The organism is Pseudomonas sp. FW305-96 (genome assembly GCF_058783825.1).
Genome location: NZ_JBYSYW010000007.1, coordinates 1 through 57671, shown reverse-complemented (window position 1 = coordinate 57671; position 57671 = coordinate 1). Strand labels below are relative to the sequence as shown.

Annotated in this window: 44 protein-coding genes and 1 pseudogene (1 of these 45 running past the window's edge); 27 read left to right on the top strand and 18 right to left on the bottom strand. The window is 63.2% G+C overall.

What is annotated here, in order from left to right; translation table 11 throughout:
* The 3 genes from betA to betI form a co-directional block, all read right to left on the bottom strand.
* Positions 1-972, bottom strand: the 5' portion of a protein-coding gene (gene betA, locus AC3WL2_RS07355) for a choline dehydrogenase (RefSeq protein WP_102681761.1). The gene continues 726 nt to the left of window position 1, outside the view; the window shows 972 of its 1698 coding nt (coding positions 1-972); its start codon is at positions 970-972; its stop codon lies off the left edge, out of view.
* A gap of 75 nt (positions 973-1047) precedes the next feature.
* The gene (gene betB / locus AC3WL2_RS07350) at positions 1048-2520 is read right to left on the bottom strand and encodes a betaine-aldehyde dehydrogenase (protein ID WP_102681760.1); all 1473 of its coding nucleotides are present in this window, start codon (positions 2518-2520) and stop codon (positions 1048-1050) included.
* Between the two features lie 38 nt (positions 2521-2558).
* Positions 2559-3215, bottom strand: a complete 657-nt coding sequence (gene betI / locus AC3WL2_RS07345) for a transcriptional regulator BetI (RefSeq protein ID WP_102681759.1) — start codon at positions 3213-3215, stop codon at positions 2559-2561.
* Positions 3216-3751: 536 nt separating this feature from the next.
* Here betI and AC3WL2_RS07340 point away from each other — a divergent pair.
* Positions 3752-5698, top strand: coding sequence for a BCCT family transporter (locus tag AC3WL2_RS07340; RefSeq protein ID WP_256582519.1), 1947 nt, complete (start codon positions 3752-3754; stop codon positions 5696-5698).
* A 54-nt stretch (positions 5699-5752) separates the two neighbouring features.
* Here AC3WL2_RS07340 and AC3WL2_RS07335 read toward each other — a convergent pair whose 3' ends face one another.
* The 5 genes from AC3WL2_RS07335 to gpmI form a co-directional block, all read right to left on the bottom strand.
* Positions 5753-7237 carry a trypsin-like serine peptidase gene (locus AC3WL2_RS07335; protein WP_102681757.1) on the bottom strand — a complete coding sequence of 495 codons (1485 nt, stop codon included), beginning with the start codon at positions 7235-7237 and terminating at the stop codon, positions 5753-5755.
* Between the two features lie 157 nt (positions 7238-7394).
* Positions 7395-8162 (bottom strand): divergent polysaccharide deacetylase family protein, encoded by a 768-nt coding sequence (locus AC3WL2_RS07330; RefSeq protein ID WP_102681756.1) that lies wholly within the window; start codon positions 8160-8162, stop codon positions 7395-7397.
* Positions 8163-8170: 8 nt separating this feature from the next.
* Positions 8171-9499 carry a S41 family peptidase gene (locus tag AC3WL2_RS07325; RefSeq protein WP_102681755.1) on the bottom strand — a complete coding sequence of 443 codons (1329 nt, stop codon included), beginning with the start codon at positions 9497-9499 and terminating at the stop codon, positions 8171-8173.
* An 87-nt stretch (positions 9500-9586) separates the two neighbouring features.
* Positions 9587-10888: a murein hydrolase activator EnvC family protein gene (locus tag AC3WL2_RS07320; RefSeq protein WP_102681754.1), complete on the bottom strand. Its 1302-nt coding sequence runs from the start codon at positions 10886-10888 to the stop codon at positions 9587-9589.
* A 141-nt stretch (positions 10889-11029) separates the two neighbouring features.
* Complete coding sequence (gene gpmI / locus AC3WL2_RS07315) at positions 11030-12565, bottom strand: 2,3-bisphosphoglycerate-independent phosphoglycerate mutase (protein ID WP_102681753.1); 1536 nt, start codon at positions 12563-12565, stop codon at positions 11030-11032.
* A gap of 206 nt (positions 12566-12771) precedes the next feature.
* On the opposite strand from gpmI, the gene AC3WL2_RS07310 reads away from it, so the two are divergent.
* Genes AC3WL2_RS07310 through secB form a run of 3 tightly spaced genes read left to right on the top strand, consistent with a single transcriptional unit; the run spans position 12772 to position 13966 of the window.
* A complete protein-coding gene (locus AC3WL2_RS07310) occupies positions 12772-13185 on the top strand; it encodes a rhodanese-like domain-containing protein (protein WP_023628822.1) in 414 nt (137 codons plus the stop codon).
* Position 13186: 1 nt separating this feature from the next.
* On the top strand, positions 13187-13441 hold the full coding sequence (gene grxC / locus AC3WL2_RS07305; protein WP_003249204.1) for a glutaredoxin 3: 255 nt from the start codon (positions 13187-13189) through the stop codon (positions 13439-13441).
* Positions 13442-13480: 39 nt separating this feature from the next.
* A complete protein-coding gene (gene secB / locus AC3WL2_RS07300) occupies positions 13481-13966 on the top strand; it encodes a protein-export chaperone SecB (protein ID WP_102681752.1) in 486 nt (161 codons plus the stop codon).
* 84 nt (positions 13967-14050) lie between these two features.
* Here the strand turns inward: secB and trmL are convergent, their stop codons facing one another.
* Entirely contained in the window at positions 14051-14512 is a 462-nt protein-coding gene (gene trmL, locus AC3WL2_RS07295) for a tRNA (uridine(34)/cytosine(34)/5-carboxymethylaminomethyluridine(34)-2'-O)-methyltransferase TrmL (RefSeq protein ID WP_031314454.1), read from the bottom strand.
* Between trmL and AC3WL2_RS07290 the strand changes: the two genes are divergently transcribed.
* Both AC3WL2_RS07290 and AC3WL2_RS07285 read left to right on the top strand, forming a co-directional pair.
* On the top strand, positions 14511-14948 hold the full coding sequence (locus AC3WL2_RS07290; protein WP_102681751.1) for a hypothetical protein: 438 nt from the start codon (positions 14511-14513) through the stop codon (positions 14946-14948). The two genes, trmL and AC3WL2_RS07290, sit on opposite strands and share 2 nt — an antisense overlap.
* Before the next feature lie 265 nt (positions 14949-15213).
* Positions 15214-16032, top strand: coding sequence for an RHS repeat-associated core domain-containing protein (locus tag AC3WL2_RS07285; RefSeq protein WP_256582517.1), 819 nt, complete (start codon positions 15214-15216; stop codon positions 16030-16032).
* Between the two features lie 125 nt (positions 16033-16157).
* On the opposite strand, the gene ntrC is transcribed toward AC3WL2_RS07285, so the two are convergent.
* The 4 genes from ntrC to glnA all read right to left on the bottom strand — a co-directional run bounded on the left by ntrC (position 16158) and on the right by glnA (position 21026).
* Positions 16158-17594, bottom strand: coding sequence for a nitrogen regulation protein NR(I) (gene ntrC, locus AC3WL2_RS07280; protein ID WP_102681749.1), 1437 nt, complete (start codon positions 17592-17594; stop codon positions 16158-16160).
* Positions 17591-18676, bottom strand: coding sequence for a nitrogen regulation protein NR(II) (gene glnL / locus AC3WL2_RS07275; RefSeq protein ID WP_102681748.1), 1086 nt, complete (start codon positions 18674-18676; stop codon positions 17591-17593). The genes ntrC and glnL overlap by 4 nt, the downstream gene beginning before the upstream one ends.
* A 255-nt stretch (positions 18677-18931) precedes the next feature.
* The gene (gene aroQ, locus AC3WL2_RS07270; RefSeq protein WP_102681747.1) at positions 18932-19474 is read right to left on the bottom strand and encodes a gamma subclass chorismate mutase AroQ; all 543 of its coding nucleotides are present in this window, start codon (positions 19472-19474) and stop codon (positions 18932-18934) included.
* A 145-nt stretch (positions 19475-19619) separates the two neighbouring features.
* Positions 19620-21026 (bottom strand): type I glutamate--ammonia ligase, encoded by a 1407-nt coding sequence (gene glnA, locus AC3WL2_RS07265; RefSeq protein ID WP_023628815.1) that lies wholly within the window; start codon positions 21024-21026, stop codon positions 19620-19622.
* Positions 21027-21402: 376 nt separating this feature from the next.
* Here glnA and thiI point away from each other — a divergent pair, with 376 nt between their 5' ends.
* Both thiI and typA read left to right on the top strand, forming a co-directional pair.
* Entirely contained in the window at positions 21403-22857 is a 1455-nt protein-coding gene (thiI, locus tag AC3WL2_RS07260) for a tRNA uracil 4-sulfurtransferase ThiI (protein WP_102681746.1), read from the top strand.
* Between the two features lie 127 nt (positions 22858-22984).
* Positions 22985-24805 (top strand): translational GTPase TypA, encoded by a 1821-nt coding sequence (gene typA / locus AC3WL2_RS07255; protein WP_046853888.1) that lies wholly within the window; start codon positions 22985-22987, stop codon positions 24803-24805.
* Positions 24806-24917: 112 nt separating this feature from the next.
* On the opposite strand, the gene AC3WL2_RS07250 is transcribed toward typA, so the two are convergent.
* On the bottom strand, positions 24918-25322 hold the full coding sequence (locus AC3WL2_RS07250) for a YkgJ family cysteine cluster protein (RefSeq protein ID WP_016712459.1): 405 nt from the start codon (positions 25320-25322) through the stop codon (positions 24918-24920).
* A 185-nt stretch (positions 25323-25507) separates the two neighbouring features.
* On the opposite strand from AC3WL2_RS07250, the gene AC3WL2_RS07245 reads away from it, so the two are divergent.
* The 3 genes from AC3WL2_RS07245 to AC3WL2_RS07235 all read left to right on the top strand — a co-directional run bounded on the left by AC3WL2_RS07245 (position 25508) and on the right by AC3WL2_RS07235 (position 29831).
* Positions 25508-27973, top strand: coding sequence for a glycogen/starch/alpha-glucan phosphorylase (locus AC3WL2_RS07245; RefSeq protein ID WP_102681745.1), 2466 nt, complete (start codon positions 25508-25510; stop codon positions 27971-27973).
* Positions 27974-28220: 247 nt separating this feature from the next.
* The gene (locus AC3WL2_RS07240) at positions 28221-29231 is read left to right on the top strand and encodes a class 1 fructose-bisphosphatase (RefSeq protein WP_038706942.1); all 1011 of its coding nucleotides are present in this window, start codon (positions 28221-28223) and stop codon (positions 29229-29231) included.
* A gap of 3 nt (positions 29232-29234) precedes the next feature.
* Complete coding sequence (locus tag AC3WL2_RS07235) at positions 29235-29831, top strand: DUF924 family protein (RefSeq protein WP_102681744.1); 597 nt, start codon at positions 29235-29237, stop codon at positions 29829-29831.
* Between the two features lie 132 nt (positions 29832-29963).
* On the opposite strand, the gene AC3WL2_RS07230 is transcribed toward AC3WL2_RS07235, so the two are convergent.
* Both AC3WL2_RS07230 and AC3WL2_RS07225 read right to left on the bottom strand, forming a co-directional pair.
* Positions 29964-30752, bottom strand: a complete 789-nt coding sequence (locus AC3WL2_RS07230) for a methyl-accepting chemotaxis protein (protein ID WP_371918092.1) — start codon at positions 30750-30752, stop codon at positions 29964-29966.
* 66 nt (positions 30753-30818) lie between these two features.
* Positions 30819-31856, bottom strand: a pseudogene (locus AC3WL2_RS07225) (cache domain-containing protein); the annotation flags it as partial.
* Between the two features lie 223 nt (positions 31857-32079).
* On the opposite strand from AC3WL2_RS07225, the gene bamE reads away from it, so the two are divergent.
* Both bamE and AC3WL2_RS07215 read left to right on the top strand, forming a co-directional pair.
* Positions 32080-32334: an outer membrane protein assembly factor BamE domain-containing protein gene (gene bamE, locus AC3WL2_RS07220; protein ID WP_011536093.1), complete on the top strand. Its 255-nt coding sequence runs from the start codon at positions 32080-32082 to the stop codon at positions 32332-32334.
* The gene (locus AC3WL2_RS07215) at positions 32331-32903 is read left to right on the top strand and encodes a lipocalin family protein (RefSeq protein WP_023631132.1); all 573 of its coding nucleotides are present in this window, start codon (positions 32331-32333) and stop codon (positions 32901-32903) included. Before bamE ends, AC3WL2_RS07215 begins: the two co-directional genes overlap by 4 nt.
* A 70-nt stretch (positions 32904-32973) precedes the next feature.
* On the opposite strand, the gene AC3WL2_RS07210 is transcribed toward AC3WL2_RS07215, so the two are convergent.
* Entirely contained in the window at positions 32974-34338 is a 1365-nt protein-coding gene (locus tag AC3WL2_RS07210) for a formimidoylglutamate deiminase (protein ID WP_102681742.1), read from the bottom strand.
* A 144-nt stretch (positions 34339-34482) separates the two neighbouring features.
* Here AC3WL2_RS07210 and hutC point away from each other — a divergent pair, with 144 nt between their 5' ends.
* The 7 genes from hutC to hutG all read left to right on the top strand — a co-directional run bounded on the left by hutC (position 34483) and on the right by hutG (position 42881).
* Positions 34483-35193, top strand: coding sequence for a histidine utilization transcriptional repressor HutC (hutC, locus tag AC3WL2_RS07205; protein ID WP_173862408.1), 711 nt, complete (start codon positions 34483-34485; stop codon positions 35191-35193).
* Positions 35190-35762, top strand: a complete 573-nt coding sequence (locus AC3WL2_RS07200) for a HutD/Ves family protein (protein ID WP_102681740.1) — start codon at positions 35190-35192, stop codon at positions 35760-35762. Before hutC ends, AC3WL2_RS07200 begins: the two co-directional genes overlap by 4 nt.
* Before the next feature lie 246 nt (positions 35763-36008).
* Positions 36009-37682, top strand: coding sequence for a urocanate hydratase (hutU, locus tag AC3WL2_RS07195; RefSeq protein ID WP_011536088.1), 1674 nt, complete (start codon positions 36009-36011; stop codon positions 37680-37682).
* Positions 37683-37765: 83 nt separating this feature from the next.
* The gene (gene hutH, locus AC3WL2_RS07190) at positions 37766-39298 is read left to right on the top strand and encodes a histidine ammonia-lyase (protein ID WP_102681739.1); all 1533 of its coding nucleotides are present in this window, start codon (positions 37766-37768) and stop codon (positions 39296-39298) included.
* A 140-nt stretch (positions 39299-39438) separates the two neighbouring features.
* Positions 39439-40842 carry an amino acid permease gene (locus AC3WL2_RS07185; protein ID WP_102681738.1) on the top strand — a complete coding sequence of 468 codons (1404 nt, stop codon included), beginning with the start codon at positions 39439-39441 and terminating at the stop codon, positions 40840-40842.
* Between the two features lie 19 nt (positions 40843-40861).
* Entirely contained in the window at positions 40862-42067 is a 1206-nt protein-coding gene (hutI, locus tag AC3WL2_RS07180; RefSeq protein WP_102681737.1) for an imidazolonepropionase, read from the top strand.
* 10 nt (positions 42068-42077) lie between these two features.
* Complete coding sequence (hutG, locus tag AC3WL2_RS07175) at positions 42078-42881, top strand: N-formylglutamate deformylase (RefSeq protein WP_102681736.1); 804 nt, start codon at positions 42078-42080, stop codon at positions 42879-42881.
* 45 nt (positions 42882-42926) lie between these two features.
* On the opposite strand, the gene AC3WL2_RS07170 is transcribed toward hutG, so the two are convergent.
* Positions 42927-48521: an NEL-type E3 ubiquitin ligase domain-containing protein gene (locus AC3WL2_RS07170; protein WP_102681735.1), complete on the bottom strand. Its 5595-nt coding sequence runs from the start codon at positions 48519-48521 to the stop codon at positions 42927-42929.
* 149 nt (positions 48522-48670) lie between these two features.
* Here AC3WL2_RS07170 and pip point away from each other — a divergent pair, with 149 nt between their 5' ends.
* The 7 genes from pip to AC3WL2_RS07135 all read left to right on the top strand — a co-directional run bounded on the left by pip (position 48671) and on the right by AC3WL2_RS07135 (position 57462).
* On the top strand, positions 48671-49642 hold the full coding sequence (pip, locus tag AC3WL2_RS07165) for a prolyl aminopeptidase (protein ID WP_046853900.1): 972 nt from the start codon (positions 48671-48673) through the stop codon (positions 49640-49642).
* Complete coding sequence (gene dtd, locus AC3WL2_RS07160) at positions 49639-50076, top strand: D-aminoacyl-tRNA deacylase (protein ID WP_046853901.1); 438 nt, start codon at positions 49639-49641, stop codon at positions 50074-50076. Before pip ends, dtd begins: the two co-directional genes overlap by 4 nt.
* A gap of 262 nt (positions 50077-50338) precedes the next feature.
* Positions 50339-52069 (top strand): glucan biosynthesis protein G, encoded by a 1731-nt coding sequence (locus AC3WL2_RS07155; protein ID WP_102681734.1) that lies wholly within the window; start codon positions 50339-50341, stop codon positions 52067-52069.
* Entirely contained in the window at positions 52062-54629 is a 2568-nt protein-coding gene (gene mdoH, locus AC3WL2_RS07150; protein WP_102690661.1) for a glucans biosynthesis glucosyltransferase MdoH, read from the top strand. The genes AC3WL2_RS07155 and mdoH overlap by 8 nt, the downstream gene beginning before the upstream one ends.
* A 267-nt stretch (positions 54630-54896) precedes the next feature.
* Entirely contained in the window at positions 54897-55694 is a 798-nt protein-coding gene (locus AC3WL2_RS07145; RefSeq protein ID WP_173862488.1) for a transporter substrate-binding domain-containing protein, read from the top strand.
* A gap of 78 nt (positions 55695-55772) precedes the next feature.
* The gene (locus AC3WL2_RS07140; protein ID WP_102685492.1) at positions 55773-56735 is read left to right on the top strand and encodes an amino acid ABC transporter permease; all 963 of its coding nucleotides are present in this window, start codon (positions 55773-55775) and stop codon (positions 56733-56735) included.
* A complete protein-coding gene (locus AC3WL2_RS07135; protein WP_102685493.1) occupies positions 56728-57462 on the top strand; it encodes an amino acid ABC transporter ATP-binding protein in 735 nt (244 codons plus the stop codon). The genes AC3WL2_RS07140 and AC3WL2_RS07135 overlap by 8 nt, the downstream gene beginning before the upstream one ends.
* Positions 57463-57671: the final 209 nt, after the last annotated feature.

Sequence of the window (57671 nt, the reverse complement as noted above, 5' to 3'; positions counted from 1 at the left end):
GTTCCACCACAGCAGCGACGGGTACAGCGACACCGGCTGGGTGCAGGCGTACTGCAGGTACAGCTCGAGGTGGTCCTGCAGGTTCTCGCCGACGCCCGGCAGGTCGTGGACCACTGGAATGTCGAGGCTTTCCAGCAGGGCGCGCGGGCCGACGCCGGAGCGCTGCAGCAGTTGCGGCGAGGCGATGGCGCCGGAAGAAACGATGACTTCCTTGCGGGCGCGCGCTTCGACGCGCTCTTCGCTGTCACCGACCAGGTAAGTCACGCCAACAGCGCGCTTGTTGTCGAACAGCACGCGGTCGCTCAAGGCGTGGGTGACGATGGTCAGGTTCGGACGCTTCTTGGCCTGGTCCAGGTAGCCACGGGCGGTGCTGGAACGACGACCATTCTTGGTGACCGAACGGTCCATCGGGCCGAAGCCTTCCTGCTGGTAGCCGTTGAGGTCTTCGGTGCGCGGGTAGCCGGCTTGCACGCCGGCCTCGACCATGGCGTGGAACAGCGGGTTGTTGCCGGCTTTCGGCGTGGCCACGCTGACCGGGCCTTCGCCGCCGTGGTAGTCGTTCGGGCCGATGTCGCGGGTTTCGGCCTTACGGAAGTACGGCAGGCAGTCCAGGTAGGTCCAGTCCTCGAGGCCTGGCAGTTCAGCCCAGCCGTCGAAGTCCATGGCGTTGCCGCGGATGTAGCACATGCCGTTGATCAGCGACGAACCGCCCAGGCCCTTGCCGCGGCCACATTCCATGCGGCGACCGTCCATATGCGGCTCCGGGTCGGTCTCGTAGGCCCAGTTGTAGCGGCGACCTTGCAGCGGGAAGGCCAGGGCGGCCGGCATCTGGGTGCGGAAGTCGAAGCGGTAGTCGGGGCCACCGGCTTCCAGCAGCAGCACGGTGACGCTGGCGTCTTCGGTCAGGCGGGTGGCCAGGGTGTTACCGGCGGAGCCGGCACCGACGATGATGTAATCGAATTCTTGGGACATTGAAGTACCCTCGTTGGCAGTTGTCAGGGAGCGGAAACGCCCGCGCTCAAGGGCGCGGGCGTGGCGGAACCAGGTTTAGAAAACCGAGTTGTAGCCGCCCAGCTCGACCTGAACCGACTTGATGCGAGTGTATTGAGCCAGCGAGCTGACACCGTTTTCACGGCCGACGCCCGACTGCTTGTAACCGCCAACCGGCATTTCGGCCGGCGACTCGCCCCAGGCGTTGATCCAGCAGATACCGGCTTCGAGCTTGTGGATGATGCGGTGGGCGCGGCTGATGTCGTTGGTGCAGACACCGGCGGCCAGGCCGTATTCGGTGTCGTTGGCGCGACGGATGACTTCTTCCTCGGTCTCGTAGCTGAGGATGCTCATCACCGGGCCGAAGATCTCTTCCTTGACGATGGTCATGTCGTCGGTGCAGTCGGTGAACACGGTCGGGGCGACGAACGCGCCCTTGGCGAAGTCGCCGTCCAGCAGACGCTCACCGCCGCACAGGACGCGGGCGCCTTCTTCTTTACCCTTGGCGATGTAGGACAGCACGCTTTCCATGTGCTGGAAGCTGACCAGCGGGCCGAAGTTGGTGTTCTCGTCTTCCGGGTTGCCGGCACGGATGCGGGCGACGCGCTCGGCGATCTTGGCTTCGAAGGCGGCCTTCATCGAGGCAGGCACGAACACGCGGGTGCCGTTGGTGCAGACCTGACCGGAGCTGTAGAAGTTGGCCATCATGGCGATGTCGGCGGCCTTGTCCAGGTCGGCGTCGTCGCAGATGATCAGCGGCGACTTGCCGCCCAGTTCCATGGTGACTTCCTTGAGCGACGAGCTCGAGGCGCTGGCCATGACCTTCTTGCCGGTGGTGGTGCCACCGGTGAAGGAGACCTTCTCGATGCGTGGGTGCTCGGTCAGCCAGGTGCCGACTTCGCGGCCGCTGCCGGTCAGCACGTTGAACACGCCGTTCGGCAGGCCGGCTTCGGTGAAGATCTCGGCCAGTTTCAGGGTGGTCAGCGAGGTGACTTCCGACGGCTTGAAGATCATCGCGTTGCCGGCGGCCAGGGCCGGGGCGGATTTCCACAGGGCGATCTGGATCGGGTAGTTCCAGGCGCCGATACCAACGGTCACGCCCAGCGGCTCGCGGCGGGTGTAGACGAAGGACGATTCGCGCAGCGGAATCTGCTCGCCTTCGATGGCCGGCACCAGGCCTGCATAGTATTCCAGCACGTCGGCGCCGGTGACGATGTCGACGTAGCGAGTCTCGGAGTACGACTTGCCGGTGTCCAGGGTTTCCAGCATGGCCAGCTCGTCGTTGCGCTCGCGCAGGATGTCGACGGCGCGGCGCAGGATGCGCGAACGCTGCATGGCGGTCATGGCGGCCCAGACTTTCTGGCCACGCTCGGCGCTTTCGACGGCCTTCTCGACGTCAGCTTGAGTTGCGCGCTGCACGTGGGCGAGGACTTCGCCGGTAGCCGGGTTGATGGCTTCGAAGGTGGCATCGCTGCCAGCGTCTACGTAAGCGCCATCGATGTAGAGTTTTTGCGTTCCGAAACGGGCCATAGTGTCCTCGCAAGTGCAGTGTGTGGTTGGCTGCCGCGTCACGCTCCTGCCGGTTGGCTGGTCGCTGCGCGCGGCTGTTCAGAGGCCTGGTTGTTTGTATCCAGGGACTGCTGTTTAGCCAGTTGTAGATCCATGTATTCGTAAGCGATGCGTATTGCCTGCTCGGTGTCGAATGCGTCACCCGAGAGGGCGCCACGCAACCACAGGCCGTCGATCAGGGCCGCCAGCCCGCGGGCGGCCTTGCGCGCATGGTAGAGCGGCAGGACACGGCGGAACTGGCAGCACAGGTTGGAGTACAGGCGGTGGTCGTTGATCCGCTGCAACCTGTGCAAAGACGGCTGGTGCATGCTGGAGGCCCAGAAGGCCAGCCAGGTTTTCATTGCCGGGCCATTCACCTGGCTCGCATCGAAGTTGCCTTCGATGATCACCTTCAGGTGGGCACGCGGGCTGTCGTCCGTGAGGGCCTGACGACGCGCGATCACACCCTCGTTGAGCATGTTCATGATGTAGCGCATCGTCGCTGCGATCAGGCCGTTCTTGTCCTGAAAGTAGTGACTGATGATGCCGTTCGACACGCCGGCCAAACGGGCAATCAGCGCAATGCTGGCATCTCCCAGTCCGACCTGATCGACCGCCTGCAAGGTGGCTTCGATCAACTGCTGGCGGCGGATGGGTTGCATACCGACCTTGGGCATCTTGCTATCTCCTCAGGCCTGCGGGCAGACGACAAGCGGCTACCTCGGCGAAGGCCAGTCTATTTTGTTTTGATTGAACGTTCAATCAATAAAGAATAAGCTCTGCGACAATTTGTGCCATTGACAGTTTTTGGGACGGTCACAGGGGCACGAATCGACACCCCAGGAAATCGCGTAACCCCCGGAATACAAGGCGTTGACGGGCATGAGCGATGCGAAAGACAGATTCTGCCGAGTGGCCACAGGCCGCGCGGCCGGCCCTTTGGAGCGGGCCAGGTGTCTGTGGCTAATGCGCGCACCCAGCGATGGCGTGCGCAAGAAGCGACAGGCGACCGGTCTGGTTTTTTGCAACGTTTCGATTCGGGATCACGGTTTCCAGGGTGCCTTTTATAACACCTTGCGCAGTAGGGCTATTGCACCAATTGCGTGGGACATAACTGTTTAGCCTCCACTGCCGCACTGCCCGGAGCATTCGTGCAATGAGTTCTGCTTCCCTGACAAAGCCCCCCGCCGAGCGGGTACGGGTCAACCACGTGGTGTTTTTCACCTCGGCGCTGATGATCCTTGTTCTGACTGCCTTGCTGATCGCTGTACCCGATATCGCCGGCCAGGTGCTTGGCGTCGCCCAGAAGTGGCTGACGCGCACCTTTGGCTGGTACTACATGCTGGTGATCTGCGGTTACCTGCTGTTTGTCGTCTACCTGGCATTTTCCGACTTCGGCAAGCTCAAGCTGGGCGGCAAGGACGACACCCCGGACTTCAGCTACGGCGCCTGGGCCGGCATGCTGTTCTCCTCCGGTATCGGTATCTCGCTGCTGTACTTCGGCGCTTCCGAGCCACTGGACCACTACTTCAACCCACCGGAAGGTACGCCTGCCAGCCTCGAGGCCGCGCGCCAGGGCCTGCAACTGACCTTCCTGCACTGGGGCCTGCACGGCTGGGCGATCTACGCCCTGGTCGGCCTGGCCGTGGGTTACTTCGCCTACCGTCACAACCAGCCGCTGGCACTGCGCTCGGCGCTCTACCCGCTGGTCGGTGAGCGTTGGGTCAAGGGTGGCGCGGGCCATGCCGTGGACATCTTCGGCATGTTCGTCACCCTGCTGGGCCTGGTGACCAATCTGGGCATCGGCTCGATGCAGGTGGCCTCGGGCCTGGAATACCTGTTTGGCATGGACCACAGCAAGACCAACCTGCTGGTGGTGATCCTGGTCATGGCCGGCGTGGCCACCGTTGCCGCGGTGTCGGGCGTGGAGAACGGCATCCGCCGCCTGTCCAACCTGAACATCCTGCTGTTCAGCGGCCTGTTGATCTTCGTGCTGCTGGCCGGCAATACCCTGCACCTGCTAAACGGCTTCGTGCAGAACGTCGGCGACTACCTCAACGGTGTCGTGCTGAAGACCTTCGACCTCTATGTCTATGAAGGCGACAACGACAAGTCCGAGCGCTGGCTGGGCCTGTGGACCGTGTTCTACTGGGCCTGGTGGATCTCCTGGGGCCCGTTCGTCGGCATGTTCATCGCCCGTATCTCCAAGGGCCGGACCGTGCGCCAGCTGGTCAGCGGCGTGCTGCTGATCCCGTTGGGCTTCACCCTGGCGTGGCTGTCGATCTTCGGCAACACTGCGCTGGACCTGGTGATCAACCAGGGCGCCGTGGAGCTGGGCAAGACCGCGCTGGAACAGCCGTCGATGTCGATCTACCAGCTGCTCGAGTACTTCCCGGCGGCGAAGATCGTCATCGGTGTGGCGGTGTTCGTCGGCTTCGTGCTGTTCCTCACTCCGGCCGACTCCGGCGCGGTGATGATGGCGAACCTGTCGTGCAAAGGCGGCAAGGTCGACGAAGACGCCCCGCACTGGATGGTGGTGTTCTGGTCGGTGGTGATCACCCTGGTGACCATCGGCCTGCTGTTCGCCGGTAACTTCGAAGCCATGCAGACCATGGTGGTACTGGCCGGCCTGCCGTTCTCGGTGGTTCTGGTACTGTTCATGTTCGGCCTGATGAAGGCCATGAAGCAGGACGTCGCGGTCGAGAGCGAGCGCGCCGAACTGGCCGCCCGTGGTCGTCGCGGTTTCAGCGAGCGTCTCAGCCAGCTGGATCTGCAGCCGACCCAGGCCGTGGTGCAGCGGTTCATGGACAAACAGGTCAGCCCGGCGCTGAAAGAAGCCGCCGAGCAACTGCGTACCCTGGGCTTCGAGGTCGAGACCCGGGTAGGTCAATCGCGCAACATGATGGGCCTGCGTGTGATGATGGAAGAGGGCAACCCCTTCGTCTACGAGGCCAGCCTGGATGGCTACCTGGCCGCGCCGAGCGAGGCGCCGGTCGAGGGCGAGCCGGAAGTGCAGCAGCGCTTCTACCGCGCCGAGGTGTACCTGCACGACGGCAGCCAGGAGTACGACCTGATGGGCTTCACCCGCGAGCAGATCGTGCGTGATGTGCTTGATCAGTTCGAAAGCCACCGCCAGCTGCTGGGGCGTGTGTACAGCTAATCCGGACCGCGCATGAACGAGGGCCCCGATCGAAAGACCGGGGCCCTCGTCGTTTCAGTCGTCGAGTGCGTTCAGGATGTCGCTGCGTGGTGTCGATTTCTTGCCGTCCACATCAACGGCAATGCCGCACAACTTGAGGGGCAGTTGTGATTTCAGAATGATGTGGCTGTCAAACATCAGTGGTCGATAACGCATTGGCAGATTGCAGTCCAATTTCTCGATCGGGCCGAACTTGATCAGGTAGCGTTTGAGATTGGGCTGGTCGTGCTGCCATTGGATCCTGACATGCCCGTCAGTCGTACGTTCGCTTGAGTAACTCACCTGCGACACCTGCGCTGGAAGCACTTCGATCGGCAGGCTCCAGGCGTTGTTCATCAATGCGTGTGAAGGCCTTTGCTGTTGCGACCCGACGCCAATTACGCATAGGAAGTACCTGCCTGGTGCGGTGCCGATCGGATCATCGATCCGATTGCTTCCTGATAGGACTGCACCACTATAATTCACAGGATCTTCACAGGCCCGCGCATCCTGCGTCGGCTTGTAGCGGTAGTAGCGAGTGTCGATGGTGAAGCCCACGCCCCATGTGGGGGAAAGCGTAGTCCCGTCATCGTTCGTCGCTAGCCTGCGCCAGCGGCTCCCGGGCTTGTCCTGCTTGAGTTCGAACCCGGGCAGCAGGTCGCAGTTTTGCTGTTCCAGATCGACCTGTCCTGCGCGAAAGCATGCCTTTACTCGCTCCACCGGCATGGCGAAATTGACGGGCCCATTACCCAGCTGATCGTCCTGATGGTCAGCGCAGGGGTTGTGCAGGCTGCACGGTAGGCTGTCTGATCTATTCTGGCGGCCACTGTTCACTACGCTGACAACCTGGCCATTGCTGCTGTCGATCACTGGGCTGCCCGAGGCACCCTCGTGCATGCCTGGGCAGTCATTGCTCCGGGCATTGCGCCATACCCAGGGATACTCGATGACAACCTCGACAGCCTGTTCCGTGCAGCTACTCAGGCGTAGCCCTTGGTCGGGACGACTGGGTTCGCCGATCACCTGCACGTGGCTGCCTGTTGCCGGGCTTGGGCCGAGACGTAGAGGCTGGATGCCCTCGGCCATGACCTGCTGCAGGCGGGCGTCGAGTTCGATCAGGGCCAGGTCGCTACCTTGCATGCTGCTCCAGACAATGCGCTTGAATGGAAAGGTCTTGCGCTTTGCAGCGGTGTCCACGAAGTAGTTGAAGCTGATCGAGCCTTCCAGTGCCTTGTCCTGGACGATAGTGCCGTTACGTTGGTCGACACAGTGTCCGCTGGTGATGACATAGGCCGGACCGCTCGACGGCGTCGAAGGATCACGGCTGTCGACAAGCGTACCGATGCACTGCGTGCTATCGGGCAAGGACAGCCGCCCGATTCCGCTCCAGCGCGCATTCTCGCCTTGGGCGTTATTGAGCGTCTCGGGTGTGGACGATGGGATAACGGGCTGGCTGGCGAGCGCCTGGAGGGAAAGACCGGCCATGAGCACGGCAGGCCAATGGAGGGGGAGTATGGGCATTGAATTCTCCTTGTCGAATTGCCGGCTCTAATTTGGCCGGTCGCGAACAGGAGAAAGCGGTACTTAAGTTAGCCTGGCGCGAACTGCCTTTCGCTCCAGTTACCCAGGAAGTTGAGCGCATGCTTGCCAGCACAAGCACGCCCAGGACCTGACGGTTTCAGCGATTACTGTAGCGGCCCTGCCGGCCATGGGCGGGCATGGCCTGGTTGCCACGTTCGCCGATCATCTGGTGCAAACCGATCAGCTCTATGCCCTGTCGCGTCAGTTGAGGTATTTCCCTTTGCAGTACCTCCAGGGTCTGCGGGTAGGGATGGCCGATGAGTACCGCCGAGCCCTGTCGGCGGGCCAGGGCGATACCTTGCTGCAGCTGCGCGTTGATTGCCTCGACGGTGCGCACGTCATCAAGGAACACATCCCGGGAGACATGGGCCAGGCCGGTAGCCTGCGCCTCTGCCGCCGCCACCGTCGCCGCACTGGTGCGGCTGTCGACGAAGAACAGATGGCGGCGTTGCAGTTCACCCATCAACCAGGTCATGGGCTCGCGCTGGGCGGTCATGCGGCTACCCATGTGGTTGTTGATGCCGGCGGCGTAGGGCACCTTGGCCAGGGCGGCATCCAGGCGCCGGGCCAGTTCGTCGAGGGCGACGCCCGGGTGCCAGGCGTAAGGCCCGGCAGCCGGGTCCATGGGCATGTGCAGGATCACCGTGCGTCCGGCCTTGTGGGCCTGGCGGGCGAAGTCGGTGGCATGCGGGGTGTCGGGCATGATCGCCATGGTCACAGGGCCGGGCAGGGCGAGCGTGCGGCTGTCGCGCTCGCTGCTTTGGCCGAGGTCGTCGATGATGATGCTCATGTAGGCCTTGCCGGCGGGCGCCGCGTGCGCGACGACGGCCAGCAGGCAGAACAGCAGGGACAGCAGATAACGCATGGTGGGTATCAGTCACCCTTGGTGATGTTCAGGCCCTTGAGCAGGCTGAGGGCCTGGCTGAGCTGGAAGTCGTTGTCCTGCGGGCGATCCTTGCGCTTGGCACTGCCGGTCGGTCGGTCGGCACCGCCATTGCCGTTGCCCAGGTGACCCTGCAGATCGGCTTCCTTGAAGTTGTCGTTGTCGGCTTCGGCGGTCAGCTTGGCCGGGCGCACTTCGATGTCCGGGACGATGCCCTGGGCCTGGATCGACCGGCCATTGGGGGTGAAGTACAGCGCGGTGGTGAGCTTCAGCGCACGGTCGTTGGCCAATGGCAGCACGGTCTGTACCGAGCCCTTGCCGAAGCTGTCGGTGCCCATCAGCACGGCACGCTTCTGGTCCTGCAGGGCGCCGGCGACGATCTCCGAGGCCGAGGCGCTGCCGCCGTTGATCAACACCACCAGTGGCACGCCTTCGCTGGCATCGGCCGGGTCGGCGGAGTAGCGTAGCTCGGAGTTGGCGATGCGGCCCTTGGTGTAGACGATCAGGCCTTTGGTGAGGAAGTGGTCGGCCACTTCCACCGCCGACTGCAGCACGCCGCCGGGGTTGTTGCGCAGGTCGAGAACCACGCCGCGCAGCTTCTTGCCGTTGTCCTTGCGTAGCTTGGCCAGGGCCTTGCCCACCTCGTCGCCAGTCTTGACCTGGAACTGGGTGATGCGGATGTAGCCGTAGTCGTTCTCCAGCAGCTGGCTCTTGACGCTCTTGACCTGGATCACCGCACGGGCCAGCGTCACGTCGAACGGCGTGCCGCCGTCGCGCACCAGTGTGAGGGTGATTTTCTCGCCAATCTTGCCGCGCATCTTGTCCACGGCCTCGGTCATGGTCTGACCGCGGGTTGGCGCGCCATTGATCTTGACGATCAGGTCACCGGCCTCGATGCCGGCGCGGGAGGCCGGAGTGTCGTCGATGGGGGAGACCACCTTGACGAAGCCGTCCTCCATGCCGACCTCTATCCCCAGGCCGCCGAACTCGCCGCTGGTGCTTTCCTGCAGCTCCTGGAAGTCTTCGGGGCCAAGGTAGGCCGAGTGCGGGTCGAGGTTGCTGAGCATGCCTTTGATGGCGTTTTCCAGCAGGGTCTTGTCGTCGACCGGTTCGACATAGGCCGCCTTGATGCGGTCCATGACCTCTGCGAAGGTGCGCAGCTCCTCCAGCGGCAGCGGCGCCTTGGCGGTCACCTCGGTGGCCGGCACCGCGGCCTGCCTGGCCACTGGCTTGGCCGGTTCGGCGGCAATGGCCAAGGGCGCGCCGATGACCAGGGCGATGGTCAGGGCCAGCTGGGTGAGGCGAGGCGAGTGCAGCATGTCGAACGAACTCCTGATCCTGTTGGTGCTCCTGCTGGGAGCATCGGCGCCGCCGTTTCGTGGGCGGCGCCGTAAAAGTAGCATTATCTAGCCTCGGCACCATTGCGCGGGGTCGGTGGGCTGGCCCTGCTGGCGAATCGCGAAGTACAGGCCGGCGCTGTCCTGGCCGCCACTGTCGCCGACAGTGGAGATGGCTTCGCCGGCCTTGACGATGTCGCCGGCGTTCTTGAGCAGGCTCTGGTTGTGGCCGTACAAGCTCAGGTAGCCATTGCCATGGTCGAGAATGACCAGAAGTCCAGCACCGCGCAACCAGTCGGCGAACACCACCCGCCCGCCGTGCACGGCGCGCACCTGGGTCCCGGCACTGGCGCTTATCATTACCCCGTCCCACTTGGCCCGCGCGTCACCGCCGCGGGTATCACCGAAGCGTGCCAGCAATCGACCGTTGACCGGCCATGGAAGTTTTCCCCGAGCGGAAGAAAATGCGCCGCCGTAGCTGGCTGTGTCGCTGGACACCACCGGGCCAAGGGTCGTCCGGGCCTTCTTCGGGATTTCCTCGGGTTCCCGGCTGCGGGCCTCGGCGGCCAAGGCCTGCGCCTTCCGGCGCTGCTCTTCTTCCTGCTTGGCCAGCAGGGCGCGTTGGCGGGCCTCCTCGGCCTCGCGCGCCTGGCGGGCGAGGGTTTCCTCGATGGTCTTGAGCACCTTGCCCAGGTCGGCCTGGTCCTGCTCGCGGCTCTGCAGTTTCTGGTCGCGCTCCTTCATGTCGCTGCTGAGCTTGGCCAGCACCTGCTGGCGCTTGTCGCGTTCGGCGACGAGGGCCTGGCGCTGAGTGTCGAGCTCGGCACGTTGTGCCAGCAACTGTTGCTGGTGGCCGGCGATGTCCTGCTCGACGTTGGCCAACTGGCGCAAGGTCTCGTTGAAGGTGCGCAACTGGTCCATGCGCGCTTTGCTGAGATAGTCGTAATAGGTGAGGGTACGGGCGAATTTCTCGGGATTCTGCTGGTTCAGCAGCAGCTTGAGGTATTCCTCGCGACCATTGTTCTGGTACGCGGAACGGGCCTGGATGGCAATCAGGCGTTGCTGTTCAACGCGGGCGCTCTGGAGTTTTTTTTTCTCGTGGTCAAGGCGCTCCAGCTCGCCCTCGGTCTTTTTTAGTTCTTGCTGCAGTGCCTCCACCTGTTTTTCGAGGTTGCCGATATCGGTCTCGGTGGCCTTGAGGTCTTTCTGCACGCCGGACTTTTCCTCCTGGAGCTTGCCCAGCATCTTTTTCAGCTCGGCGATGTCCTGGCGGGTGGCGTCCAGCTGTTGTTGGGTCTGCGCGCGCTCATCGGCAGCGAAGGCCGGGGCAAGCAGACATGACAGGGCGAGTAGGAACAGGGCGCGGAGCATGGGGTTGGGCGTACCAGGGATGGAGACTGGCCTAGTATGCCCGCGCAGGCGTGCAAAAAAAACGCCCAGCGGCGTGTGCGGCGGGGCGTTGGTCTGGAATTCAACTGTTTTGGGGGCCGCAAGGCAGCCCCACTACATCGATCAGGCGTCGATCAGGATCGAGGTGCCGGTCATCTCCACTGGTTTTTCCAGCCCCAGCAGCTCGAGCATGGTCGGCGCCACGTCCGCCAGCACGCCGCCGTTACGGACTTTCACGTGGCGCTTGCCGACGTAGATGAACGGCACCGGCTCGGTGGTGTGGGCGGTGTGCGCCTGGCCTGTGCATTCGTCTTCCATCTGCTCGACGTTGCCGTGGTCGGCGGTGATCAGGGCTTCGCCGCCGACCTTGTCCAGCGCCTCGACGATGCGGCCGACGCAGCCGTCCAGCGCCTCCACGGCCTTGACCGCAGCATCGAACACGCCGGTGTGGCCGACCATGTCGCCGTTGGCGTAGTTGACCACGATCACGTCATAACGTTGCTGCTCGATGGCCTCGACGATACGGTCGGTGACCTCAGGGGCGCTCATTTCCGGCTGCAGGTCGTAGGTGGCGACTTTCGGCGACGGGATCAGGATGCGTTCTTCGCCTTCGAACGGCTCTTCGCGCCCGCCCGAGAAGAAGAACGTGACGTGGGCGTACTTCTCGGTTTCGGCGATGCGCAGCTGGGTCTTGCCATTCTTCGCCAGGTACTCGCCGAGCACGTTGTGCAGGCTGGCCGGGGCGAAAGCCGCGGGGGCCGGGATCTTCGCCGAGTACTGGGTCAGGCCGATGTAGGCCGCCAGCTTGGGCAGGCGCGCGCGCGGGAATTCGTTGAAATCGGGCTCGACGAACACGCGGGACAGCTCGCGGGCGCGGTCGGCACGGAAGTTCATGAAGATCACCGCGTCGCCGTCTTCGACCTTGACCGCCTCGCCAATGCGCGTGGCCTTGACGAACTCGTCGCTCTCGTCGCGGGCATAGGCGGCTTCAAGGCCGGCCACGGCGGTCGCTGCGGTGTATTCGGCGGCGCTGTCGACGATCAGGTTGTAGGCGGCGCTGACGCGGTCCCAGCGGTTGTCGCGATCCATCGCGTAGTAGCGGCCGATCAGGCTGGCGATGCGGCCCTTGCCGAGTTTGGCGAAGGTGGCGTCGAGCAGCTCGATGGACGACTGCGCGCTGCGCGGCGGTGTGTCGCGGCCATCGAGGAAGGCATGCAGGTAGATCTTCTCGGCACCACGCTGCGCGGCCAGTTCGGCCATGGCGATCAGGTGGTCCTGGTGGCTGTGCACGCCGCCGTCGGAGAGCAGGCCGAGGATATGCACGGCCTTGCCGGCGCTGGCGGCTTTTTCCACGGCACCGACGAGCACCGGGTTTTCGAAGAACTCGCCGTCACGGATGGCCTTGGTCACCCGGGTGAAGTCCTGGTACACCACGCGGCCGGCGCCGAGGTTCATGTGACCGACTTCCGAGTTGCCCATCTGCCCGTCGGGCAGCCCCACGTCCATGCCGGAGCCGGAGATCAGACCATGCGGCTGGGTGGCGCGCAGGCGGTCGTAGACCGGCGTGTTGGCAGCAAAGATGGCGTTGTATTCGGGGCTTTCGCTGTGACCGAAGCCATCCAGGATGATCAGGACCAGAGGTTTAGGCGTACTCGTCATCAATCAAACTCACGGTTGTTCAAAGATGATAAAGACACGCATTTTAGGGCAAATCCGCCAGCGACGGCGAATATTCCTCCCATTGCCCGACCAGCGCGGTCAGGCATGCAACATGAAGGCGCGTTTGCCGCCAGCCCGGTGGGCTTTGGCGGTCATGGGGGGCTGTGTATACTGGCCGCCATTTTCAATCGCCTGGAACACCCCTGATGGTTGCTCACCTGATTCAATTCGCGACAGATCACTTCATCCTGGTGGCCATTTTCGTCGTCCTGCTGGTCCTGCTGCTGGTCAATGAAGTCCGCCGTGGCGGCCAGAGCCTGAGCAACGGCCAGCTGACTGCCCTGGTCAACGCCGACAAGGCCGTGGTGATCGATATCCGCACTGCCAAGGAATACTCGGCCGGGCATATCGTCGGCGCGCTGAGCATGCCGCAGGACAAAGTGGCCGGCCGCATGACCGAGCTGGAAAAGCACAAAGACAAGACCCTGATCGTCGTCGACGCGATGGGCCAGCAGTCCGGTACCCTGTGCCGCGAACTGCTCAAGGCTGGTTACACCGCCGCCAAGCTCAGCGGTGGCGTTTCCAGCTGGAAAGCCGATAACCTGCCCCTGGTGAAGTGATATGAAGCCCGTCATCGTCTATTCCAGCGACTACTGCCCCTACTGCATGCGCGCCAAGTACCTGCTCGAGAGCAAGGGCGTGGCGTTCGAGGAGATCAAGGTCGACGGCAAACCCCAGGTTCGCGCCGAAATGAGCCAGAAGGCCGGCCGTACCTCGGTGCCGCAGATCTGGATCGGCAGCACGCATGTCGGTGGATGCGATGACCTCTATGCCCTGGAGCGCGCGGGCAAGCTCGACGCGCTGCTGGCGGCCTGATTCGCACTGCATTCAAGAACATTAGGAAAAGGATCTGCCATGACTGACCAACAGAACAACGGCGCTGGTGCTGAAGAAACCGCACCACAATTCTCCCTGCAGCGCATCTACGTGCGCGATCTGTCGTTCGAGGCTCCGAAAAGCCCGCAGATCTTCCGCCAGCAGTGGGAGCCGAGCGTATCGCTGGACCTGAACACCCGTCAGAAAGCCCTGGAAGGCGACTTCCACGAAGTGGTGCTGACCCTGTCGGTGACCGTCAAGAACGGTGACGAAGTGGCGTTCATCGCCGAAGTGCAACAGGCTGGTATCTTCCTGATCGCCAACCTGGACGCGTCCTCGATGAGCCACACCCTCGGCGCGTTCTGCCCGAACATCCTGTTCCCGTACGCCCGCGAGACCCTGGACAGCCTGGTGACCCGTGGCTCGTTCCCGGCGCTGATGCTGTCGCCGGTCAACTTCGACGCCCTGTACGCGCAAGAAATGCAGCGCATGCAGGAAGCCGGTGAAGTGCCGACCGTTCAGTAATTTCTGCCGGTAAAGAAAAAGGCGACCTTCGAGGTCGCCTTTTTCATGTCTCTTGCTGGGGATAGAACCCGAGCGGCGAGCACATCAGCTTCCGGCAAACCCCTGCTGGCGCCACGCCTCGTACACCGTTACGGCCACGGTATTGGACAGGTTCAAGCTCCGGCACCCCGGCCGCATCGGCAGGCGCAGGCGTTGCTCGGCAGGCAGGCTGTCCAGCACCTCGGCCGGCAGGCCACGGCTTTCGGGCCCGAACAGGAAGGCGTCACCGGGCTGGTACTCGACCTCATGGAACGGGTGCGAGCCTTTGGTGGTGAACGCGAACAGTCGAGGCTGATTCAGGCTTTCCAGGCATTCGGCCAGGCTTTGGTGGCGCTGTAGCGTGGCATACTCGTGGTAATCCAGCCCCGCGCGGCGCAGGCGTTTGTCGTCCAGTTCGAAGCTGATGGGCTCGATCAGGTGCAGGGCGCAGCCGCTGTTGGCGCACAGGCGGATGATGTTGCCGGTATTCGGCGGAATTTCTGGTTGAAAAAGGATGACGTGAAACATGCACGGCTCCAAGCGTGAAGATGACGAGCATTCTACCCCCGAACCCGACCCGCGTTCGAAGGCCTGGCCGCGGGTGCTGCTGTCGCTGGCGATCTTCGGCATGCTCGTGGGCCTGATGATCGGCCGGCTGACCGCGCCCGAGGAGCGGGTGCTGGAGCAGGTCGAGGTGGTGCAGGGCGGGCTGGACCTGTGGTTCAACGAAGAGCCGCAACTGCATGGCGAGACTGTCGAGGGTACCGTGGCCGTGGTGTTCCAGGCCGAGGGCAAGGCCGCGCGGGGCCAGTTGATGTTGCAGGGCAAGCCGGTGGGCTGGCGTTTGCAGAAGAGCGAGGAAGGCTTGCTGTTGACGCTGGTCGCTGCGCGCCCCCTGCGCGGCGAATGGGCCGGAGCGCAGGAGGCGGGACGTTGGCGGGTGCAGGTGAGGCTGCATGAATAAAAGAGGGGATATCCCGGCCTGCCTGTACCGAGGTCCCCAAAACTGGAGGTACTGGATACAAAGCAGGGAGCGTGCCAGGTCTTGCAGGCCCTGGAATGCGGTGTTCCGGCCATTTTTCGAGGGTTTTGAAGGCTAATCTGCCTTGTGCTGGTGCATGCGGCACAGCAACGGTGCAGCTGGGACCTGATAAATTTGCCAGTTTCGGCCACTGCCAGCATTGGTTAACGTTCTGCTCATGAATCATGCTCCTGTGGAGGGATTGTTCATGAGCCTGCACTTGCCGATGCTCGATCACCAGCGATCATCTTTCGGGGGGAGTTCCTACTCCAGGGCGTATACGCCATACGGTGCCGCTGCATTTGCAGAAGGCCCGACTCTCGGCTTCTGCGGGCAGCTCTGCGAAAGACCTATAGGCACCTATCAGCTGGGCAACGGCTACCGCTGCTATTCGCCAACCGCATTGCGCTTCCTGTCACCGGATCGCCACAGCCCATTCGGCAGAGGGGGGCTCAACGCATATGGCTATTGTGCTGGTGATCCAGTCAATCGGAGTGATCCTGGTGGGCGGTGGTGGGGGTTGGTGAGGGATGCCGTCTTCTCGGCCCTCGTCTTCCAGGATGGAGCAAGGGATCTGCACAAAAGTCTCCTGAATAGGGGGGAGGTGCAGGCGAAAAAGGCGCATTCTACCGATCATCGTGTACTGAATGAGGTGGCCCCTAGCCTGACACGGCTCACCGTCGATAGTGGTCAGGTCGCTTTGGGAGGGCTTTCGTTTGCCACTAATGCGCTTCAGTTGGCGGGTGTGGCGGTGAACCCTGTTGTGGGCAGTGTGGCGGCATGGGCGGGTTTTGCGCTCTGGGGAGCGAAGAAAGCTGCCCAGTATCGTGAGGCAAGGCAGGCGCAGGATCCCTTGCACTATCTGACGCTGAGTAGCGTGAAACAGGAACAGAAAATTCCTGCGTTGTTCGGGCAAGTGAGGGAGTCAATCAACGCCGGCACGGCCTCGGATCTGTCCGAGGTAGTGATACAGCAGACACACAATGACGTTTTTACGGCCGCTGGTGAATTAAGGGACATGAAGTAAGTCGATCTATTCCTGCTTCATGTCTGTTGCGCTCTATTGGCAGTTGAGCCGCCAATTGGTCTGAATCATGTGTTGCCTACGAGAGGGCCATGTTTGGCCCTCCCAGGTTTGCAGCAGGTCGATGCTCAGTGGTCTTCGCCCTCGTCCTCATCGGAGCCATCCACCTTCATCCCCAGCTCCTTGATCTTGCGCGTCAAGGTGTTGCGCCCCCACCCCAGCAACAACGCCGCATCACGACGACGCCCGGCCGTATGCTTGAGCGCCGTCTCGATCATGATCCGCTCGAAACTGGGCACGGCGCTGTCGAGCAGGCTCGACTGGCCACGGGCAAGGGCCTGGTCGGCCCACTGGCGCAGGGCCTGTTCCCAGTTGGTCACCGGCGCGGCGTCCTGGGGCAGGTTGAGCAGTTCCGGCGGCAGGTCGCCGATCAGCACTTCGCGGCTGGAGGCCATCACGGTGATCCAGCGGCAGGTGTTCTCCAGCTGGCGCACGTTGCCCGGCCAGGGCAGGTTGCGGATGAATTCCTCGGTCTCGGGCTTGAGCAGCTTGGGTTCCACCGCCAGCTCATGGGCGGCGCGGCCGAGGAAGTGGCGGGCCAGGGCCGGGATGTCCTCACGTCGGTCCGCCAGGCGCGGGATATGGATGCGGATCACGTTGAGGCGGTGGAACAGGTCTTCACGGAACTTGCCGGCCTGCACCAGCGACTCGAGGTTCTGGTGGGTGGCGGCGATGATGCGCACATCCACCTTAACCGGCACATGGCCGCCGACCCGGTAGAACTCGCCGTCGGCCAGCACTCGCAGCAGGCGGGTCTGGGTATCGGCGGGCATGTCGCCGATCTCGTCGAGGAACAGCGTGCCGCCGTCGGCCTGCTCGAAACGCCCACGACGCAGGTTGGCAGCGCCGGTAAAGGCGCCCTTTTCATGGCCGAACAGCTCGGACTCCATCAGGTCCTTGGGGATCGCCGCCATGTTCAGGGCAATGAACGGCGATGCCGCGCGCGGGCTGTGGCGGTGCAGGGCATGGGCCACCAGCTCTTTGCCGGTACCAGACTCACCATTGATCAGCACAGTGATGTTGGAGTGGCTGAGGCGGCCGATGGCACGGAACACCTCTTGCATCGCCGGCGCCTCGCCGATGATCTCGGGGGTGCGGGCCAGCGCCTGGGGCACCTCCAGCGCCTGCTGCTCCTGGGCGTGCTGGTTGGCGCGCTTGACCAGCGACACCGCTTCGTCGACATCGAACGGCTTGGGCAGGTACTCGAAGGCGCCGCCCTGGTACGACGCCACGGCGCTGTCCAGGTCGGAATGGGCGGTCATGATGATCACCGGCAGCCCAGGGTGCTGGTCGCGGATCTGGGCGAGCAGGTCAAGGCCGCTGGCGCCGGGCATGCGGATATCCGAGATGATCACGTCCGGTTGCTGGCGGGCCAGGCGGCCCATCACGCCGTCGGCGCTGTCGAAGCTCTGGGTGGTCATGCCTTCCTGCTGCAGGGCCTTTTCCAGGACCCAGCGGATGGAGCGATCATCATCGACGATCCAGACGGTTTCACTTCGGCTCATGGGGCGGTGGCTCCTTGTTCCAGGGGCAGGTAGATCGAGAAGGTGGTGTGGCCGGCGTGGCTTTCACATTCGATCAGGCCCTGGTGCTGGCTGATGATGTTCTGGGTGATGGCCAGGCCCAGCCCGGTGCCGTCCGGGCGGCCGCTGACCATGGGATAGAAGAGGGTGTCCTGCAGTTCCGCGGGGATGCCGGGGCCGTTGTCGATGATCTCGATCCGCGCCACCAGGCGGTGGCGCACGTGGCCGATGGTGAACTGGCGCACGGCCCTACTGCGCAGGGTGATGCGGCCCAGGCGCAGTTCGTTCTGCGCGCCGATGGCCTGCATGGCGTTGCGCACGATGTTGAGCACGGCCTGGATCATCTGCTCGCGGTCAATCAGCACGTCCGGCAGGCTCGGGTCGTAGTCGCGCACCAGGGTGATGCCGCCCTGGCTCTCGGCATCGACCAGGCTGCACACCCGTTCGAGCACTTCGTGGATATTGGTCATGGACAACGACGGCAGCTTGTTCGAGCCGAGCATGCGGTCGACCAGGTTGCGCAGGCGGTCGGCCTCTTCGATGATCACATTGGTGTAGTCACGCAGGCCGTCCTCGGGCAGCTCGCGGGCCAGCAGTTGCGCCGCGCCGCGAATGCCGCCGAGGGGGTTCTTGATCTCGTGGGCGAGGCCACGCACCAGCATCTTGGTGGTCTCCTGCTTGCTCAGCTGGGCCTCCTCCTTGGTGATGCGCAGCAGGCGGTCACGCGGGTGCACCTCCAGCAGCAGCAGGGTCTGGCCCTGATGCAGGATGGGCGTGACGGCGTAGTCGACAGTGATGCTCTGGCCGGCCAGCGAGGTCAGCTGGGCTTCGCGCTTGGTGAACGGGTGCGCCTGCTCCACCGCCTGGCGCAGCGAGTTGAGTGCCTCGGCCGATTCGGTGAACAGCTCGCTGATGAACTGGCCATGGCTGCGCTGGCCACTGACAGCCAGGAGCATTTCCGCGGCTGGATTCATGTACTCCAGGCGCAGTTCGGCATTGAGCAGGAGCGTGGCCGTGGTCAGGTTGTCCAGAAGCAGACGGTGCTGTGCATCGCTGATGGTCATAAGGTGTCGTTGACCTCTTTTGGCACAGTGGCGCCCAACGGCTCGGGCCCGGGGGCGCGCACGGAAAAGTGCTGGATGCAGTGAAAATGCAAGAACCAAACCAAGGCTCCGAAAAGAAGCGGAAATTCCGGATAAACACCTGGAACTGCGCGAATTCGAGCCATAAAGCCCTGGTTTATCGATTCTTGTGAACCAAATTGGGTTGCATGATGGGGCGTGCCGCCAAGTCATGCACCAATATGGAGCATAGGGCGGTCAGCGCAATTTGCACAGCTGGGCGCTGGCGCGAACCAGGGCGAGGTGGCGCGTTGTGTCCTGGGTGCGTTGTTGCAAGGCGTCGGCCAGGTGGTTGGCGCATTGGCTCGGCGGGGTCTGGTCAAAACGGGCGAGGGCGCTCAGCAGCTGTTCCTGCAGCAGGTCCAGTTCAGGGCGCACTTCGTTGGCCAGGTCGCGGCGTGGAAGGGCTGGCGCCTGTCGGGCGCGATGCCAGGTGTCGAGCAGGTGGTACTGCAGGAGCTTGTTGGCTTCGATCTGGTCGGCAAAAAAGGCCTCGACGCGTGCCGGATCCAAGTGGTGGGCGACGGCGGCTTGGCGTGCGCTGACCAATACCTGGTGCTCGCGGGCACTGGCCTGCACGGGTTGCTGGTGATCCCACTTGTGCAGGGCGACAGCTTCGGCCAGGTCCAGGCGCCGATCGATGGTGGCAAGCAACTGATCCAGGGTAGGCGTGATGCTCGGTGAGGTGGCACAACCGGATAGGGCGATGCAGCAGGTCAGGGCGAGGGTGGTGGCACGCATGGCGATCTCCTTGGGAATGAAGCCTCGAGTGTCGCCTGTGGCGTTGCGGCGGCTAATAGGTGTTGTCCGATGATGAGGGTATGAAAAAGAAACGGCCTCCCGAGGGAGGCCGTAATGATGTCACCGACGCGAGGCGCCGATCAGATCAGCAGCTGTAGTACAGCTCGTACTCCAGCGGGTGCACGAAGGTGCGGACCTTGATCTCTTCTTCGCTCTTCAGCTCGATGAAGGCATCGATGAAGTCGTCGGAGAACACGCCGCCCTTGGTCAGGAACGCACGGCCTTTGTCCAGCTCTTCCAGGGCTTCCTTCAGGCTGCCACAGACTTGCGGGATTTCCTTGGCCTCTTCAGGCGGCAGGTCGTACAGGTTCTTGTCGGCGGCATCGCCTGGGTGGATCTTGTTCTGGATACCGTCCAGGCCTGCCATCAGCAGGGCCGCGAAGGCCAGGTACGGGTTGGCCGACGGGTCCGGGAAGCGTGCTTCGATACGGCGGGCTTTCGGGCTGCCGACGTAAGGAATACGGATCGAGGCGGAACGGTTGCGCGCCGAGTAGGCCAGCATCACCGGGGCTTCGAAACCTGGGACCAGACGCTTGTACGAGTTGGTCGACGGGTTGGTGAAGCCGTTCAGGGCCTTGCCGTGCTTGATGATGCCGCCGATGAAGTACAGGGCGGTATCGGACAGGCCGGCATAGCCTTCGCCGGAGAAGGTGTTCTTGCCGTCTTTCCAGATCGACATGTGCACGTGCATGCCCGAGCCGTTGTCGCCGTACAGAGGCTTGGGCATGAAGGTGGCGGTACGGCCATAGGCGTCGGCAACGTTGTGCACGACGTATTTCAGGGCCTGTACTTCGTCAGCTTTCTTCACCAGGGTGTTGAACTTGACGCCGATTTCGTTCTGGCCGGCAGTCGCCACTTCGTGGTGGTGAACTTCGACGGTCTGGCCCATTTCTTCCAGGGCGTTGCACATGGCGGTGCGGATTTCGTGGTCGTGGTCGAACGGCGGAACCGGGAAGTAGCCGCCTTTCACGCCCGGACGGTGGCCTTTGTTGCCGCCTTCCACGTCAGCGCCGGTCATCCACGAGCCTTGCTCGGAGAAGATCTTGAACATCGAGCCGGAGATGTCCGAGTGGAACTTCACTTCGTCGAAGATGAAGAACTCAGGCTCTGGGCCTGCGAACACGGTGTCACCGATGCCGGTGCTCTTCAGGTACTCTTCGGCGCGCTTGGCGATGCCGCGCGGGTCACGATCGTAGCCCTGCATGCTCGACGGGTCGACGATGTCGCAGGTGATGATCAGGGTCGGTTCTTCGGTGAACGGGTCCAGCACGGCGGTTTCGTCAACCGGCATCAGGATCATGTCGGAGGCTTCAATGCCTTTCCAGCCAGCGATGGAGGAGCCGTCGAACATCTTGCCGACTTCGAAGAAGTCTTCGTCCAGGCCATCGCGCGCCGGCATGGTCACGTGATGCTGAATGCCCTTGGTGTCCGTGAAACGCAGATCAATCCACTTGACGTCATGATCTTTGATGAGTTGAACCGACTTCGACATGTTGTCCTCCGGATGGTCTAGGGCGCAGTTGGCCGCTGCCCTGGAAATAAGGGTGTCGCTGGGCGCGGATAGTCGGCCAAGCTTACCTGCCTCACAAGGGAGCAAATTGCATGCCAGTGCCCGAAAATGGCCTGCACGCGATAAAAAGAGGCGTTGCTGGGTATTTGCTGGTGATCTGGATGGCTGCTGTGCACTCATGTGATGCGTTTTTTAACTTTGCCGCACCGTTATGGTGCGCTCTGTGCGTGCAGGGCTACATCGCGGGGCAGGCAACATAAATCCAACCTTCTGGACAAAAGTTGGTCAAAAGCTGAGCAATTTCCGCTATAATTCGCGCCCCTCATTTTCGGTAGGCCCTGGGCGCGCTGTTAAACCAATGAAACTTATCGTCAAAGTCTTCCCAGAAATCACCATCAAGAGCCGGCCGGTGCGCAAGCGCTTCATCCGCCAGCTCGCCAAGAACATCCGCAACGTGCTCAAGGACCTTGATCCCGAGCTCGCGGTTGATGGTGTCTGGGATAATCTCGAGGTGGTCACCCGCGTCGAGGACGAAAAGCTCCAGCGCGAAATGATCGAGCGCCTCACCTGCACGCCGGGTATCACCCACTTCCTGCAGGTCGAGGAGTATGCACTGGGCGATTTCGACGACATCGTCGCCAAGTGCAAGCACCACTTTGGCCACCTGCTGGCCGGCAAGCGCTTCTCGGTACGCTGCAAGCGCGGCGGCCACCACGATTTCACCTCGATGGACGTCGACCGCTACGTCGGCAGCCAGCTGCGCCAGCTGTGCGGCGCCGCCGGCATCGACCTGAAGACCCCAGAAGTCGTGGTGCGCATGGAGATCCGCGACCAGCGCCTGTACGTGATTCACAATCAGCACAACGGCATTGGCGGCTACCCGCTGGGCGCACTGGAACAGACCCTGGTGCTGATGTCCGGTGGCTTCGACTCCACCGTCGCGGCCTACCAGATGATGCGCCGCGGACTGATGACCCATTTCTGCTTCTTCAACCTCGGTGGCCGTGCCCACGAGCTGGGCGTGATGGAAGTGGCCCACTACCTGTGGAAGAAGTACGGCAGCAGCCAGCGCGTACTGTTCATCAGCGTGCCGTTCGAGGAAGTGGTCGGCGAGATCCTCAACAAGGTCGACAACAGCTACATGGGCGTCACCCTCAAGCGCATGATGCTGCGCGGCGCCGCGCACATGGCCGACCGTCTGCAGATCGACGCGCTGGTCACCGGCGAGGCGATCTCCCAGGTGTCGAGCCAGACCTTGCCGAACCTGTCGATCATCGACTCGGCCACCGACAAGCTGGTGCTGCGTCCGCTGCTGGCCAGCCACAAGCAGGACATCATCGACCAGGCCACCGAGATCGGCACCGCCGACTTCGCCAAGCACATGCCCGAATATTGCGGCGTGATCTCGGTGAACCCGACAACCCATGCCAAGCGTCACCGCATGGAGCACGAAGAAAAGCAGTTCGACATGGCCGTGCTGGAGCGCGCCCTGGAGCGTGCCAAGTTCATCTCCATCGACCATGTGATCGACGAGCTGGGCAAGGACATCGAAATCGAGGAAGTGGCCGAGGCGCTGCCAGGCCAGATCGTCATCGACATTCGTCACCCCGACGCCCAGGAAGACGAACCTCTGGTGCTGGAAGGCATCGAAGTCCAGGCCATGCCGTTCTACGCCATCAACAGCAAGTTCAAGCACCTGGACCCCACGCGCCAGTACTTGCTGTATTGCGACAAGGGTGTGATGAGCCGTCTGCACGCACACCACCTGCTCAGTGAGGGACATGCCAATGTGCGTGTTTATCGTCCGACATAAGACGCCAGGGCTGTATGGCGGCAGCATCCGCCATCGCCCTCCCGACCATCGGGCCCGCTGAGCCGTAAACCGTACATATTGGCCGCCTACACTGGCGGCAACCGAATCCTCTGATCGAGATACAGTTGTGATCGAAAATCTGCGTAACATCGCCATCATCGCCCACGTTGACCATGGTAAAACCACCCTGGTCGACAAACTCCTGCGCCAGTCCGGCACCCTGGAGCGTAACGAGCTCAACGACGAGCGCGTCATGGACTCCAACGACCAGGAAAAAGAGCGCGGCATTACCATTCTGGCGAAAAACACCGCCATCAACTGGAACGGCTACCACATCAACATCGTCGACACCCCCGGCCACGCCGACTTCGGTGGCGAGGTTGAGCGTGTAATGTCGATGGTCGACTCGGTGCTGCTGCTGGTCGACGCCCAGGACGGCCCGATGCCGCAAACCCGCTTCGTGACCAAGAAGGCCTTCGAAGCTGGCCTGAAGCCAATCGTCGTGATCAACAAGGTCGACCGTCCAGGCGCGCGTCCTGACTGGGTTCTGGACCAGATCTTCGACCTGTTCGACAACCTCGGTGCCACCGACGAACAGCTGGACTTCAAAGTCGTCTACGCCTCGGCCCTGAACGGCATCGCAGGTCTCGACCACACCGCCATGGGCGAAGACATGACCGCCCTGTACCAGTCGATCGTCGACAACGTACCGGCGCCGGACGTTGACCGTGAAGGTTCGTTCCAGATGCAGATCTCGGCACTGGACTACAACAGCTTCCTGGGTGTTATCGGTGTTGGCCGTATCGCCCGTGGCCGCATCAAGCCGAACACCCCGGTTGTTGCCATCGATGTCGACGGCAAGAAGCGTAACGGCCGTATTCTGAAGCTGATGGGCCACCACGGCCTGCACCGCGTCGACGTCGAAGAAGCCCAGGCTGGCGACATCGTCTGCATCAGCGGTTTCGACGAGCTGTTCATCTCCGACACCCTGTGCGCCCCGGACGCGGTAGAAGCGATGAAGCCGCTGACCGTCGACGAGCCAACCGTTTCGATGACCTTCCAGGTCAACGACTCGCCGTTCTGCGGCAAGGAAGGCAAGTTCGTCACCAGCCGTAACATCAAGGACCGTCTGGACAAGGAGCTGCTGTACAACGTTGCCCTGCGCGTCCAGGAAACCGACTCCCCTGACAAGTTCAAGGTATCGGGCCGTGGCGAGCTGCACCTGTCCGTTCTGATCGAAACCATGCGCCGTGAAGGCTTCGAGATGGCCGTAGGCCGCCCTGAAGTGATCATCCGCGAAGTCGACGGCGTCAAGCAGGAACCGTTCGAGAACGTCACCATCGACATCCCTGAAGAATCCCAGGGCAAGGTCATGGAAGAAATGGGTCTGCGTAAAGGCGACCTGACCAACATGGTGCCGGATGGCAAGGGCCGTGTTCGCCTGGAATACAACATTCCAGCCCGTGGTCTGATCGGTTTCCGCAACCAGTTCCTGACCCTGACCAACGGTGCAGGCATCCTGACCTCGATCTTCGATCGCTACGACACCATGAAGTCGGGCCAGATGTCCGGCCGTCTGAACGGCGTACTGGTTTCGGTCGAGACCGGCAAGGCACTGACCTACTCGCTGGAAACCCTGCAGGCGCGCGGCAAGCTGTTCGTCGAGCACGGCCAGGAGATCTACAACGGTCAGATCATCGGCCTGAACAGCCGCGACAACGACCTGGGCGTGAACCCGACCAAAGGCAAGAAGCTCGACAACATGCGTGCTTCGGGCAAGGACGAAGTCATCGCTCTGGTACCGCCGGTTCGCCACACCCTGGAACAGGCCCTGGAGTTCATCCAGGACGACGAGCTGTGCGAAGTCACGCCGAAGTCGATCCGTCTGCGCAAGAAGATCCTGGACGAAGGCGAGCGTACCCGCGCTGCCAAGAAAGCCAAGAACTGAGTTAGCTCAGGCTGAATGAAAACGCCCCCGGTCGAAAGGCCGGGGGCGTTTTTGTTTGCCTTCAGAAATACAGGCCGCTTTGCAGCCCCAGCATTTCAGGCGTGGCGCAGTCTCAGCGCCCGACCACCTTGGGCTTGTACGCGCAATACCCCGGCCGCGGCCCGACCTTGGGGTGGTTGCGGCAGGTATCCGGGCGCTTGTCGTAGATGGTGCACAGGCGGCTCTTGCGATCCAGGTACATGCAGTCATCGTTGCTCATCCGGGTCAGGGTGAAGATCCCCGATTTCTGGTTGAAGCGCTCGATGATGCCTTCCTTCTGCAGGCGTTTGGCCACGTTCTTCGGCGGTTCGTCTTTCTCGAATTCATCCACCACGCCAATGCGGATCAGATCCTTGATCTTCACCTCCACCGGCAGGGTGCAGCAGGTCGAGTGGCAGCCACCGCACATATGGCTGGCATAGCGCTGCCAGGTCTCCAGGCGGTCGACTTCGGCGGCGGCGATCAGGGTCGTTTTCATGGTTATGGGGTGAATCACGGTCTTGGGGCGCGCGATCATACCGGAGTTGCTCAATTTGTGAACAACCTTTTGCCCGATTCCCCTGGCAGTTGATGAAAACCGCGAACGCTCGCTGTCGCTGTGTGTCAGAGCGTCTAGGCTGAACACTCTCCCTGCGCTTTCGCCTACTTGCCCGAGGATGCCGCATGTCCCAGGAAAACAAGGCCCGTGAGGCCAAAGCTCATACCGACGAGGTGGCCGCGTTCCGCGCCGCCGTGCTGGCCAAGCTGACCTACGCCGTTGGCAAGGACCCGGAACACGCCTTCGACCACGACTGGTTCGAGGCCATTGCCCTGGCTGCCCGCGACCATATGGTCGACCACTGGATGGATCACACTCGCCAGGCCTACCGCCGTAGCCAGAAGCGGGTGTATTACCTCTCCCTCGAGTTTCTCATCGGCCGCCTGCTGTACGACAGCCTGAGCAACCTCGGTTACCTGGAGATCGCCCGCGAGGCGCTCGAAGGGCTGGACGTCGACCTGGAGCGTATCCGCCTGCTCGAGCCTGACGCGGCACTGGGCAACGGTGGCCTCGGTCGCCTGGCGGCGTGCTTCATGGAGAGCATGTCGACCCTGGGTATTGCCGCCCATGGCTATGGCATCCGCTACGAGCATGGGTTGTTCCGCCAGGCGGTGGTCGATGGCTGGCAGCAGGAGCAGACCGAGAACTGGCTGGATTTCGGCAACCCCTGGGAGTTCGAACGGGCGGAGGTGATCTACCCGATCAGTTTCGGCGGCAGCGTCGAGACCGTGCAGGAAGGCAATGGCCAGCAACGTCAGGTCTGGTGGCCGGGCGAGACGGTACGGGCGGTGGCCTACGACACGCCGGTGGTCGGCTGGCGCGGCTCCAGCGTCAATACCCTGCGTCTGTGGCGTGCCCGGGCTCTGGAGGAACTGCACCTGGAGCGCTTCAACGCCGGTGACCACCTGGGCGCGGTGGCCGAGGTGGCCCGCGCCGAAAGCATCTCGCGGGTGCTGTACCCGGCCGACAGCACCGAGGCCGGCCAGGAGTTGCGCCTGCGCCAGGAGTACTTCTTCGTTTCGGCCTCGCTGCAGGACCTGCTGCGGCGCCACCTGAACATGCACAAGGACCTGCTCAACCTGCCGGATGCCGCGGCCATCCAGCTCAACGACACCCACCCGTCGATTGCCGTGGCCGAGCTGATGCGCCTGCTGGTCGACCAGCACGAAATCCCTTGGGACAAAGCGTGGGCGCTGACCGTCGGCACCCTGGCCTACACCAACCACACCTTGTTGCCCGAAGCCCTGGAAACCTGGCCGGTGGCATTGATGGAGCGCATGCTGCCGCGGCACATGCAGATCATCTACCTGATCAACGCCTACCATATCGACGCACTGCGGGCCAAAGGCCTGCACGACTTCGACGTGCTGCGCGCGGTGTCGCTGATCGAGGAGGACAATGGCCGCCGGGTGCGCATGGGCAACCTGGCGTTCCTTGGCTCGCACAGCGTCAACGGCGTGTCGGCGCTGCACAGCAAGCTGATGAAAAGCACGGTGTTTGCCGAGCTGCACAAGCTCTACCCGCAGCGGATCAACAACAAGACCAACGGCATCACCTTCCGCCGTTGGCTGTACCAGGCCAACCCGCCGCTCACGGCGATGCTGATCGAGGCGCTGGGGCCGGAGGTGCTGGATGACCCGGAAGGCAAGCTCAAGGCACTGGCGCCCTTCGCCGACAAGGCCACCTTCCGCAAGCAGTTCGCCGCCCAGCGCCTGCACAGCAAGCGCGCGCTGGCCAGCATCATCCAGGACAGGTTGGGCGTGACGGTCAACCCGGAGGCGCTGTTCGATGTGCAGGTCAAGCGCATCCACGAGTACAAGCGCCAGTTGCTCAATCTGCTGCACACGGTGGCGCTGTACCAGGCCATCCGCAACGACCCCGGCACCGACTGGGTGCCGCGGGTGAAGATCTTCGCCGGCAAGGCGGCGGCCAGCTACCACCAGGCCAAGCTGATCATCAAGCTGGCCAACGACATTGCCCGGGTGGTCAATAACGACCCCACGGTGCGCGGCCTGCTCAAGGTGGTGTTCCTGCCCAACTACAACGTCAGCCTGGCTGAGAGCATCATTCCGGCGGCGGATCTGTCCGAGCAGATTTCCACGGCCGGCTACGAGGCCTCCGGCACCAGCAACATGAAGTTCGGTCTCAATGGCGCGTTGACCATCGGCACCCTCGATGGCGCCAACGTCGAGATGTGCGAGCAGGTGGGGGCCGAGAACATGTTCATCTTCGGCCTGACCGCGCAGCAGGTGGAGGCACGCAAGCGCAGCGGCGACTTTGGCGCCGCGTCGGCGATCGCTGCCTCCCATCGTCTGGGCGACGTGCTGCAGGCGATTCGCAGCGGGGTGTTCTCGCCTGATGATCCGGCGCGCTATGCCGGATTGGTGGACGGGCTGATCGCCTACGACCGCTTCCTGGTGTGCGCCGACTTCGATGCCTACTGGGACGCCCAGCGGCGAGTCGAGGAGTTGTGGCACGCGCCGCAGGACTGGTGGCGCGTGGCAGTGCTGAACACGGCGCGGATGGGCTGGTTCTCGTCGGACCGGACCATTCGCGAGTATGCGACCGAGATCTGGAAGGCCTTGGATTAGCACACCGGGGCCGCTCTGCGGCCCATCGCCGGCAAGCCGGCTCCCATAAAGATCCACAGCACCGCCAAACTCTGTGGGAGCCGGCTTGCCGGCGATGGGCTGCGCAGCAGCCCTAATCGACAAGCTGCGTGAACTCAAAGCCCAATGAGCCCTCTGATCTGCCACACGAGTCTCTTTGCTCGCTAGCCCGTCACTCTCCCTGTAAACTGCGGGGGTTTTTCTCCCCCTTTCCTTTTCGGAGCCATACATGTCCCGCGTTACCCTGAGTCGCTATCTGATTGAGCAGACCCGCAGCAACAATACCCCTGCCGATCTGCGCTTCCTGATCGAAGTGGTGGCGCGTGCGTGCAAGGAGATCAGTCACCACGTGTCCAAGGGCGCCCTGGGCGGCGTGCTGGGCAGCATGGGCACCGAGAACGTGCAGGGCGAGGTGCAGAAGAAGCTCGACGTGATTTCCAACGACATCCTGCTCGAAGCCAACGAGTGGGGCGGTCACCTGGCCGGCATGGCCTCCGAAGAGATGGACAATGCCTACCAGATCCCGGGCAAGTACCCCAAGGGCGCCTACCTGCTGGTCTTTGACCCGCTGGACGGCTCGTCGAACATCGACGTCAACGTCTCGGTCGGCACCATCTTCTCGGTGCTGCGTTGCCCGAACGAATACCTGAGCCAGAACGAAACCCTGAACGAGAATGCATTCCTGCAGCCAGGCACCCAGCAGGTCGCCGCCGGTTACGCCATCTACGGCCCGCAGACCATGCTGATCCTGACCCTGGGCAACGGCGTCAAGGGCTTCACCCTGGACCGCGAGCTGGGCAGCTTCGTCCTGACCCACGAAAACATCCAGGTACCGGCCACCACCGCCGAGTTCGCCATCAACATGTCCAACCAGCGCCACTGGGAAGCCCCGGTGCAACGCTACGTGGGCGAGCTGCTGGCCGGCGAGACCGGGCCGCTGAAAAAGAACTACAACATGCGCTGGATCGCCTCCATGGTGGCCGACGTGCATCGCATCCTGACCCGTGGCGGCCTGTTCATGTACCCACGCGATGCCCGCGAGCCGAGCAAGCCGGGCAAGCTGCGCCTGATGTACGAAGCCAACCCGATGTCGTTCATCATCGAACAGGCAGGCGGCGCCTCCACCAACGGTTACGAGCGTATCCTCGACATCAAGCCGGAGAGCCTGCACCAGCGCGTGTCGGTGATCCTCGGCTCGAAGGAAGAGGTCGAGCGCGTCACCGCCTACCACAAGGAGTAAGTCATGCTCGCACCTTGGCAGCCGTTGCTGGAGTGGTGGTTCGGTTGGGGCACAAGTGCCCAGGCCGTGGCTGACGAGAAGAACACGCTGTGGTTCGGCAAGCATCACGACGTCGATGCCCAGGCGCTGTTTGGCGACCTGGTCGAGCAAGCCCTGGCGGGCGGGCTCGACGAGTGGCAGCAGAGCCCCCAGGGCTGGCTCGGTCTGCTGCTGCTGCTGGATCAGCTGCCGCGCATGATCTATCGCGACACGCCGCGTGCCTTCGAGGGTGACCGGCGTGCCCAGGTAGTGGCGATGCAGGGGTTGCAGAAGGGCTGGGACTACCAGCTGCTGCCGATCCAGCGGGTGTTCGTGCTATTGGTGCTGGAGCATGCCGAGGTGCTGGACTGGCAAAACCTGTGCGTCGAGCGTTACCAGACTTTGCTGGACGAGCAGCCCGAGGCCAGCCGTCGGTTGTTTGAAGGCTTCCTCGACTATGCCGAGCAGCACCAGCGGGTGATCGCCCGCTTCGGGCGCTTCCCGCACCGCAACCTGGTGCTGAACCGCCCGAGCACCAGTGAAGAGATGGACTTCCTGCTGGAGCCTGGGTCCAGGTTCTAGGCCAGTGGGGCTGCTTTGCAGCCCTATCGCTGGCAAGCCAGCTCCCATAGGATAAGCGCTGCATTCGGGTCTGGCGCTATCCCTGTGGGAGCTGGCTTGCCAGCGATGGGCCGCGAAGCGGCCCCAGCCATCTCAGATCTTGAAACTCCCCACCAGATGCTTCAACCGCTCGACCTGATGCTCCAGGTCGGTGCAGGCACGCAAGGTGCTCTGCAGGTTCTGCACCCCTTCCTGATTCAGCGTATTGATCTCGGTGATGTCGACATTGATCGACTCGACCACGGCCGTTTGCTCTTCCGTGGCGGTGGCCACCGACTGGTTCATGCCGTCGATCTCGCCGATGCGCTGGGTGACACTGCCCAGGCGTTCGCCGGCCTGGTTGGCGATGCCGACACTGCGGTCGCTGTGTTGCTGGCTCTGGTTCATGGTGCTCACGGCCACCTGGGCCCCGGCCTGCAGCTCCTCGATCAGGCGCTGCACCTGCTGTGCCGAGTCCTGGGTGCGGTGTGCCAGGTTGCGCACCTCGTCGGCCACCACCGCGAAACCACGCCCGGCTTCGCCGGCACGGGCCGCCTCGATGGCCGCGTTGAGCGCCAACAGGTTGGTCTGCTGCGAAATGCCGCTGATCACATCGAGGATCTGGCCGATGTTGGCCGTGTGGTTGTTCAGCGTTTCGATGTTGCCGCTGGCATCACTGATGCGCGCCGACAACTGATTCATCACGTCGATGGTTTCGCCCACCACCTGCTGGCCCTCTTCAGCCAGGCCGCGGGCGGCGCTGGAGTGCTGCGAGGCGAGGGCGGCGTTCTGGGCGATCTCCTGGGCGGCGGCGCCGAGCTGGTTGATCGCCGCGGCGACACTGCTGGTGCGGCTGGACTGCTGGTCGGCGTTGTGGATCGAGGCATTCGAGGCGCTGACCACCTGACCGGCCACGGCATTCACCTGGCCGGTGGCCGAGGCCACTTCGCGGATCGATTCGTGGATCCGCTCGACGAAGCGGTTGAACGACTGCGCCAGACTGCCGAACTCGTCCTGGGCGTGGATGGCCAGGCGCCGGGTCAGGTCGCCTTCGCCCTCGGCGATGTCGCGCATGGCGCGGCCCATGACGTGCAGCGGTTCCATCAGCACGCGGATCAGCAAGCCGAGCAGGGCGATGATCACCACCACCGCGATCAGTGTCGCCACCACGGCCGAAGTGCGCAGCTCGCCGAGCATGGCGAAGGCCGCGTCCTGGTCCAGCACCAGCGCCACGTACCAGTCCGCCGAGGGCACGCCATCGACGTGGGTGAAGCTGATGAACTGTTTGCGACCCTCGACCTCCACTTCCTTCAGCCCGCTGCCGATGCGCAGGTTACTGCCAGGGTAGACTTCCGCCAGGGGCTTGAGCGCCAGTTCGCCCTTGGGGTGGATGAGCACCTTGCCCTCGCCGTTGACGATGAAGGCGTGCCCGTGGCCGCCGAAGTCCAGGGTGTTGATCAGGTTGCTGATGGTCTGCAGATCGGTGTCGACACCGCTGACGCCGATCATGCGCCCGCCCTGTTGCACCGGAGTGGCCAGGGTAATGACCAGCTTGCCGGCCGATGCCGAGATGTACGGTTCGGTGACGATGGTCTGGCCCGCGGTGCTGGCCGCCTTGTACCAGCCGCGCACGCGCGGGTCGTAGTCGGCGGCGCGGTTGCCCACCGGCACCGACTGCATGCTGCCGTCCTGGCCGCCGAAGTAGGTGAGGATGAAGTTGCTACCGTACACCGGCAGCGCCAGGATGCGCTCGAGGCTGCTCTTGGCGGGACCGTCGACGGCAATCTGCTGTGCCACCGAGTTCACCAGCTGGATGCGGCTGTCGAGCCAGGTGCGGATGTTGCCGGCGGTGAGGTTGCCCAGCGATTGCAGCGTCGACTCGGTGTCGCTACGCAGCGACTGACGCTGTCGGTAGTCGTTGAACAGGACGAAGCAAGTGAAGGCGACGGCCACCACCAGGGCGGCGGCCAGCAGGATCTTGTGGCTGAACTTGAGGTTCTTGGTCATTTTTCTTGGAATCTGCGCACGGGCACGAAGGGGAGGGGTGCGGCAAAAAGCCACACCACCGCTTTATGTCGACGCGCAGGGATAAAACATTAATCGTTTGCGCGCCAGGCGACCAACGGTGCACAACGAAACCTCGTCGCCCAGGGAACCGAGGAGCCTTTTTCCCTTCTAAGCTCCCTGCAGGCCCTCGCGCCTGTGTATCCATCTCCAGGAGTGTCCCTTCATGTCGTTGCGTTCCCTCGCCCTGTTGTCCTTGTGCGTCGTCCTGACCGCTTGCAGCAAGATCAACCAGGAAAACTATTCCAAGCTCAAGGCCGGCATGAACAAGGCCGAAGTCGAGCAGTTGCTCGGCACGCCCAAGGAGTGTTCCGGCGCGCTGGGCATGAGCAGCTGCACCTGGGGTGACGAGAAGAGCTTCATCAGCGTGCAGTACGCGGCGGACAAGGTCCTGATGTATTCCGGGCAGGGCCTCAAATGAGGCACCTGCACCTGCTGCTGGGCGTGTGCCTGGTGATGCTGCTCGGTGGCTGCGCCACCTCGGCCACCGACCCGCTGGCGCCGAAGACCGCAGGTGCGGTCGACCTCAAGCGTTACCAAGGCAAATGGTTCGAGCTGGCGCGCCTGCCAATGAAGTACCAGGACGGTTGCGCCCAGTCCGAGGCCCATTACAACCTCAAGCCCGATGGCACGGTCGGCGTGCTGAACCGTTGCCGTACCCTGGGTGATGAATGGCTGCGTGCCGAGGGCCATGCGACGCCGCAGCAGGCGGGGCATACCGACAAGCTGTGGGTGGAGTTCGACAATTGGTTCACCCGCCTGGTGCCCGGGGTGGCCAAGGGGGACTACTGGATCCTGTTCGTCGACGAGCGCTATCGCACGGCGATTGTCGGCAGCCCGGACCGCAAGTACCTGTGGATTCTTTCGCGTACGCCTTCGTTGCCGGCGTGGGAGCGTGAAAACCTGCTGGCCAAGGCGCGGCAGCAGGGCTTTGATACCAGTCGCCTGATCTGGCGCACGCCCGACAAGAGCATCGTCGCCCGGCATTGAGGACGCCATCGCGGGGCAAACCCACTCCCCACACTACCCGGGGGGGGCGGGCCCCGCGATGTTTCGACTGTCAGTCCAGCAACTGACGCAGCACTTGTACAAAGGCTGCCGCGCTTTCCTCCTCCTGTGCATGCCGCCCTTGGCGCACAACCCACTGCCCGTTGACCATCACATCGCGCACCTGGCGATCAGAGCCCGCGAACAACCAGCGGTTGAGAATGGCATCGCCGTCGGCCACGGCCAGATACGGATCCTGCCCGTCCAGTACCAGCCAGTCCGCCCGCTTGCCCACGGCCAGTTCGCCGATCGGCTGCCCCAGCGCCTGGGCACCGCCCAGCAGCGCGGCGTCGTACAAGGTTCGACCAACCATCGGCTGATCGGCGCGGTACAGGCGATTGCGCCGCTGGTCACGCAGGCGCTGGCCATACTCCAGCCAGCGCAGTTCCTCGACCACGCTCAAAGACACATGGCTGTCCGAGCCGATACCCATCCGCCCGCCCTGGGCCAAATAGTCCACCGCCGGGAAGATGCCGTCACCCAGGTTCGCCTCGGTGGTCAGGCACAATCCGGCCACCGCGCCACTGCGGGCCATGGCGGCAACTTCGTCGGCTTCGGCGTGGGTGGCATGGACCAGGCACCAGCGCTGATCGACATCGACCTGCTCGTACAGCCATTGCAGTGGACGGCGGCCGCTCCAGGCCAGGCAGTCATCGACTTCCTTCTGTTGCTCGGCAATGTGGATATGGATCGGGCAGGTCCTGTCGCCCGCACCGAGCACATCGGCGATCTGCCCTGGTGTCACGGCGCGTAGCGAGTGGAAGCACAACCCCAGGGTCTGCGCCGGCTGTTGTGCCAGCAATGGCGCTAGTTGCTGTTGCAGGCGCAGGTACTGTTCGGTTGAGTTGATGAAACGCCGTTGGCCGTCATTGGGCGCCTGGCCGCCAAACCCGGCGTGGCTGTACAGGACCGGCAGCAAGGTCAGGCCGATGCCGCTGGCGGCGGCGGCGGCGCTGATGCGCCGTGACAATTCGGCAGGGTCGGCATAGGCCTGGCCGTTCTGGTCATGGTGTACATAGTGGAACTCGGCCACCGAGGTGTAGCCGGCCTTGAGCATCTCGATATACAACTGGCGCGCGATGACCTGCAGTTGCTCCGGCGTGATCCGGCCGACCAGGCGGTACATCAGTTCGCGCCAGGTCCAGAAGCTGTCATTGGGATTGCCGGCCACTTCCGCCAGCCCTGCCATGGCCCGCTGGAACGCATGCGAGTGCAGGTTGGGCATGCCTGGCAACAGCGGGCCGCCCAGGCGCTCGGCGCCTTTGGCGTCGGCATCGGTCATGATCGCGGCCAGCCGACCGTCGGCAGCGACCTCCAGGCGGACATTGCGGGCCCAGCCCGAAGGGAGCAGGGCGCGTTCGGCGAAGTAGGCGGGCATCGGTGAAATCCTGTTATTGTTAACTTGTATATACATATACAGCCGTTTGCCTGCCGGGTAAACTCCGGCAAGCTACCGTTCACTCCAACCGCACAAGGATTCAACGCCGTGCCGACACTTCCTGTCTCCGCGCTGGTTGCCCAGATGGGCGAAGGGCCGGCGCCGCTCTACGCCCGGGTGAAACAGATGATCATCCAGCAGATCGAGAGCGGCAACTGGCCGCCTCATCACCGCGTGCCATCGGAAAGCGAACTGGTCAGCGAGCTGGGCTTCAGCCGCATGACCATCAACCGCGCCCTGCGCGAACTCACCGCCGAAGGCCTGCTGGTGCGCATGCAGGGCGTCGGCACTTTCGTCGCCGAGCCCAAGAGCCGCTCGGCGCTGTTCGAGGTCAACAACATCGCCGACGAGATCGCCGGCCGTGGCCACCAGCATAGCTGCCAGGTGATAAAGCTTGCCGAAGAGGCCGCCGGCTCCGAGCGCGCCCTGGCCCTGGACATGCGCGAAGGGCAGCGGGTGTTCCACTCGCTGATCGTGCATTACGAAAATGGCGTGCCGGTGCAGATCGAGGACCGCTACGTCAACGCCGCCATCGCTCCGGATTACCTCAAGCAGGATTTCACCCGGCAGACGCCCTACGCCTACCTGTCGCAGGTGGCGCCGCTCACTGAAGGCGAGCACGTGGTCGAGGCGATCCTTGCCGAACCTGAAGAATGCAAGCTGCTGCAGATCGAGCGGGGCGAGCCGTGCCTGTTGATCCGCCGTCGCACCTGGTCGGGGCGCCAGCCGGTCACCGCTGCGCGCCTGATCCACCCCGGTTCCCGTCACCGTCTGGAAGGACGATTCAGCAAATGACCCAGTTGCAGCTGTTGCGTGCCCAGGACTACCCGCGCATGCCCTGGAAGAACGGTGGCGGTTTCACCGAAGAGATCACCCGCGACGCAGGCGACAGCCTGGACGGTTTCGGCTGGCGCCTGTCGATCGCCGATATCGAGGAGTCCGGTGGTTTTTCCAGCTTCACCGGGTACCAGCGGATCATCACCGTATTGCAGGGCGATGGCATGCGCCTGCTGGTCGATGGCCAGGCCAGCCGGCCGTTGCTGCCGTTCGATGCGTTCGCCTTCAGTGGCGAAAGCCAGGTGAGCTGCAAGCTGTTGGGCGGGGCGATTCGCGATTTCAACCTGATCTATGCGCCGCAGCGGTATCGGGCGCGGTTGCAGTGGTTCGATGGCAGTAGCCGGCTCTTCAGCTCGGCGTCGACGCTGTTGCTGTTTGCCGCCAGCACTCATGTCGAGGTGGGGCTGGCTGGGGAGGAGACGCAGCAGCTTGGGCGCTATGACTGTCTGCGGGTCGATGGCAATGAAGGGTTGCTGGAAATGGATGTACAGGGGCGGTTCTGCCTGATCGAGCTGATTTCACACTGATCTGTCATCGCTGAAAGGGGGCTGCTATGCAGCCCATCGCTGGCAAGCCAGCTCCCACATGGGCCAAGTGAACCCTGTGGGAGCTGGCTTGCCAGCGATGGGACGCGTAGCGGCCCCTTTTTCGTTTTTCATCCGAGGAATGGTCACTCTTTTTTGGTTGCCTATGCTTGTACATACAAGTAAAGGTGTGTTTGTATAGTCACCACGACACACACATGCCGTCGGACGACCGCAGAGGACATCCCCGTGACTGACAACAACAAGTACCGTGACGTAGAAATCCGTGCCCCGCGTGGCAACAAGCTGACCGCCAAGAGCTGGCTGACCGAAGCTCCGCTGCGCATGCTGATGAACAACCTCGACCCGCAGGTTGCCGAAAACCCGAAAGAGCTGGTGGTATACGGTGGCATCGGCCGCGCCGCGCGCAACTGGGAGTGCTACGACAAGATCGTCGAGACCCTGACCCGCCTGGAAGACGACGAAACCCTGCTGGTGCAGTCGGGCAAGCCGGTCGGCGTGTTCAAGACCCACAGCAACGCCCCGCGCGTGCTGATCGCCAACTCCAACCTGGTGCCGCACTGGGCCAACTGGGAACACTTCAACGAACTGGATGCCAAGGGCCTGGCCATGTACGGCCAGATGACCGCCGGCAGCTGGATCTACATCGGCAGCCAGGGCATCGTCCAGGGCACCTACGAAACCTTCGTCGAAGCCGGCCGCCAGCACTACAACGGCAGCCTCAAGGGCAAGTGGGTACTGACCGCGGGCCTGGGCGGCATGGGCGGCGCCCAGCCTCTGGCGGCAACACTTGCCGGCGCCTGCTCGCTGAACATCGAGTGCCAGCAGAGCCGCATCGACTTCCGCCTCGAGACCCGCTACGTCGACGAGCAGGCCACTGACCTGGACGACGCCCTGGCGCGCATCGCCAAGTACACCGCCGAAGGCAAGGCCATCTCCATCGCCCTGCACGGCAACGCCGCCGAAATCCTGCCAGAGCTGGTCAAGCGTGGCGTGCGCCCGGACATGGTCACCGACCAGACTAGCGCCCACGACCCGCTCAACGGCTACCTGCCGGCTGGCTGGACCTGGGAGCAGTACCGCGACCGCGCGCAGACCGACCCGGCTGCTGTGGTGAAAGCCGCCAAGCAATCCATGGCCGTGCACGTCAAGGCCATGCTCGACTTCCAGAAGCAGGGCATCCCGACCTTCGACTACGGCAACAACATTCGTCAGATGGCCAAGGAAGAGGGCGTGGCCAACGCCTTTGACTTCCCGGGCTTCGTCCCGGCGTATATCCGCCCGCTGTTCTGCCGCGGTGTCGGCCCGTTCCGCTGGGCTGCGCTGTCCGGTGACGCCGAGGACATCTACAAGACTGACGCCAAGGTCAAGGAACTGATCCCCGACGACGCCCACCTGCACCGCTGGCTGGACATGGCCCGCGAGCGCATCAGCTTCCAGGGCCTGCCGGCGCGCATCTGCTGGGTTGGCCTGGGCCTGCGCGCCAAGCTGGGCCTGGCATTCAACGAAATGGTGCGCAGCGGCGAGCTGTCGGCGCCGGTCGTCATCGGCCGCGACCACCTGGACTCGGGCTCGGTGTCCAGCCCCAACCGTGAAACCGAAGCCATGCGCGACGGCTCCGACGCTGTCTCCGACTGGCCGCTACTCAACGCCCTGCTCAATACCGCAGGCGGCGCCACCTGGGTTTCGCTGCACCACGGCGGTGGCGTAGGCATGGGCTTCTCCCAGCATTCGGGCATGGTCATCGTCTGCGACGGTACCGATGAAGCCGCCGAGCGTATCGCCCGCGTACTGACCAACGACCCGGGCACCGGCGTGATGCGCCACGCCGACGCCGGCTACCAGATCGCCATCGACTGCGCCAAGGAGCAGGGCCTGGACCTGCCGATGATCACCGGCTGATCGCCGCGCTTTGGATCGCACCCTTCACGGGTGATACTGAACAACAAGAAGGGGGCCATGGCCCCCGCGATTGGAGTAGCGAAGTGACCGAATTGACCCTCAAGCCCGGCACCCTGACCCTGGCCCAACTGCGCGCCGTCCACGCCGCGCCCGTGCGCCTGCAGCTCGATGCCAGCGCCGCGCCCGCCATCGACGCCAGCGTCGCCTGCGTCGAGCAGATCATCGCCGAAGACCGTACCGCCTATGGCATCAACACCGGTTTCGGCCTGCTGGCCTCGACCCGCATCGCCAGCCACGATCTGGAAAACCTGCAGCGCTCGCTGGTGCTGTCGCATGCCGCCGGTATCGGCGCGCCACTGGACGACGACCTGGTGCGGCTGATCATGGTGCTCAAGATCAACAGCCTCAGTCGTGGCTTCTCCGGCATTCGCCGCAAAGTCATCGATGCGCTGATCGGCCTGGTCAACGCCGAAGTCTACCCACACATCCCGCTGAAAGGTTCGGTCGGCGCCTCCGGCGACCTCGCGCCGCTGGCGCACATGTCGCTGGTGCTGCTGGGCGAGGGCAAGGCCCGCTATAAGGGCCAATGGTTGCCGGCCACCGAAGCCCTGGCCGTCGCTGGCCTGGAGCCGCTGACCCTGGCCGCGAAAGAAGGCCTGGCCTTGCTCAACGGTACCCAGGCGTCCACCGCCTACGCCCTGCGTGGCCTGTTCCAGGCCGAAGACCTGTACGCCGCGGCCATCGCCTGTGGCGGCCTGAGCGTCGAGGCGGCGCTGGGTTCGCGCTCGCCGTTCGATGCGCGCATCCATGAAGTGCGCGGTCAGCGTGGCCAGATCGATACCGCCGCCTGCTTCCGCGACCTGCTGGGCGATTCCAGCGAAGTCTCGCTGTCGCACAAAAACTGCGACAAGGTCCAGGACCCGTACTCGCTGCGCTGCCAGCCGCAAGTCATGGGTGCCTGCCTGACCCAGATCCGCCAGGCTGCCGAAGTGCTGGGCATCGAAGCCAACGCTGTGTCGGACAACCCGCTGGTGTTCGCCGCCGAGGGTGACGTGATCTCCGGTGGTAACTTCCACGCCGAGCCGGTGGCCATGGCCGCCGACAACCTGGCCCTGGCCATTGCCGAGATCGGCTCGCTGAGCGAGCGCCGCATCTCGCTGATGATGGACAAACACATGTCCCAGCTGCCGCCGTTCCTGGTGGAAAACGGTGGTGTGAACTCCGGCTTCATGATCGCCCAGGTCACCGCAGCCGCCCTGGCCAGCGAGAACAAGGCACTGTCGCACCCGCACAGCGTCGACAGCCTGCCGACCTCCGCCAACCAGGAAGACCATGTCTCGATGGCCCCGGCCGCCGGCAAGCGCCTGTGGGAGATGGCCGAGAACACCCGTGGCGTGCTGGCCATCGAATGGTTGGGCGCCTGTCAGGGTCTGGACCTGCGCAAGGGGCTGAAGACCTCCGCCAAGCTGGAACAGGCGCGCCAGGCGCTGCGTCGCGAAGTGCCGCACTATGACCGCGACCGTTTCTTCTCGCCGGATATCGAGGCGGCTGCCGCGTTGCTGGCCAAAGGCACGCTGACCGGGCTGCTGCCGGTTGGCGTCCTGCCAAGCCTGTAACGCCCTCGGGGCCGCTTTGCGGCCAATCGCCGGCAAGCCGGCTCCCACAACTGCTTGTGTGGGAGCCGGCTTGCCGGCGATTGGGCTGCGCAGCAGACCCCATCCCGATATCACGACCAGAACAACAATAAGGACGTGACATGCAACAAGCTCAAGGTCTCAAGCGCGGGCTATCGGCCCGGCACATCCGTTTCATGGCGCTCGGTTCGGCAATCGGTACCGGGCTTTTCTACGGTTCGGCCTCGGCCATCCAGATGGCCGGCCCGGCCGTGCTGCTGGCCTACCTGATAGGCGGCGCCGCGGTATTCATGGTCATGCGCGCCCTCGGCGAAATGGCCGTGCACAATCCGGTGTCCGGCTCCTTCGGCCACTACGCCAGCACCTACCTCGGCCCCATGGCCGGCTTCATCCTCGGCTGGACCTACGCCTTCGAGATGGTCATCGTCGCCATCGCCGACGTCACGGCCTTCGGGATCTACATGGGCTTCTGGTTCCCCGAAGTGGCACGCTGGATCTGGGTACTCGGTATCGTCTTCCTGATCGGCGGCCTGAACCTGTGCAACGTACGGGTGTTCGGCGAGATGGAGTTCTGGCTGTCGCTGCTCAAGGTCGGCGCCATCGTCGCGATGATCCTCGCAGGTCTTGGCATCATGGCCTTCGGTTTCAGCCAGGTGGGCACCGGGCAGGCTGTCGGGGTGAGCAACCTGTTCGAACATGGCGGCTTCATGCCCAATGGCGTCAGCGGCTTGATCGCTTCGTTCGCGGTGGTGATGTTCGCCTTTGGCGGCATCGAGATCATCGGCGTCACCGCAGGTGAAGCGAAAGACCCGCAACGCGTGATCCCGAAAGCGATCAACGCCGTGCCGCTGCGCATCCTGCTGTTCTACGTGCTGACCCTGTTCGTGCTGATGTGCCTGTACCCCTGGCCGCAGATCGGCAGCCAGGGTAGCCCGTTCGTGCAGATCTTCAGCAACCTGGGGATTGGCTCGGCAGCGGCGGTGCTGAACATCGTGGTGATTTCGGCAGCCATCTCTGCGATCAACAGCGACATCTTCGGCGCTGGCCGGATGATGTACGGCCTGTCCCAGCACGGCCAGGCGCCGCGTGGCTTTGGCAAGCTATCCAGGCACGGTGTGCCGTGGATGACCGTGGTGGTGATGGGGGCGGCGCTGCTGGTCGGCGTTCTGCTCAACTACCTGATCCCGGAGAACGTGTTCCTGCTGATCGCTTCGATCGCCACCTTCGCCACTGTGTGGGTGTGGCTGATGATTCTGGTCACCCAGGTCGCCATGCGCCGCAGCATGAGCCGCGAGGAAGTCGCCCAGCTCAAGTTCCCGGTACCCTTCTGGCCCTATGGCCCGGCCCTGGCCATTGCCTTCATGGTGTTCATCTTCGGTGTGCTGGGTTACTTCCCGGATACCCAGGCGGCATTGATCGTCGGCGTTATCTGGGTCGTGTTCCTGGTCGCTTCCTACCTGCTGTGGTGCAAGCCGCGCGCAGGCGATGGCGAGCCGGTTCGTGAGCCTGCCGAGCTGCACCGTTGAGTCTTACAAGGAGATCCTGATGAGAACCCTCTGGCAGCACTGCCATGCGGCAACCATGGCCGAGGGCCGCTACTCGATCATCGAGGACGCGGCGATCGTCACCAGCGCCGGCCTGATCGAATGGATCGGCCCGCGTGACGAGGTGCCGCCAGTGGCGGCTGATCGCATCGTCGACCTCGGCGGTGCCTGGGTTACCCCGGGGTTGGTCGACTGCCACACCCACGCGGTGTTCGGCGGCAACCGCAGCGGCGAGTTCGAGCAACGCCTGCAAGGCGTCAGCTATGCCGAGATCGCGGCTCAGGGCGGCGGCATCGCCAGCACCGTGAGGGCTACCCGTGCTGCCAGCGAGGACGATCTGCTGGCCAGTGCCCGTCTGCGCGTCCAGGCGCTGATGCGCGACGGCGTGACCACGATCGAGATCAAGTCCGGCTACGGCCTGGACCTCGAGAGCGAGCGCAAGATGTTGCGTGTCGCCCGGCGCCTGGGCGAGGAACTGCCCGTGACCGTGCGCAGCACCTGCCTGGCGGCCCATGCCCTGCCACCCGAATATGCGGGGCGGGCCGACGACTACATCGCCCATATCTGCGACGTCATGCTCCCGGCATTGGCTGCCGAGGGCCTGGTGGACGCGGTGGATGCGTTCTGTGAGCACCTGGCGTTTTCCCCTGCCCAGGTCGAGCGGGTATTCGTCAAGGCTCGTGAGTTGGGACTGCCGGTGAAACTGCACGCCGAGCAACTGTCGTCGCTGCACGGTTCGAGCCTGGCGGCGCGTTACCACGCACTGTCGGCCGATCACCTGGAGTTCATGACCGAAGAGGACGCCATCGCCATGGCCGAGGCCGGCACGGTGGCGGTGCTGCTGCCGGGGGCGTTCTACTTCCTGCGCGAAACCCAGCTGCCGCCGATGGATGCCCTGCGCCGGCACGGCGTGAAGATCGCCCTGGCCAGCGACCTCAACCCCGGCACCTCGCCGGGGCTGTCGCTGCGCCTGATGTTGAACATGGGCTGCACCTGTTTCCGCATGACCCCGGAGGAGGCTTTGGCCGGTGTCACCGTGCACGCCGCCACGGCGCTGGGCCTGGGCGATAGCCATGGTTCGCTGGAAGAGGGCAAGGTCGCGGACTTCATTGCCTGGCAGATCGAACGCCCCGCCGACCTCAGCTACTGGCTCGGCGGCGACCTGCCCAAGCGCGTGGTGCGCCTGGGCCATGAGATATCCAATTGAGCGAGGGCATATGGACAAGGTATTGAGTTTTCACCAGGGCCGTCTGCCGCTGCTGATCAGCATGCCCCATGCCGGGCTGGGCCTGACCGACGCTGTGCGCGATGGCCTGGTGGACCAGGCGCGCAGCCTGCCGGACACCGACTGGCACATCCCGCGCCTGTATGACTTCGCCCGCGACCTGGGCGCCAGCGTGGTGGCGGCGGAGTATTCGCGTTTCGTCATTGACCTCAACCGGCCGGATGACGACAAGCCGCTGTATGCCGGTGCCACCACCGGTCTGTACCCGGCCACGTTGTTCGAGGGCGAGCCGCTGTTCAAGGCCGGGCTGGAACCGACTGGCGAGCAGCGCAAACAGTACCTGGAGCAGATCTGGCGCCCTTACCACGACACCATTCGCAACGAGTTGGAGCGTCTGCGCAAGCACTTCGGCTACGCCCTGTTGTGGGATGCCCATTCGATCCGCTCGCTGATTCCGCACCTGTTCGATGGCAAGCTGCCGGACTTCAACCTTGGCACCTTCAACGGTGCAAGTTGCGACCCGGAGCTGGCTCAACGGCTGGAGGGCGTATGCGCTGAGGCGCAGAGCTACAGCCATGTGCTCAATGGCCGTTTCAAGGGTGGGCATATCACCCGGCATTACGGCGATCCGGCGAACAACATCCATGCAGTGCAACTGGAGCTGGCGCAGAGCACCTACATGGATGAAGTGGAGCCTTTCACCTATCGCGAGCAACTGGCACAACCCACCCAGTCGGTCTTGCGCCGCCTGTTGGAAGCCACCTTGCAATGGGGGCGTGAGCGCTACGGGCGCTAACATGCGGCAATGGCCAGCGCCGTAGCTGCGGGCGCTGGCTTGCGGTTAGTGGTGCTCGGCGCGAATGCGCTGGGTCAGCTCGGCGATCAGGTTTGCCTCTTGTCGCTCGCGCAGAGCCTCCAGCGCGCGGGTCGGCGCCTCCAGTTCATCCAGGCTGGCCTCTGGTTGGTCGTATTGCAGGTTGTTCACTGCGCTCTGGAACTTCGTTTCGATCCGCTCAAAATCGCCAGCGTAGACCTCGCGCAGGTAATCGACCCAGAACGGCGTGTAGCCGGCGAATGTCAGAAATTCCTCCCCCTCCTCAGCCTCCCATATTCGTAACGCAGCATCCATGGCATCTGCCGAACTCACGTCGGCAGCGAACATCATTTCGTCAGCCGGGCTCAGCAGATCCAGGCGCGAGGCCAGCAGACGCCGATAAGCCAGGCGGACTTCGGCGGCATCCTGGTGCAGTGACCTGGCGCTGGCAATTTCATCGAGGCGCTCTTGGCGGAAATGGCGGCGCAGCAAACGATAGAGGCGCGACTCGCGACCCGCCCCGGTCGTATCCAGGGCGGTCTGGGCAATCATGTGCATCTGCTCGACCTGCTGGAACTGCAGCAAGATCCCGTCCGGGCAGGTGCCTTCGCGGATGGCCTCGGCAGCAATCGCATCGAACACCTCACGTTCATCTGGCTGGTTCGCTGCCATTGCCAGGACACGCCAGACACGCTCTATGATGGCTGGCCTGGTGTCGGTGTTGCGATAGGGCACGGCTGTTGTCAGCTGGGTGATCAGTTGCAGCAGGTTGTCCGCATCACCGGCCTGGCGAATTTGCTGCCACTGCGCGTCCCTTGACTGGCGCAAGCTGCCGGCACCCTCCAGCCAAGGGCTGACATCCAGCTCTAGCATCGGCGTCCAGGGGGCAAAGCCATGGCGATGGTAGCTGCCGGTGCTGCCCGTACTACCGAGGCTGCCCAGCGAGCTGCCGAATTCGACACCTGGCTCGATGCCCATTGGCGACGCGCTGAGAATGTCGAAGGGCAAGTCCATGTCGAAGGTGAAGGTCCGGTCGTAGCGCTGTGACAGGTGCGCTGCGCGCATCGTCGCGGGGGTCAACGGGTTGCCGGTCAACAGGATGGCAGTGCTGCCGAACGTGCTGGGCGGGTTTTCGAGAATCGTCTGGGGCAGGGTAGTCAGGCGGTTTTCCCGCAGGTCCAAGGTGTATCTGGGCATCAGGTTGTCCAGCCAGGCCGGCCAGCTTTCCAGCCCCATGTTGCGCAGTGCAAGGCGATCAAGGCGTGGGGCCATGCCATTGAGGCTGCGCAATTCCGGGTTCAGCCGGTTGTCAGAGATATCTAGTTCCCTCAAGGCGGGTATGCGTGCGATTAAGCGCATCGTCTGGTTGTCGATCTCCAGGCCCTGGTTTATCACGCTCAGGCGGCTGAGCGCAGGCAGCCGGGTCAGTGCCTCGGGTAGGCGCGAAAGTGGCCGGACATGGCCGTCGAGGGTCAAATGGGTGATGTGTGTGAAACGCTCGAGCCACCGGTCAAGCTGCTCTGCCGCGCCCTGCATGCGGGTCAGTCGGACAATATCGGCGCAGCGGATGAAGAACTCCGGCAGTGAAGGTGGGAAGTGTTCAACACTGAAGTCATCAAGGTGCCAGGGGCTCAGGGAGTCGTCACGGACACGGCGTTCCCAGAAGTCGAGAGTAGATTGGGCGACTCTCGATCGAGCGTTTGCCGTTTGGCCGTCAGGCACCGACGTGGACGTGGAGGCCATGCTCCACTGGTACAGGGTGTCGCGCAGCGCTTGATACTGCTCGATGACGAGATTGTGCCCCAGGCTGAAAACGAACCGGCGACGCAGGCTTGCCTGGCTGTGGTGCATATCCAGCAACTGCGCCGGGCGTATGGCATTGCCATCGAGCAGAATACGGGTGTGCGTGCTCTCGCTTTCGGCGTTTTCCAGTAACAGCGTCGGGACACGGGTCAGGGTGTTGTGTTGCAGCGACAAGGTGCCGATTCGTTCCAGGGCCACCGCGTCAAGCCAGTCCGGCCACTGTTCCAGTGCCATTCGCTCCAGGCCCAGGTAATCCAGATACCAGTCCGGAGGGCTGAAGCGTGTGAGTGGAGCAAGGCGATTGCCGCTCAGGTCCAGATAGCTCAGTTGAGTGCGAGAGGCGAAGCGTTCGAGGTCCAGCGGGTAGAGTGTGAGGTTCTGGTTGATCAGTCTCAATTCACCAAGCTGTGGAAAACTACTGACGATCAGCGGCAAGCTGTTGGCGAACTCCGAGGCGCCAGCGAGCGCGTCATAGGGACGGCTGATCTCCAGGGCTGACAGATTCGGGAAATGGCGGAAGACATTGCTCAGTTGCGCTTCGATATCTGTCCAGGCCAAGGTGCTGTCGGGCGAGTGATCAAGAATGATATTGTCCAGTTGCAAGCGACTGACACGTAAACCGATAAATGCAGGCAGTTGCCGTGGGAACTCGGCGATGAACATCCGGGAAAGCCGCAGGATACCTGCCGGCCCGTCGAGTTCGGGCACTGCACTATGAATCCAGTGCTGCCACAGGGCCATTTCGATCTCTTGTCGGTTGGCGAGGCTGGCTCCAAGAGCCGCCACCTGGGCAGGGCCGGCGAATGCTTCGTCCAGGCTCTGGCGCAGCTCCTGGCGCTCGACACGCAATTGATCGATCCGCGCTTGTATCTGCGACGGCGACCGGCCAGCGTTTTCCAGGGCCACCAGGACACGCTCCGAGGTTACGGAGAATTCGGGTGCCAAGCTCATGTCGTCAAGTTGCGACAGCAATCTGCTCCTGCTCTGCGGTTCTGGAGGTTGCCCGTCATCGCTCAGGCGGTAACCCAGCCGTCCATCGGCCAGGCGCATGGGCGAACGAAACACCGGGGGCTGCATGTTGAACACTTTGCGCAGTTCGGCGCGCGGTAGCAGGGGGGCGTCCCGCACCCGTTCGTGCAGGGCTGACGCCGAATCGATACCCAACGCCAACTTATGTGAGTCGGTCAGCGCGTCGAACACTGCGCCGTACAGGCTGTCGTAGGTGCGAATCTGCTCATCCGGGGTCTCGGCCGTCGGGGTTTCCAGATAGCCCGCCCAGGCACTGGTGATCGATACGGTCGAGCTGGTTTTCTTGGGGCCAATACTGTCGATGCGCTCCGGAGAAACCTGGCGATGGTGCAGCTCCACCCGCAGGTCTTCGGGCCAGCCTGGCAGCCGTTCGAGCATGCGCAGGGCCAGGCGGTCGCTGTCCCAGCTACGCGAGGAATCCAGGTACAGGCCTTCGTAGGCACGGGCCAGCCGCACCTGTTGTTGATAGAGCCGAATTTCCCCAGCCAGCCGACCAGGTACCTTACCTGCAGTCAGCATGCGTCGTTCGGCGTATGAGGCATTGCGCGCCAGTTCTTCGCAAAGCCTGACGGGCAGATTCGGGTAAACCCTTCGAAGCAGCGCCGCGCGAGAGGAAAGGGGGACGATGACTGCCTGGGTGCGGTGCGTGAACTCGGCGCTGCGCGCCATGACCGAGGCCTCGGGAAGCGCCTGCTGTATGTGCTGATCAATGGCAAAACGCTCCATCGTGTCCTCCAGCAGCGCCGGTAGCCTCTGGTTGTGACACAGAATGTTGCGCAGCACGTGCTCGTCGGTGCCGCTGACACGCAGTATCTGCTTGGCGGCACATTCATCGAAGCTGGCCTGCAGGTGTCCAAGCCTGCGGAACAGACGCATGTCGGCCCAACTTCGCGGTTGCTCGGTGGGAAGCAGCCACGCCCCTGCGCCGTTGTGCAGCGCTGTCGGTTGGTAGCTGTTGGTGCGGCCAGGGTGTTCGAGGCGATACCCATTGTCTGCGCGCTTGAGCGAGTACACCCGGTCCTCGACCGGCAGCCAGGTTTTGCCTTCGTGGTGGATCAAACCGAATTCGTCGGGCTTGAGTCCGGCCGGCAGCACTGTGTCGTGGTGGAAGGGAGCCAGATCGGGTTTCCACAGGCGGCGTTCACCGTCAGGCGTCTCGACGGGCTCGAGCTCTTCGATGAAGGACGGTGTCTGCACCGATATTCGCTCGACCACCGGTGTGCCGCTGCCACGGTGAGCCGCCGCCAGCGCCGCCATGATGGCGACGTTCTCGATCACATCCATCAGGTACTGCAGCGCTTGCTCGCGATCCCCGTCGAGCCAGCTGCCAATACCCTCGAATGTTTCGTTGACCAGTTGCACTGCGGTCACACCGAGCATCACGGCACCTAACGGTGCTATGAACATGCCCGCGAAATTCAGGGTATTTAACGCGATGGCCCCGAAGTAGGCCATGTGCCTTCGGGCTGTCTGCTGGTCCATCGTTGCTGTCGGTACGGCGTGGAACAGCCCATCGTCGCGCAGGCGCTGCTGCCGTTGAGTGACTCGCTCGTCCATGCACGACCTGGTGAAGGGGTGTACGTGCAGGCTGATCTTGGGGTTGGGGGCGGGTAGGCGTTCCTTGTACTGGCCGCTGGCGTTCCAGGTATAGGGTTCAAGTGTGTCGGTGAGTCTGTCGAGGAAACTGCTCCGGTGCCGGTCGGGTATCAGTTGCTGGTGGCTCGCCTGGCGAAATGCTGGCAACTGCTTGGCAAGGAAGATTTCGGCATCAGCCCGGGAGGCATGGCAGGTCAGCGGCTCGGGGAGGCCTGGGAGGTAAAGCACCAGCCAGCCGTCATAGGGATACACCGGGCCGGGTGGGAAGCGCCCGGCACCCGTTGGGATGCGAGCGTCGATTCCAATCGTCATTGCGCCGGTAAGAGTGGTGTGCAACAGCGTGATGCTGCCACACAGCACAGGGCGCCCGCCATGTTCGACTTTGTCGTCGCTCGCGAGTTTCAGCAGGGTATCGTGGATGGCTTTGCCGATCTTGCCCAGTAAAAAGGCGTGGTGAACGTGCAAGCGGAATGCAGAGCTTTCGGCAGCCTTGAATACGGTCCGAACGGCTTCTGAGCCTGGCTTGTCGGCGGGGGGATCGAGCGAGTCGAGCAGCGCCTGGTACTTGCCGCCGATATCCAGCTTACGTACCAGCGCCGCAAAGTCTTCTGCAGTGATGGGCAGCCTGACGGCCTGGGAGACGGGACTGACATCGTTCCTGTCGAGGATGGCCGACTCTATGTTGCCAGCTTTCAAGCCCCCAGGTCGAGCTTCGAAGGCCTCGAAATTCTGCAGGGCGCTGTGCAGCAGGGATTGAGTCGCCAGCTTCAGGGCGCGGGCTGAAGTGGCGAACGGATCGCTGGCCAGGCTGGACAGCGTCTCTTTGATGGCCGCGGCCCTGGTCAGATTCATCAGGTAGGTTGTCGAAACCTCGATCTGCTGGTCGAAGCGCTGGCGGATCGCGTTCGACAGCAGATCAGTGGCGTATTGCTCCAGCTGTGGCAGGCCCGCCAGAAGTGTCTTCAGGTCGGCTTCAGCCTGCAGGTGCTGGCCATAGGTTTGCGCCAGTGCCTTGGCCACCGCAGGGTTGTCCTCGCATGCGCGTTCGAGCTGTGGGTCGCGTTGGCCTGCCGCTTGGCGCAGGAGTTGCCGTTGCTCCGGCTGAGCATCGATCAGCCAGCCGGGTAACTTGCGGCTGATCAGTTGGTGATAGAAACCAGGTTCGGAGGTTGCAGCGTTGGCCGGGTCGAGCATGAGGGCATCTCGTGTTGATTGAGTCCCTCCATGCTATTGAGCCGTATCTGCGCCTTGCACATAAGATGATCTTGCTTAGACACATGCTCAAAGCGCAATTCAGGTTTATGATGGCCCACGGCCGAACCAAACCTCACACGGAGTGCGCGATGCAGACCCTCTACCCGCAGATCAAACCCTACGCCCGGCACGATCTGGCCGTGGAAGCGCCGCATGTGCTGTACGTCGATGAAAGCGGCTCGCCGGAAGGTCTGCCCGTGGTGTTCATCCACGGCGGCCCGGGCGCTGGTTGCGACGCCCAGAGCCGTTGCTACTTCGACCCCAATCTCTACCGCATCATCACCTTCGACCAGCGCGGCTGTGGTCGCTCCACGCCCCACGCGAGCCTGGAGAACAACACCACCTGGCACCTGGTCGAGGATCTGGAGCGCATCCGTGAGCACCTCGGCATCGACAAATGGGTACTGTTCGGCGGCTCCTGGGGCTCCACCCTGGCCCTGGCCTATGCCCAGACCCACCCCGAGCGCGTGCATGGGCTGATCCTGCGCGGGATCTTCCTGTGCCGCCCGCAGGAAATCAGCTGGTTCTACCAGGAGGGCGCAAGCCGCCTGTTCCCCGATTACTGGCAGGACTACATCGCACCGATTCCACCGGAAGAGCGTGGCGACCTGGTCAAGGCCTTCCACAAGCGCCTGACCGGCAACGACCAGATCGCCCAGATGCATGCGGCCAAGGCCTGGTCCACCTGGGAAGGCCGTACCGCCACCTTGCGACCGAACCCGTTGGTGGTCGACCGCTTCTCCGAACCCCAGCGCGCCCTGTCCATCGCCCGCATCGAATGCCATTACTTCACCAACAACGCGTTCCTCGAGCAGGATCAGCTGATCCGCGACATGCCGAAGATCGCCCATCTGCCGGCGGTGATCGTGCATGGCCGCTACGATGTGATCTGCCCGCTGGACAACGCCTGGGAACTGCACCAGGCCTGGCCGAACAGCGAGTTGAAGGTGATCCGCGACGCCGGCCACGCCGCTTCCGAGCCGGGTATCACCGACGCTCTGGTACGCGCGGCCGACCAGATGGCGCGACGCCTGCTCGACCTGCCCCTGGAAGAGGCATGAAAGGGCTGATCCAGCGTGTGCGTGGCGCACGGGTGGAAGTGGCGGGGGAGATCGTCGGCGCCATCGATCAAGGGTTGCTGGCGCTAGTGGCGGTCGAGCCAGGCGATTCGCCTGAGCATGCCGACAAGCTGCTGCACAAACTGCTGAACTACCGAGTGTTCAGCGACGAGCAGGGCAAGATGAACCGCTCGCTCAAGGATGTCGGCGGCGGCCTGTTGCTGGTTTCGCAGTTCACCCTGGCCGCCGACACCCGCAACGGCATGCGCCCGAGCTTCTCGACGGCTGCGCCACCGGCCCTTGGCGCTGCGCTTTTCGACTATCTTTTGAATCAGGCCCAAGGTCAGCATCCGCAGGTGGCCAGTGGTCGCTTCGGCGCTGACATGCAGGTGCATCTGGTCAATGATGGCCCGGTAACATTTATGTTACAAATATGAGGTCAAAAAACCCTTTGTTTGGCGAAAACAAGGGGTTTTGTACGATAAATAGTTTGTTCAGCCTGATGCGTTGTAACGCGACCTGCTGGATAATCGCGCGCTGCATGAACCTGCGTTCGCAGGTTCGTTTCACTTTGACTCGAGCATTGTCAGGATCCGTTTGGGGAATCATTACGCCCTCACGGGGTCCGAACAGTGCTCGCCAACCCGGCATTTGTCGCTGGCCGTTGGTTTCATGATCTGTTTTCGGCGAGGATTGCTCGTGATTGTAAGCCCCTGTATTGCACCTAGAATCCCCGGTATCCGGCTGCGCAAGGCCCTGTTGGCCGGCGTGGCGCTGGTCGGCCTGATGAGCGCGGGCCAGCTGTGGGCATTCAATCTGGACGATGTTGCAGCCAAGGCAAAGGATCTGGCCGGTCAGAAGTTCGAGGCACCGAAGAGCAACCTGCCGCCGGTGTTCCGCGACATGAAGTACGCCGACTACCAGAAGATCCGCTTCCTGCAGGAAAAGGCCGAGTGGGCCAAGGACAAGACGCCGTTCAAGCTGTCCTTCTATCACCAGGGCATGCACTTCGACACGCCGGTGACCATCAACGAGATCACCGCCAACAAGGTCAAGGAAATCAAGTACGACCCGAGCCGCTTCGAGTTCGGTGACGTGCCCCATGACGCTGATGCCACCAAGAACCTCGGCTATGCCGGCTTCCGTGTGCTCTACCCGATCAACAAGGCCGACAAGCAGGACGAGATCATGACCCTGCTTGGCGCCAGCTACTTCCGCGTGGTCGGCAAAGGCCACCGCTATGGCCTGTCGGCCCGCGGCCTGGCAATCGATACCGCACTGCCGTCGGGCGAGGAATTCCCGCGTTTCCGCGAATTCTGGATCGAGAAGCCCAAGCCGAAAGACAAGCACCTGGTGATCTACGCACTGCTTGACTCGCCGCGCTCCACCGGTGCCTACAAGCTGACCCTGCGCCCTGGCGAGGACACCCTGGTCGACGTCAAGTCGCGCGTCTACCTGCGTGAAAACGTCAGCCGTCTGGGCATCGCCCCGCTGACCAGCATGTACCTGTTCGGCCCCAACCAGCCGTCGAAGGTCATGAACTACCGCCCGGCCCTGCATGATTCCGAAGGTCTGGCCATCCACGCCGCCAACGGCGAGTGGCTGTGGCGCCCGCTGAACAACCCGAAACACCTGGCCGTGAGCAACTTCAGCGTCGAGAACCCGCGTGGTTTCGGCCTGCTGCAGCGCCAGCGCGCCTTCAGCGACTATGAAGACCTCGACGACGAGTACGAAAAGCGTCCGAGCGCCTGGATCGAGCCGAAGGGTGATTGGGGCAAGGGCACCGTCGACCTGGTCGAGATTCCGACCGCCGACGAAACCAACGACAACATCGTGGCCTTCTGGAGCCCGGAAAAACTGCCTGAGCCAGGCAAGCCGTTCGAATACGACTACCGCCTGCGCTGGACCATCAAGGAAGACCAGCTGCACTCGCAGGAACTGGGCTGGGTCAAGCAGACCCTGCGCTCCGCCGGTGACGTCAAGCAGTCCAACCTGATCCGTCAGACCGACGGCAGTGTTGCCCTGCTGGTCGATTTCATCGGCCCGAACCTTGCGGCGTTGCCGGCGGACACCGCCGTGCGCAGCCAGGTCAGCGTCGGCGACAACGCCGAAGTGGTCGAGAACAATCTGCGTTACAACCCGGAAACCAAAGGCTGGCGCTTGACCCTGCGCCTGAAGGTGCAGGATCCGAAGAAGTCCACCGAGATGCGCGCCGCGCTGCTGCGTGACGTGCCGGTCGAGCAACCGAAGCCCGCCAAGGAAACCAAGCAGGACAAGGCCAAGCACGCCCACGCCAAGGCTGAGAAAGCCAAGGCCGAGCAGGCTGCCGAGCAACCCGCCGCCGACGCGGCATCCACCAACGGGGCCCCGGCCACCACCGAGAAGGTGCTGACCGAGACCTGGAGCTATCAGTTGCCTGCCGATGAGTAACTCAAGCGCAAGGCCGGAATCGCTTGGCGAATACCTGGCCCACCTCCCCCTGAGCGACGAGCAACGCGCGGAACTCGCCCGTTGCACCTCGTTCAGCGAGCTGCACCAACGCCTGGCGGCCAACCCGGCCGCCGCCACCGCCGAGGCCGTCCAGGCTTCGGTGGGGGCCCGTCTTACCGTAGGCAGCGCCGCCGAACTGGAAGAGGCCGAGATGCTCGGCGTCGATGGCAGCGGCCGCCTGTGCCTGAAGATCGCCCCACCGATCAAACGCACCAAGGTCGTGCCCGAGCCGTGGCGCACCAACGTGCTGATCCGCATGTGGCGGCGCATGACCGGTCGCACCAACGCCCCGCAGCCGCCCAAGCGCGAGCTGCCCCCGGCGCGCTGGCGCACGGTCGGCTCGATCCGCCGCTACATCCTGCTGACCTTGATGATTGGCCAGACCATTGTCGCCGGCTGGTACATGAAGGGCATCCTGCCGTACCAGGGCTGGTCGTTCGTCGACCTCGACGAAGTCATCCACCAGCCACTGTGGGACACCGTGGTGCAGGTGTGGCCGTATGCGCTGCAGACGTCCATCCTGATCCTCTTCGGCATCCTGTTCTGCTGGGTATCGGCGGGCTTCTGGACCGCGCTGATGGGCTTCCTCGAGCTGCTCACCGGGCGTGACAAGTACAAGATTTCCGGCAGCAGCGCCGGCAACGAGCCGATTCCCGCCGAGGCGCGCACCGCGCTGGTGATGCCGATCTGCAACGAAGACGTGCCACGGGTGTTCGCGGGCCTGCGCGCCACCTTCGAGTCGGTGGCTGCCAGCGGCAACCTCGACCGCTTCGACTTCTTCGTGCTCAGCGATACCAACGACACCGATATCGCCGTGGCCGAACAACAGGCCTGGCTCGACGTGTGTCGCGAGACCAAGGGCTTCGGCCGCATCTTCTACCGTCGTCGCCGGCGCCGGGTGAAGCGCAAGAGCGGCAACCTCGACGACTTTTGCCGCCGCTGGGGCGGCGATTACAAGTACATGGTCGTGCTCGACGCCGACAGCGTCATGAGCGGCGAGTGCCTGAGCAGCCTGGTGCGTCTGATGGAGGCCAACCCGGACGCCGGCATTATCCAGACCGGGCCAAAAGCTTCGGGCATGGATACCCTTTATGCGCGCATGCAGCAGTTCGCTACCCGCGTATACGGCCCGCTGTTCACCGCCGGCCTGCACTTCTGGCAGTTGGGGGAGTCGCACTACTGGGGCCACAACGCGATCATCCGCATGAAGCCATTCATCGAGCACTGCGCCCTGGCGCCGTTGCCGGGCAAGGGCGCGTTTGCTGGTGCGATCCTTTCCCACGACTTCGTCGAAGCCGCACTGATGCGCCGGGCCGGTTGGGGCGTGTGGATCGCCTACGACCTGCCGGGCAGCTACGAAGAACTGCCGCCGAACCTGCTCGACGAGCTCAAGCGCGATCGTCGCTGGTGCCACGGCAACCTGATGAACTTCCGCCTGTTTTTGGTCAAGGGCATGCACCCGGTGCACCGCGCTGTATTCCTCACCGGCGTGATGTCGTACCTGTCGGCGCCGTTGTGGTTCCTGTTCCTGGTGCTGTCGACCGCGCTTCTGGCGACCAACACGCTGATGGAGCCGCAATACTTCATCGAACCGTTCCAGCTCTACCCGCTGTGGCCGCAATGGCACCCGGAAAAAGCCATCGCGCTGTTCTCCACCACCATCGTGCTGCTGTTCCTGCCCAAGCTGCTCAGCGTCATCCTGATCTGGGCCAAGGGCGCCACCGAGTTTGGCGGACGCATCAAGGTCACCTTGTCGATGCTGATGGAGATGCTGTTCTCCATGCTGCTGGCGCCGGTGCGGATGATCTTCCACACCCGTTTCGTGCTGGCCGCGTTCCTCGGTTGGGCCGCGACCTGGAACTCGCCGCAGCGTGACGACGACTCGACTCCGTGGAGCGAGGCGGTACGTCGCCATGGTCCGCAGACCCTGCTGGGCATCGCCTGGGCCGGCCTGGTGGCCTGGTTAAACCCGAGCTTCCTGTGGTGGCTGGCGCCGATCGTCGGCTCGCTGGTGCTGTCGATCCCGGTTTCGGTGATCTCCAGCCGCACCCGCCTGGGCCTGGCGGCCAAGGACGAGAAACTGTTCCTCATCCCCGAGGAATATGCGACGCCGCAGGAGCTGCTGGCCACCGACCAGTACACCCACGAGAACCGCTGGCATGCCCTGCACGACGGCTTCGTGCGGGCCGTGGTCGACCCACGCCAGAACGCCCTGGCCTGCGCCATGGCCACGGCGCGTCACGGCCAGGCGGCGCCGATCGAGGCGCTGCGCGTTGAGCGCGTGGCCAAGGCGCTGGAAGTGGGGCCACAGGGCCTGGACCTGAACACCCGCCTGGCGCTGCTCAGCGACCCGGTGGCGCTGTCGCGCCTGCACGAGCAGGTATGGGCCGGGCACAACACGGCGTGGATCGATGTATGGCGCGCGTCCATCGCCAACGATCCGCACTCGCCGCTGCTGCCGCTGCATCCGGAGCACGTGGTCCAGCCAGCACTGGCTTGACTCCGTCGCACCGATAATCGCGGGGCAAGTCGGGCCGCCGCATCGCCGCTCCCACGCCGTATCAACGGTGCGTGGGAGCGGCGATGCGGCGGCCCGACTTGCCCCGCGATTGTTTTTCCCTCATCGATTTTTGGCCAACAAAGTCCCCACCGGCTCTAGGTCCCGGCCTTCGCATGCGTTAGCATCCGTCCCGACATTACGCATCGGTCTATAGGACCGTGCTTACAAGAAAAATCTGCGTACTTCTTGCTAGGGGACTTGGTGATGATGAAGAAATACCTGTCGCGACTGCTGGTAGGTGCGACCGCCCTGATCGCGGTAGCCACCGCCCAGGCCGGCGCCATCGATGACGCGGTCAAGCGCGGCACCCTGCGTGTGGGCATGGACCCGACCTACATGCCGTTCGAAATGACCAACAAACGTGGCGAGATCATCGGCTTCGAAGTCGACATCCTCAAGGCCATGGCCAAGTCCATGGGCGTCAAGCTGGAGATGGTCTCCACCGCCTACGACGGCATCATCCCGGCGCTGATGACCGACAAGTTCGACTTCATCGGCAGCGGCATGACCCTGACTCAGGAGCGCAACCTGCGCCTGAACTTCAGCGAGCCCTTCATCGTCGTCGGCCAGACTTTGCTGATCCGCAAGGAGCTGGCGGGCGAGATCAAGTCGTACAAAGACCTGAACAACGAGAAATATCGCCTCACCTCCAAGCTTGGCACCACCGGCGAGATGGTCGCGAAGAAGCTGATCGGCAAGGCCAAGTACCACGGCTACGACAACGAGCAGGAAGGGGTGATGGACGTGGTCAATGGCAAGGCCGACGCCTTCGTCTACGACTCGCCCTACAACGTGGTGGCGGTGGAGAAGGCTGGCGCCGGCAAACTGGTGTTCCTGGAAGAGCCCTTCACCTACGAGCCACTGGCCTTCGGCCTGAAGAAGGGCGATTACGACAGCATCAACTACATCAACAACTTCCTGCACCAGATCAAGCATGACGGGACCTACGATCGTATCCACGACAAGTGGTTCAAGAGCAAGGACTGGCTGAAGGAAATGGAATAAGGCCTGGGCCACAAACCCAAGCGCTGACCTCGACGCGCAGGCAAGCCCTGCGCGTTCGCATTTACGGAAGTACCCCACGTGATCAAACACAAGAAAGCACAGTGGCCCTGGCACGGGCTGACCGCGCTGGTCCTGGTGGGCCTGGCGATCAGTCTGTACCTGGCCACCTCGATGATTTCCTACGAGTGGCGCTGGAACCGTGTTCCGCAATACTTCGCCTACAAGGCCGAGGAAACCCAGCGTGCCGCCAACCCTGGCACGGTCGAGGAAATCGTGGTGTCCGGCGACAACGCCCGGGTCACCCTGAAGGATGAGAGCGGCGACACCCAGGTCGTCGAAGTGGCCAAGGACAGCATGCTGCTGACCCGTGGCGACGACGTAGCCGAGGGCGATGCCATCGGCGTCACCCGTCACTGGGCCGCTGGTCCTTTGGCCTGGGGCCTTTGGACCACGTTGTGGATCTCGGTCATCTCCGGCGCCTTGGGCCTGGTGATCGGCCTGTTCGCCGGATTGTGTCGGCTGTCGAGCAACCCCACCCTGCGCGACCTGTCCACGGTGTATGTCGAACTGGTGCGCGGCACGCCGCTGCTGGTGCAGATCTTCATCTTCTACTTCTTCATCGGTACCGTGCTCAACCTGTCCCGCGAGTTCGCCGGGGTGGCGGCGCTGGCACTGTTCACCGGCGCCTACGTGGCCGAGATCGTCCGTGCCGGCGTGCAGTCGATCGCCAAGGGCCAGAACGAGGCGGCACGCTCCCTGGGCCTGAACGGCGCCCAGTCGATGCGCCATGTGATCCTGCCCCAGGCCTTCAAGCGCGTGCTGCCACCGCTGGCCGGGCAGTTCATCAGCCTGGTCAAGGACACCTCGCTGGTGTCGGTGATCGCCATCACCGAACTGACCAAGAGCGGCCGCGAGGCCATCACCACCTCGTTCTCGACCTTCGAGATCTGGTTCTGCGTGGCGGGCCTGTACCTGCTGATCAACCTGCCGCTGTCGCACATCGCCAGCCGGCTCGAGCGGAGGCTTGCGCAAAGTGATTGAAGTCCGTGACCTGCTGAAAGTCTTCGACACCCGCGGCCAGGTGGTGCGTGCGGTGGACAACGTCACCACCCAGGTCGCCAAGGGCGAGGTGGTGGTAGTGCTGGGCCCGTCCGGCTCGGGCAAGTCCACTTTCCTGCGTTGCCTGAACGGCCTGGAGCATTTCGACCAGGGCCATGTGTCCATCAACGGCGTGCAACTGGACGACCCGAAAACCGACATCAACGCCTACCGCCGTGAAGTCGGCATGGTGTTCCAGCATTTCAACCTGTTCCCGCACATGACCGTGCTGGAGAACCTGTGCCTGGCGCAGAAGGTGGTGCGCAAGCGCAACAAGGCCGATCGGGAAGCCAAGGCCCGGGCGTTGCTGGAAAAGGTCGGTATCGCCCAGAAAGCCAACGAGTACCCGTCGCGCCTCTCCGGTGGCCAGCAGCAGCGGGTAGCCATCGCCCGCGCCCTGGCGATGGACCCGAAGGTGATGTTGTTCGATGAGCCGACCTCGGCGCTCGACCCGGAAATGGTCGGTGAAGTGCTGGATGTGATGAAGACCCTGGCCCAGGAAGGCATGACCATGGTCTGCGTGACGCACGAGATGGGCTTTGCCCGGGAAGTGGCTGACCGTGTGTTGTTCTTCGACCACGGCAAGTTGCTGGAGGATTCGCCGCCCCAGCAGTTCTTCGCCGCGCCGAAGGACCCACGGGCCCAGGCGTTCTTGCGGCAAGTTTTGTGAGGGTTTTGAGGCCTGCGTAATTCGTGGGTGCAATATATCTGATCAAGCTGTTCAGGCCTCTTGCCATATATTGGTGAGAGGCCTGGCTGTCGAAATATCTCTAGCCTCCAATTAAAGAACGCTCTCTCTTGATCTTGATCTTGATCTTGATCTTGATCTTGATCTTGATCTTGATCTTGATCTTGATCTTGATCTTGATCTTGATCTTG

Bases quoted from the DNA above. Each gene is read 5' to 3' on its own strand.
- AC3WL2_RS07335 (WP_102681757.1), bottom strand. From the start codon at position 7,237: ATGCCCATACTCCCCCTCCATTGGCCTGCCGTGCTCATGGCCGGTCTT.
- hutC (WP_173862408.1), top strand. From the start codon at position 34,483: ATGGGCGAAGGGCCGGCGCCGCTCTACGCCCGGGTGAAACAGATGATC.
- glnL (WP_102681748.1), bottom strand. From the start codon at position 18,676: ATGACCATCAGCGATGCACAGCACCGTCTGCTTCTGGACAACCTGACC.
- gpmI (WP_102681753.1), bottom strand. From the start codon at position 12,565: ATGACGAGTACGCCTAAACCTCTGGTCCTGATCATCCTGGATGGCTTC.
- AC3WL2_RS07320 (WP_102681754.1), bottom strand. From the start codon at position 10,888: ATGCTCCGCGCCCTGTTCCTACTCGCCCTGTCATGTCTGCTTGCCCCG.
- bamE (WP_011536093.1), top strand. From the start codon at position 32,080: ATGTCGTTGCGTTCCCTCGCCCTGTTGTCCTTGTGCGTCGTCCTGACC.
- secB (WP_102681752.1), top strand. From the start codon at position 13,481: ATGACTGACCAACAGAACAACGGCGCTGGTGCTGAAGAAACCGCACCA.
- grxC (WP_003249204.1), top strand. From the start codon at position 13,187: ATGAAGCCCGTCATCGTCTATTCCAGCGACTACTGCCCCTACTGCATG.
- AC3WL2_RS07200 (WP_102681740.1), top strand. From the start codon at position 35,190: ATGACCCAGTTGCAGCTGTTGCGTGCCCAGGACTACCCGCGCATGCCC.
- hutI (WP_102681737.1), top strand. From the start codon at position 40,862: ATGAGAACCCTCTGGCAGCACTGCCATGCGGCAACCATGGCCGAGGGC.
- dtd (WP_046853901.1), top strand. From the start codon at position 49,639: ATGAAAGGGCTGATCCAGCGTGTGCGTGGCGCACGGGTGGAAGTGGCG.
- AC3WL2_RS07290 (WP_102681751.1), top strand. From the start codon at position 14,511: ATGCACGGCTCCAAGCGTGAAGATGACGAGCATTCTACCCCCGAACCC.
- AC3WL2_RS07330 (WP_102681756.1), bottom strand. From the start codon at position 8,162: ATGCGTTATCTGCTGTCCCTGCTGTTCTGCCTGCTGGCCGTCGTCGCG.
- AC3WL2_RS07235 (WP_102681744.1), top strand. From the start codon at position 29,235: ATGCTCGCACCTTGGCAGCCGTTGCTGGAGTGGTGGTTCGGTTGGGGC.
- AC3WL2_RS07310 (WP_023628822.1), top strand. From the start codon at position 12,772: ATGGTTGCTCACCTGATTCAATTCGCGACAGATCACTTCATCCTGGTG.
- betB (WP_102681760.1), bottom strand. From the start codon at position 2,520: ATGGCCCGTTTCGGAACGCAAAAACTCTACATCGATGGCGCTTACGTA.
- glnA (WP_023628815.1), bottom strand. From the start codon at position 21,026: ATGTCGAAGTCGGTTCAACTCATCAAAGATCATGACGTCAAGTGGATT.
- AC3WL2_RS07210 (WP_102681742.1), bottom strand. From the start codon at position 34,338: ATGCCCGCCTACTTCGCCGAACGCGCCCTGCTCCCTTCGGGCTGGGCC.
- AC3WL2_RS07240 (WP_038706942.1), top strand. From the start codon at position 28,221: ATGTCCCGCGTTACCCTGAGTCGCTATCTGATTGAGCAGACCCGCAGC.
- AC3WL2_RS07170 (WP_102681735.1), bottom strand. From the start codon at position 48,521: ATGCTCGACCCGGCCAACGCTGCAACCTCCGAACCTGGTTTCTATCAC.
- AC3WL2_RS07245 (WP_102681745.1), top strand. From the start codon at position 25,508: ATGTCCCAGGAAAACAAGGCCCGTGAGGCCAAAGCTCATACCGACGAG.
- pip (WP_046853900.1), top strand. From the start codon at position 48,671: ATGCAGACCCTCTACCCGCAGATCAAACCCTACGCCCGGCACGATCTG.
- thiI (WP_102681746.1), top strand. From the start codon at position 21,403: ATGAAACTTATCGTCAAAGTCTTCCCAGAAATCACCATCAAGAGCCGG.
- AC3WL2_RS07250 (WP_016712459.1), bottom strand. From the start codon at position 25,322: ATGAAAACGACCCTGATCGCCGCCGCCGAAGTCGACCGCCTGGAGACC.
- betI (WP_102681759.1), bottom strand. From the start codon at position 3,215: ATGCCCAAGGTCGGTATGCAACCCATCCGCCGCCAGCAGTTGATCGAA.
- trmL (WP_031314454.1), bottom strand. From the start codon at position 14,512: ATGTTTCACGTCATCCTTTTTCAACCAGAAATTCCGCCGAATACCGGC.
- AC3WL2_RS07145 (WP_173862488.1), top strand. From the start codon at position 54,897: ATGAAGAAATACCTGTCGCGACTGCTGGTAGGTGCGACCGCCCTGATC.
- aroQ (WP_102681747.1), bottom strand. From the start codon at position 19,474: ATGCGTGCCACCACCCTCGCCCTGACCTGCTGCATCGCCCTATCCGGT.
- hutG (WP_102681736.1), top strand. From the start codon at position 42,078: ATGGACAAGGTATTGAGTTTTCACCAGGGCCGTCTGCCGCTGCTGATC.
- ntrC (WP_102681749.1), bottom strand. From the start codon at position 17,594: ATGAGCCGAAGTGAAACCGTCTGGATCGTCGATGATGATCGCTCCATC.
- AC3WL2_RS07325 (WP_102681755.1), bottom strand. From the start codon at position 9,499: ATGCTGCACTCGCCTCGCCTCACCCAGCTGGCCCTGACCATCGCCCTG.
- AC3WL2_RS07285 (WP_256582517.1), top strand. From the start codon at position 15,214: ATGAGCCTGCACTTGCCGATGCTCGATCACCAGCGATCATCTTTCGGG.
- AC3WL2_RS07185 (WP_102681738.1), top strand. From the start codon at position 39,439: ATGCAACAAGCTCAAGGTCTCAAGCGCGGGCTATCGGCCCGGCACATC.
- mdoH (WP_102690661.1), top strand. From the start codon at position 52,062: ATGAGTAACTCAAGCGCAAGGCCGGAATCGCTTGGCGAATACCTGGCC.
- AC3WL2_RS07215 (WP_023631132.1), top strand. From the start codon at position 32,331: ATGAGGCACCTGCACCTGCTGCTGGGCGTGTGCCTGGTGATGCTGCTC.